Raw genomic sequence first — 52050 nt, forward strand, 5'->3', positions numbered from 1 at the left:
GTTATTACCTAAAATTGTTTGTCCTGAAGCAACTGTACCTCTATTAATGGTTACACATTCTCTAATAGTACAATTATCTCCTATAATAGCTAAAGAATCTTCTCCTCCAAATTTCAAATCCTGTGGCACCGCAGAAATTACTGCTCCTGGAAAAATATTGCAATTTTTACCAATTCGAGCACCTTCCATGATTGTTACATTTGAACCAATCCAAGTACCGTCACCAATAATAACATTATTGTGAATTGTTGTAAAAGGCTCAATTACAACGTTTTTAGCGATTTTAGCGCCGGGATGAACATATGCTAATGGTTGATTCATCTGTGAGTTTTATATTTTATAATTAAAATAATCTAATGTGGGCAACAAACCTAAACAATAAAATTTATAAATTATTATTGTTTTCTTGCAATTTGAGCCATTAATTCTGCCTCTGTTACCAATTTTCCATTTGCGTATGCATTTGCCTGCATGTGACAAATTCCTCTTCTGATAGGAGAAATTAATTCGCATTTGAAAATTAAGGTATCACCAGGCAATACTTTATGTTTGAATTTAACATTGTCAATTTTCATGAAATATGTCAAATAATTTTCTGGGTCAGGAACTGTGCTTAAAACCAAAATTCCGCCTGTTTGTGCCATAGCTTCAACAATTAAAACACCTGGCATAACCGGAGCTTCAGGAAAATGTCCTACGAAGAAATTTTCGTTCATCGTTACATTTTTCATTCCCACCACATGGCTATCAGACATTTCAATAATTCTGTCAATCAATAAAAATGGAGGTCTGTGTGGCAAAACTGCCATAATTTTATGAATATCCATCAATGGTTCCAAATTAAGGTCGTAAACCGGAACATGATTTCTTTGTTCAATTTTGATAATTTTTGCTAATTTTTTGGCAAACTGCGTATTTACATAATGCCCGGGTTTGTTAGCAATAATTTTTCCCTGAATTCTAACTCCAATCAAAGATAAATCTCCAACAACATCAAGTAATTTATGTCTTGCAGCTTCGTTAGGGTAATGTAAAGTAAGATTATCCAATACACCATTTGGTTTTACCGAAATTTTGTCCTTACCAAAAGCTTTCTTTAAATTTTCCATTGTTGTCTCAGATATTTCTTTATCTACGTACACAATAGCATTATTTAAATCTCCACCTTTAATTAATCCGTTTTCCAGAAGAGATTCTAATTCATGTAAAAAACTAAAAGTTCTTGAATTGGCGATTTCGTCTTTAAAATCGGCTATGCTTTTCATGGTTGCGTTTTGAGTACCTAAAACTTTAGTACCAAAATCTACCATTGCAGTTACTTGATAATCATCGCTTGGCATCACTAAAATCTCGCTTCCTGTAGTTTCATCAGTAAACGAAATTACTTCTTTTACTACATAAACATTACGTTTAGCTTCTTGTTCCTCGATACCAGCATTTTCAATTGCTTCAACAAAATATTTTGATGAACCATCCATGATAGGAAGTTCAGAAGCATTTAATTCTATAATAACGTTATCCAAATCACAACCAACCAATGCAGCTAAAACGTGTTCCGGAGTTTGAATTTTTACACCTAATTTTTCTAAGTTAGTACCTCTTTGTGTATTAACAACATAATTAGCGTCAGCCTCAATGACTGGTTGACCTTGCAAATCAACTCTTACAAAAGTGAAACCATTATTTATTGGAGCTGGTTTAAAAGTCATTGTAACTTCTTTTCCAGTGTGTAATCCAACGCCTGTTAGTGAAATTTCATTCTTGATGGTCTTCTGTTTAACCATTATTTCCATTTTTTGGGTTTATTATTTGTTTTTTTAATTCTTCAACTTCGGCAACAATTTTAGATAAATTTCTAAAATGAACATATGATTTGTTAAAATCACTATATCCAAGTGATGGTGAACCTTGTAAAATTTCATCATCTTTAATGTTTCTTGCAACTCCTGACTGAGCCTGCAATCTCACATTATTACCTATTGTTAAGTGGCCTGCGATACCTACTTGCCCGCCAATCATACAGTTTTCTCCAATTTTTGTAGAACCTGCAACACCCGATTGCGCTGCAATTACAGTATTTTTACCAATTTCTACATTATGGGCAATCTGAATTTGATTGTCTAATTTAACTCCTTTTCTGATTATTGTAGAACCCAGAGTTGCTCTGTCAATTGTAGTATTTGCACCAATATCTACATTATCTTCAATAATAACATTTCCTATTTGAGGAACCTTACTATAAACTCCTTCTTCATTTGGTACAAAACCAAAACCATCTGCGCCAATAATAGATCCCGAATGGATCGTACAATTGCTGCCAATTATAGTTTCAGAATAAATTTTGGCGCCTGCAAAAATATATACATTATCCCCAATAACAACATTATCGCCAATAAAACTGTTTGGATAAATTTTTACATTATTGCCTAAAACCACATTTTGTCCTATATAACTAAAGCTTCCTAAATATAAATTCTCTCCATATTTGGTTCCTTCAGATATAAAAGATTGTGCTTCTATTCCGTTTTTATTCAGTTTAACCTGGTTGTAAAATTCTAAAAGCTTTGAAAATGACGCATACGCATCTTCTACTTTTATCAAAGTTGTAGTGATTTCCTGTTCCGGTACAAAACTGTCATTAACAATCGTTACTGATGCTTTTGTAGTATATATGTAGTTGATATATTTGGGATTAGCCAAAAAAGTAAGCGATCCTTCCTCGCCTTCTTCTATTTTAGACAGCCGAGAAACTTCTGCATTGGGATTCCCAACAACTTCTCCTTCTAAAATTCCCGCTATTTGTTCTGCTGTAAATTTCATTGCGACAAAAATATAAAAAATAGATTTTAAATGTTAATTTTAGATAAGTTGTTTTGGAAAACAGATGTAATATTTTGTAACCAATTTAGATAATGATTTCAAATTCAGCTGATCAGAGGCTTCTACCACGTCTTCAATTGTTTTATCTTTTTTCAAAATTCGTATTGGTTCGGCTTCTTTACTGTAGGCCTGATTTTTTATTTTTCCTCTAAAAATAAAATATCCAGCTTCTAACTGTGTAATATGATGCGCGTTAGCAAATTGTTCCTTTAAAGATTGTGATTCTTCCATTGGAATTTTCTCTGCACTTAATTTAATTTTTAACAAATCTCTGTTAATCAACATTTTACTTAATGTAGATAATATAAAATCGTTATGCTTTTGCCAGGCTTTTAAAGCGCTAATAATATCAAAATCATCTAATTGTGAAAATAAATCTAATTTTTCGGCATCAAAATTTTCTAAATCGACCTTATTTTGCATAAAATACAAAAGCGGCTCGCTGCAAGGCAAATTAATTCCTTTTAATGTCAATTCTTTCGCTCTTTTTAGCACTTTCATCAAAATTAGCTCGGCAACTAAACTTGTTTTATGTAAATAAGCCTGCCAGTACATTAATCTTCTTGAAAGCAGGAACTTTTCAACGGAATAAATTCCTTTTTCTTCAATTACTAAAACATCATCAACTACATTCATCATTTGAATCAAGCGCTCAGAATTTACATTTCCTTCGGCAACACCTGTATAAAAACTATCACGCTTTAAATAATCCATTCGATCCATATCTAATTGACTTGAAATCAATTGCAACATGAATTTTCTGTGATATTCACCTTTAAAAACCTGAATAGCCAAACTTAATCTTCCGTCAAATTCATCATTTAACTGATTCATAAATAATAACGAAATTGCTTCATGATTCACATCTTCAACAATACTTTTTTCCATTGCATGCGAAAAAGGCCCATGACCAATATCATGCAATAAAATAGCAATCAGCAAAGCACATTCTTCATCACTTGAAATTGCAACACCTTTAAAACGAAGCGTTTCAATAGCTTTTTGCATTAAATGCATACAACCCAATGCATGATGAAAGCGCGTATGATTAGCTCCGGGATAAACTAAATACGATAATCCCATTTGCGAAATACGGCGTAAACGCTGAAAATACGGATGTTGAATTAAGTCGTAAATAAGCTCGTTCGGGATGGAAATAAACCCGTATATGGGATCATTGAATATTTTTAACTTATTGATTTGAGTCACTATTTAATTCTTTTTAGGTCAACAAATATAAGTAAATAACCATAAAGAGCTTTGCGTTTTTCATTTTAAAATTGACAATATATTGTACTGATCTTCAATAGAACACTTCTTCAAAAAAAAGTTTTAAAATAAAAATCACTATTTGTTATTCTGAAATTTATACTATTTTTAATACTTTTTAAGTTCTATACCTCTAAATTGCATTAAAATTAAACACGTTTATGGATAAGATAAAAATACTTTGGGTCGATGATGAAATCGATCTTTTAAAGCCTCATATATTATTTCTGGAGAAGAAAAACTACGCTGTAACTACTTGTAACAACGGTTTAGATGCTATCGCTCTTTTTGAAGAAGATAATTTTGATATTGTTTTTCTGGATGAAAATATGCCCGGAATGAGCGGTTTGGAAACGCTTTCGGAAATGAAAGAAAAAAAGTCAGCCATCCCGATGATTATGATTACAAAGAGCGAAGAAGAATATATAATGGAAGAAGCCATTGGTTCTAAAATCGCCGATTATTTGATTAAACCGGTAAATCCGAATCAGATTCTTTTGAGTTTGAAAAAAAACCTGGATCATTCAAGATTAATTTCCGAAAAAACAACGTTGGATTATCAAAAGGAATTCAGAAAAATCTCTATGGAAATGGCGATGGTCAATTCCTATGAAGATTGGGTAGAATTATATAAAAAACTAATTTTCTGGGAACTGGAATTAGAGAATATCAACGATCAGGGAATGATTGAAATCCTTGAATCTCAAAAAGTTGAAGCCAATTCACAATTCGGAAAATATATCGAAAGAAACTACGAAGACTGGTTTGTACCAAAAGCAGATAAACCAATTCAATCTCACACTTTATTCAAGGAATTAGTAGTTCCTGAACTAAAAAAGAAAGACAAGCCAATTTTGTTTGTCGTGATAGATAATTTACGTTACGATCAATGGAAATCTTTTGAAACTGTTGTCGCAAATTATTATAAACTAGAAAAAGAAGTTCCTTACTTTTCAATTCTTCCAACAGCCACGCAATACGCCAGAAATGCTATTTTTTCAGGATTATTGCCAACAGAAATGGAAAAACAATTTCCGCAATACTGGAAAAATGACGTTGAAGACGGTGGAAAAAACCTTTATGAAGCCGAATTTCTTTCGGCACAATTAAAGCGTTTAGGTTTGAATATTAAAGAGGATTATTTCAAAATTACCAATTATGCCGGCGGTAAAAAACTGGCAGAAAATTTCAAAGCATTAAAAGGCAATGATTTGGTAACCGTTGTGTATAACTTCGTAGATATGTTATCGCATGCAAAAACCGAAATGGATGTAGTAAAAGAGCTTGCATCAGATGATAAAGCATATCGCTCACTGACTTTAAGCTGGTTTAAAAATTCTCCGCTTTTAGAGATTATTCAGCAAGCACAACTTTTAGGCTTTAAATTAATTCTGACTACAGATCACGGAACAATTAATGTAAAAAATCCTTCAAAAGTTGTTGGAGATAAAAATACAAGTTTAAATTTGCGTTACAAAACCGGACGTAGTTTAACATACGAGCAAAAAGATGTTTATGTTGTAAAAGAGCCGAAGGACATTGGTTTACCGGCAATAAACATGAGCAGTTCGTTTATTTTTGCTAAAAATGATTTCTTTTTGGCATACGTAAACAACTACAATCATTATGTGAGTTATTACAGAAATACGTATCAGCACGGTGGAATTTCATTAGAAGAAATGATTATTCCGTTCCTGGTTTTTAACCCTAAGTAAAAAAAGAGTTTTCAGTCGCAGTTTTCAGAATAAAAAGGTTGCCACAGATTTCACAGATTCATACAGATTAGAAAAATCAATAAAATCTTTTAATCTGTGGTAAAAAAAACTGTTTACAGTTTCCAACTGAGACTGAAAAATGTGACTGAGACTACAATTAATAAGCAATAAAAATGAACATCGTTTTTTCTTTAGATCAAATTCAGGAAGTAGCAGAGAAAATTATAGCATCAAATCCCAAAAAGATCATTCTTTTTAATGGAGAAATGGGTGTTGGGAAAACTACTTTAATCAAACAATTATGTAAAAGTCTGGGAGTTGAAGATGCAACAAGCAGTCCAACTTTTTCGTTAGTAAATGAATACTATACATTTAACAATCAGATCGTTTATCATTTTGATTTTTACCGATTGAATAAAGAAACTGAAGCGCTTGATATGGGAGTTGATGATTATTTATATTCCGGAAATTGGTGTTTTATTGAATGGTCTGAAAAAATTGAAAATCTTATTCCTGAGGAACATTCTGTTGTTACAATTGAGTTATTAGCAGATGGAAAAAGAGAGTTGAAATTAGTTTAGAAAATTTCGTAGAGATTCAAAAAAACAGCACAGAGAACCACAAAGGAATTCTTAAAAACTTTGTGAACCTTCGTAAATATTTAGCGAATCTTAGTGAAAGAACTTAATAAAAATGTAAATGAATACCCAAGTAGAAATAATTCCATTCTCTCCTGCTTTAAAGGAATACATCAAAACCTTAAATAAAGAATGGCTTCAAAAATATTTCAGAGTAGAAGAAAAAGACGAAATAGTACTTTCGAATCCACAAGAAGAAATCATCGATAAAGGCGGAATGATTTTTTATGCTAAATATAATGAGGAGATTCTTGGAACTGTATCATTAATGAAAGTCGACGAAACTACTTTCGAATTAAGCAAAATGGCAGTTTCGGACAAAGCACAAGGTCTTGGAATTGGGAATCAACTGTTAGTTCATTGTTTGGCTGTAGCCGAAGAAAATAACATCAAAAAGCTTTTTTTATATTCAAACCGGATCCTACTTCCCGCCATTCATTTATATGAAAAGTTTGGCTTTTCAGAAGTTTCACTAGGTAATGTGAGTTATGAACGAGCCGACATTAAAATGGAAAAAATTATGACGTAATTTCATCACATACTATTAGCAGATTTTTTACATTGATTTAAAACTTTTTACGTAATTTGTACTCTTAATTTTCGAATAACCCCATGTCAATAACATTAACTCCATTTACGAAACAACAATTGTTGCCACAAGAAGAAAAACTTGAAGTTGGCCGATTCAAAAGAGAACTTTTTATAGGAATTCCTAAAGAAACAAGTTACCAGGAACGTCGTATTTGCCTGACTCCAGATGCTGTAAATTCATTGACTTATGAAGGTCACAGAGTTATGATCGAGTCCGGAGCCGGAGAAAGTTCCAGTTATTCTGACAAAGAATACTCAGATGCAGGAGCTGAAGTTACAAAAGACACCAAAAAAGTTTTTGGATGTCCGATGCTGCTAAAAGTAGAACCTCCTACTATTGCTGAAATCAAAATGATCAATCCTGAAACGATTATTATTTCGGCAATTCAGTTAAAAACTAAAAAGAAAGAATATTTCGAGGCTTTAGCACAAAAAAAAATTACCGCACTTGCTTTTGAATATATTAAGGACGAAGACGGATCTTATCCTGCTGTAAAATCATTAAGTGAAATTGCCGGAACAGCTTCTATACTTATTGCTGCCGAATTAATGATTACGGATGAATTTGGGAAAGGACTTTTATTTGGAAACATTACTGGCGTTCCTCCTACCGAAGTTGTTATTTTAGGCGCTGGAACCGTGGGTGAATTTGCTGCTAAAACCGCCATTGGTTTAGGTGCAAATGTGAAAGTTTTTGACAACTCGATTACCAAATTACGACGTTTACAGAATAATTTAAACCAAAGAATATTTACTTCAACAGTTCAGCAAAAAGCGTTACTAAAAGCTTTAAGACGTTGCGATGTTGCTATTGGTGCGATGCGCGGCAAAGAACGTTGTCCTATTATAGTGACAGAAACTATGGTGGAACACATGAAAAAAGGCGCTGTAATTGTTGATGTTAGTATTGATACTGGAGGATGTTTTGAAACATCAGAAGTTACAACGCACGAAAAACCAACTTTTATAAAAAGTAACGTTTTACACTATTGTGTTCCAAATATTCCGTCAAGATATTCTAAAACTGCCTCATTATCAATTAGTAACATTCTCACTCCATACTTACTTCAAATTGCTGAAGATGGTGGATTAGAAAGTGCTATAAGATGTAATAAAGGTTTAAAAAACGGAATTTACTTATACCACGGAATCCTAACAAACAAAGCTATTGGCGAATGGTTCGATTTACCGGATAACGACATTAATTTACTTTTATTTTAAGAGAACTTTAATGTACCTTTGCAAAAAAATTACTTCATGAAGTTCGTACACCGTTTTGCCTATTATTTGATTGGTTTAGTTATGGGATGCTTTTTTGTAGCCCTTGTTTTTAGTGGAAAAGATACTCGTTGCAATTATTTCCCGAATGCCAGAGTATTAAATAGTTTACGCACAAAACCTTTTCAATATTCTGAAAAAGCAATTAAGACTTTAAATGAAAAATGGGTAGATACATCTGACGTTAGAAAAACATTAACTTTTGGAGATGTTGATTTTGACCAAAGTAATATTCCATTCCAAAAAGGAAAACTATACATAATCGAAGGAAAAACAGCTAATAATCAAGAAATTATTCTTAGAGTAATCAACTACGAAAATAAAGCTATTTTAGACGATATTGTAAAAAAAGATAAATAAAAAAAATCCAGTTAATATATATTAACTGGATTTTTTTTTATTGTTTTATGATACTCTTTACGTCAATTTTATTTTCTGAATCTATTGTTTTAAGATAGTAAATTCCGTTACTCAAATCCTTGATTGAAAACTGATATTGATTACTTTCAAATGAATTCTTTAATATTAATTTCCCCATACTGTCATATAGAAATATTGTGTGATTTCCAGTATCCAATAAACTAATATTTATAAAATCTGATGTTGGATTAGGATATACAGTAGTTTTAGATACTCTATCAAATGTTGCTACATCCAAAGTATTACATTTTTCGGAAAACTTTAAATCTAAAAAAGCCAATCTATTCGTTAACCATGTAGAGATATAATCTAATTCACTTTCATTAGCGCTATATTCCGGCCATGCAATATTTTCTCTTTCATAAACACCGTTTTGCTTTAGTAAGTTATAATTACCAGAAAGCATATTCATTAAATTAGAATGTGTAATTATAGAATTTCTTAACTCATTCCATCTCAAATTTAATTTTTCACGAAAACCATCCGCAGAACAATCATTAAGAAGACGATTATACATTCCATTAGATAATAAATCATCTGTAATATTTTCACGTTGACCATTCCAGATTGTTCCAAAAGTTCCATCTAAATCCCATGGCACATAAAAATAAGGCTCATTTGCAGCATATTTTGCTATGTATAAATTTTTACCAGTATTATCTAACGCTCTAAGTAAATTTAAAAATACAAAATAATCTACAGCATTATTAATCTCAAATTTACCTTTATAAGTATCAATAAAATTACTTTGTGAATCATTAATTACAAAATCGGTTAAATCATATAGATTTTTCCAATCTGTTACTTCGCTTGGATATTTGTATTCAAAACCACCCCATAATAAATTATCATTACTATAAGAAGATAAAAAACTAAATGTTGTACTTCCTCCCCAACTATCACCTTTATATAATTCACCTCTAATATTGCCATTATGCTTTTTTAATTTTAATAATTTTCTATTTACTTTTTCACCTACACAGTATATACCTCTATATTCACCATTTAGAAATAATTCTGCGTATTTCATCTCAACTCCGCTAACTGTTTGAGGCTCAGAATTGATGTAGTATGGTTTGTGGATCAATTTCCACAAATCATTATTAGTTTTACTATGAAACCTCAGAGATTCATTATACATTGCCTGTAGATTCCATCCATCGTCAGAGTGCATTCCCAATAAGCTTACATCTTGTGTTTCATTACCTTGTTCATCTTTCCAAAATTTAATTTCGAATGGTTTTTTAGGTAAAAATTGTGAAGAAGCTCCTCTATATTGTATACCAATATTAGAAACTATAGAATTTTGATTACTTTCGATTAATTTAAAACGACCTAATATATTAGGTTCATCAACAATTACATTATCTGTAGAAATAGTAATAAGAGGCAATTCTGTAAAATAAAGTAAAAATTTAGTCCCATTTACTGAATTTATTACTTTGTATGGAATACCAATTTTTATTATACTTACTGGAGTTTCAAAATTGTAATCAACATCAAAGGTTAAAGAAGTTTTTTCACCTACCCAAGTCGTATTAATATAAGTAACATCTAAATTTGATACAATTAATCCCTTATTAATATCAATATTAAATTGATTTGAAGGAATGGTAATAATTTCGCTTGCATAGGAAAAATAAAAAAAGTTAAGAAAGAAGAATAGAAGTAATTTTTGTGGCATTTATTTAAAATTTAAAAAATGCAAAAATAGGATAAATACTAAGAAAATAAATTAATTAATTTGATAATCTTTATATTCGTCATATATCTATATATCAATACATTACCATTCAATTTCTTTCGTCCCTTTCGATTTCAGAAAAGCATTTGTTTGGCTAAAATGTTTATTCCCAAACCAAAACCCTCTATTTGCACTTAAAGGAGAAGGATGTCCGGATTTTAAAATATAGTGTTTTGAAGCGTCAATCAATGCAGCTTTCTTTTGGGCAAAACCTCCCCATAATAAAAAAACAACATTTTCACTTTCAGCAGAAATTTGCTTAATAACAGCATCTGTAAATTTTTCCCAGCCTTTTCCCTGATGACTTCCGGCTTCGGATTGTCTAACTGTTAATGTAGCATTTAGTAGAAAAACGCCCTGATCTGCCCAACGTTCTAAATTACCGGTTTTAGGAATTGGCTTATTTAAATCGGTTTCAATTTCTTTGAAAATATTTTGAAGTGATGGAGGAAATGGTATTCCGTCATTTACAGAAAAACACAATCCATTTGCCTGATTTGGTCCATGATAAGGATCCTGACCAATGATTACCACTTTTACCTGATCAAAATGACAATGATCAAAAGCAGAGAAAATCTGAGTTCCTTTTGGATAACAAACCTTAGTGGTATATTCAGATTTTACAAATTCAATTAATTCGTTGAAATAGGGTTTTTCAAATTCCTCATTCAAAACTGGTTTCCACGAATCATGCATTTTAACGTCCATACTTTTTTAATGCTAATTTCCGAAATATTTTATTTAAATCATATTTACCAATCATAAATTTAGATAGAAACTTTGTAGAATTGAATACTAATGTTTTCGTACTTTTGTGTACTTTGTTAAAGAAAATAAATGATATCTATTACCGAAAAAACATTACAAGATTTACAATTCCCAACAGTTCTCGAAACCATTTCGGCAGGCTGTAACACAGATATAGGAAAAGAAAAAGCTTTAAATATAACTCCTTTCAGAGATAAAGAGACTTTGATGCAGGCTTTGATGCAAACATCAGAATATGTTTCGTCTTTTGAAAACAATAACGCCATTCCCAATCACGGGTTTGATGCGATCACGCACGAAATCAAATTTCTGGCAATCGAAGATAGTTTCCTTGAAGTGGGCAGTTTTAGAAAAATTGCCACACTTTCATCAACGGCTAATGTATTGCTAACTTTCCTCAAAAAGTTTGATGATTATTATCCAAATCTAAATGCGAGAGCTTCCAGAGTTGAATATACTAAAGACATTGTTTCTTTAATTGATGCCATTGTTGACAAATACGGTGAAATTAAAGACAACGCCTCGCCTGCTTTATTGAGCATTCGCCAGAATATGAATATTGTTCGTGGCAAAGTTAATCAAAGTTTTGGCGTTGCGCTTACTCAATACAATAGTCTTGGATATCTTGATGACATTAAAGAAAGCTTTGTTCAAAACCGCAGAGTTTTAGCTGTTCTGGCAATGTATCGTCGTAAAGTAAAAGGATCAATTTTAGGAAGTTCTAAAACCGGAAGCATTGCTTACATTGAACCCGAAACTACTTTACAATATTCAAGAGAACTAGCGAATCTGGAATACGAAGAGAAAGAAGAAATTACTAGAATTTTAAAGCAATTATCAAATCAGATTCGTCCATTTTTACCAATATTAATTGAGTATCAGGAATTTTTAAGTGATATTGATGTTGTCTCAGGAAAAGCAAAATATGCGAATAGAATCAACGGAATCCTGCCAACAATTACCGAAGCAAGAAGATTGTTTTTTAGAGAAGCTTATCATCCAATTTTGTATTTGAATAACAAACAAAAAAACGAGATTACACATCCACAAACTATTGAATTAAAACAAGATAACCGAATCATTGTTATTTCCGGTCCAAATGCCGGAGGAAAAACAATTTCGCTTAAAACAGTTGGTTTATTGCAATTGATGTTACAATCCGGAATGTTGATTCCTGTTCATGAGCGAAGTGAAACATTTTTATTCGACAGGATTTTAACAGATATTGGAGATAATCAATCTATTGAAAATCATTTAAGTACTTATAGTTACCGATTAAAAAACATGAATTATTTCTTAAAAAAATGCAACAAGAAAACCATGTTTTTAATTGATGAATTTGGTACAGGTTCTGATCCTGAATTGGGTGGCGCTTTGGCGGAGATTTTCTTAGAGGAATTCTACCATCGCGAAGCTTTCGGAATTATTACAACACATTATTCTAATTTGAAAATTCTGGCGAACGAATTGCCTTTTGCCACAAATGCGAATATGATGTTTGATGAGAAATCATTGGAACCAATGTATAAACTGGCTCTGGGTCAGGCAGGAAGTTCGTTTACTTTTGAAGTTGCATTGAAAAACGGAATTCCGTTTGGATTAATCAATCGTGCCAAAAAGAAAATTGAAGTGGGCAAAGTTCGTTTTGATAAAACCATTGCAACACTTCAGAAAGAACGTTCCAAACTTGAAAAAACTTCTATCAATTTAAAAGAAGAAGAAACCCGGGCACGTGAAGAAGGGAAAAAGATGGAAAACATCAATGTAAAAATCAAACAAAAACTGGAAAGCTATCAGGAATTATATGACAGTAACCAAAAGACGATTTACATTGGTCAAAAAATTGAAGACATTTCTGAAAAATATTTCAACAATAAAAACAAAAAGGAACTTATTGGAGAATTTTTGAAAATCATAGAAATCGAAAATTCAAAACGCAAAAAAGCAACTCCCAAAGAAGCGAAAGCGATTATAGAAAAGAAAAAAGAAGTTATAGCTGAAGTTTCAGTGCAAGTTGAAGAAATAAGAAAAGAGAAAAAAGAAAAGAAACTCAAACCTGTTATCGAAAAACCAAAGGCAATATTAAAAGTTGGTGACAGAGTAAGAATGTTAGAAGGAAGATCTGTTGGAAGTATCGATTCGATAGAAAAAAATAAGGCAACTGTAAATTATGGAATCTTTACTTCAAAAGTAAGTTTAGATGAATTGGAATTGGTTGAAGCTGCTAAAAAATAGTTTTTCAGTTTTGGTCGCAGTTTTCAGTATCTAAAAAATGTAAAAACTGAATAGAAATTAAAATAAAGCGATTTAAACAAAGATCTTGAAAAAGATAATTGCCAAGATGGGGAATTTCTAAAAATGGCTTAAAAATAAATTATGAAAGCTGTTTTTGATTTATAAAATTTATTAATTTTTTATTTTTGATAGATAAAAATAATAATTGAAATAAACATACTTCGCAAAGCTTTGTAAAAGTTTTAAACTTTTACAAAGCTAAAAAACTTGAAACCTGAAATTTGAAATTTTTCTCAAATGCAAGATCTTCCAAAAAACAAAAAAATAATCCTCTTCGACGGTGTTTGCAATTTATGCAACGGCGCAGTTCAGTTTATTATTAAACATGATAAAAAAGATATTTTTCGTTTTGTAGCTTTGCAATCAGAATTAGGAATTGAAATTTGTAATTATATTGGAGTTGATAAAACTAAAATAGATAGCATTATTTTATATAATCCCGGAGTTGCTTATTATTATAAATCATCGGCAGTTCTTGAAATTGGAGCAGATTTGGGAGGAATTTATAATCTTGCTTTAGTTTTTAAATTTTTTCCGGAAAAGTTTCGAAATTACATTTATGATTATATTGCTAAAAACCGTTACAAATGGTATGGCAAAAAAGAAAGCTGTATGATTCCTACTCCTGAATTGAAGGCAAAGTTTTTGTAATTGTTGTTCTGAAAATAGCCCACTGATTTTACGGGTTAAACGGATTTACGCAGATATTTTATTTTAATTTTTTCATTCGCAATATTGTCATTTCGAGGAACGAGAAATCAAGCACGAAACTCCGTATAAAAAGTCACCAATCTTTGTCGAGCTACTTGTGAAGATTTCTCGTTCCTCGAAATGACAAAAATGACGTTGATAATAACAACAAAAAAAATCCCAAATTCAAATCTTTCACAATTTGGAATATGGGATTTTAAAAATTGAAATTTATTAGAAATTTATCTAATTAACTTTCTGTATTTCAAACGTTTTGGAGTTAAATCACCACCTAAACGTTTCTTTTTATTTTCTTCGTATTCAGAGAAACCTCCTTCGAAATAGTATACTTCAGAATCTCCTTCAAATGCAAGAATGTGCGTACAGATTCTGTCTAAGAACCATCTGTCGTGCGAAATAATTACAGCACAACCTGCAAAATTTTCTAACCCTTCTTCAAGTGCACGAAGTGTATTTACATCTAAATCATTCGTTGGCTCATCCAGCAAAAGTACGTTTCCTTCTTCTTTCAATGTCATTGCTAAGTGCAAACGGTTACGTTCCCCACCAGACAACATGGAAACTTTTTTATTTTGCTCGCCTCCACCAAAGTTGAAACGTGATAAATAAGCTCTTGAATTAACTTGCTTTCCGCCCATCATAACAAGTTCCTGACCATCGGCAAAATTTTCCCAGATAGATTTATTTGGATCAATGTTAGAGTGAGACTGATCTACATAAGCGATTTTTACCGTTTCACCAACAGAAAATTCTCCACTATCTGTTTTTTCTTCTCCCATAATCATTTTGAAAATGGTAGATTTACCCGCACCATTTGGTCCGATAATTCCAACAATTCCAGCTTGTGGTAAAGTAAAATTCAAATTATCATATAATAATTTATCTCCAAAAGCTTTGGCAACATTTTTTGCTTCAATAACATTTGTACCTAAACGTGGACCATTTGGAATGTAGATTTCCAAGTTTTCGTCCAATTGTTTTTGGTCTTCATTCAATAATTTATCGTAATTCTGTAAACGCGCTTTTTGTTTCGTCTGACGACCTTTGGCTCCTTGACGAACCCAGTCCAACTCGCGTTCTAAAGTTTTTCTACGTTTAGAGGCTACTTTTTCTTCTTGTGCCATACGGGTTGATTTTTGGTCTAACCAAGAAGAATAATTTCCTTTCCACGGAATACCTTCTCCTCTATCTAACTCTAAAATCCAACCAGCTACATTATCAAGGAAATATCTATCGTGCGTTACTGCAATTACAGTTCCTGCATATTGTGCTAAGTGTTGCTCTAACCATAGAACAGACTCAGCATCAAGGTGGTTGGTAGGCTCATCCAGAAGCAATACGTCAGGTTGTTGCAATAACAAACGACATAAAGCTACACGACGGCGCTCACCTCCTGAAAGGTTTTTAATTGGCGTATCACCTTCCGGAGTACGCAACGCATCCATTGCAATTTCTAATTTTGTATCGATTTCCCAAGCGCCAAGAGCATCAATTTTGTCTTGTAAAGCTGCCTGACGATCCATCAATTTATCCATTTTATCCTGATCTTCGTAATTTTCAGGAAGACCAAATAAGTCATTTATTTGATTGTATTCTTCTAAAACTGCCATAGTTTCAGCAGCTCCTTCACGAACAATTTCGATTACAGTTTTAGAATCATCAAGAATTGGTTCTTGTTCTAAATAACCTACCGTATATCCAGGTTGAAAAACAACATCTCCCTGATAATTTTTATCAACTCCTGCAATAATTTTTAATAAAGAAGATTTTCCGGAACCGTTAAGTCCAAGAATACCAATTTTAGCACCATAAAAGAAGCTCAAGTAAATATTTTTAAGTACTGGCTTGTCTGCTCCCGGATAGGTTTTGCTCAATTTCTGCATTGAGAAAATTACTTTCTTATCGTCTGACATTTTTTATATTTTATATTTATTATTCTTATTTTTTTATTGAAATTGAGTTTGATATTGAATTTTGATATTTCTTTAAACTCTTCCTTTCAAAGCATTAAAAACCCAGGCATTAGCAAAAAAACCAACCCCTACTGCTACAAATCCCCAGCCTGAAACATCTCTGTATCTAAAAGCGCCAAGACCTATAAGTAACAATCCCATAAGTACCATTATAAAAGTTGCCCATCCTAAAACGGTATTTTTATTCATTCCCATAATTGTGCAATTATTATTTTTAAGTAGTAATTTTTTTAGAGATGCAAATATCGTGAATTTTCACGGCTTAATTAAATATTTTGTACAGCATTTCTTTTAATAAATCAGACTGTGGTAAAGCATTAGCTCCCACTCCTTTACTTTTAAGATCAACATCGCGTAAGGCTCCAACGATCTGACTCACTTTTCGCATTGGGTAATTTTTTATCGCTAAATCGTATTCCTTTAAAAAATAAGGATTTACACCAATAACAGCCGCCACATTTTTAGGATTTTTATCTTTAAGTCCGTGATATTTTAAAAGCTGAATAAAAAATCCAAACACTAATCCGGTTGTCATTACTAATGGATATTCCTTAGGATTATGAGCAAAGTTTTCTGCTATCTTGTATGCTTTAAGCTGATTGCGTTCACCAATCGCTTTTCGAAGTTCGAATACATTATAATCCTTACTAAAACCAATATTTTCCTCGATATGTTGTGGCGTAATTACGGTTCCTTGCGGTAAAATAATTTGTAATTTTTCTAGTTCATTATTGATTTTACTCAAATCTGTTCCTAAAAATTCCACCAACATCGCATTCGCTTTTGGATCAATTGTATATTTTTTCCCTGCCAGAACACGTTTTATCCAATCACCAACCTGATTTTCGTAAAGCTTTTTACTTTCATAAACGACTCCTTTTTGTGCGAGTAATTTGGTTACTTTTTTACGTTTGTCGAGCGTTTTGTATTTATAACAAATAACAAGAACCGTAGTTTCCATTGGATTATTAACATAGGATTCTAACTTATCGATTGTTCTTGATAAATCCTGCGCTTCTTTTACAATAACCACTTGACGATCAGACATCATAGGATAACGCTTTGCCGTTGAGACTATATCTTCTACAGATACATCTCTGCCATATAATACAGTTTGATTGAATCCTTTTTCTTCTTCTGAAAGTACATTTTTCTCAATATATTCAGATAATTTATCAATATAATAAGGTTCTTCGCCCATTAAAAAATAAATTGGTTTTATATTTCCTGCCTTTATATCATTAACAATTTTTACAACTTCATCCATTAATTTTAGTTTTCAGTGTTCAGTATCAGTGGTCAGTCTTCATTATAAAAAAATAATTATCTAATTTTCAAATTGACTAATTTTCAAATTATATTTGCCATATGTTAAAACTCAATTTTCCGCCTTATACTTTCCGATTCAAAAATAGCGAAAATAAAGTGTCTATTTTTGATGAAATCAGGAAAAAATTCATCATTCTTACTCCGGAGGAATGGGTTCGACAGCATGTGGTTCATTACTTGATTGATGAAAAAAAATATCCTAAATCTTTAATCAATGTTGAAAAAGTTTTAACAGTCAATGGATTACGAAAAAGATACGATGTTGTAGTCTTTAATCCTGATGGTTCTATACATATATTAGTAGAATGTAAAGCACCCAGCGTGAAAATTTCGCAAGCAACTTTCGATCAAATTGCCCGTTATAATATGACAATGAAGGCACGGTTTTTGAATGTGACGAACGGTCTGAATCATTTTTATTGTCAGATGGATTTCGAAAACGAAAAATATGAGTTTTTGAGAAATTTGCCAGATTATAACGAATAAAATAATATTAAATCAAATTACTTTTGGATAAAATAGCTGTTGTCATTTTAAATTGGAATGGAGTAAAATTGTTAGAACAATTTTTACCCTCTATAGTTCAGTTTTCAGAAGGAGCTCAAATATATGTTGCAGATAATGCATCAACAGATGATTCTATCGATTTTATAAGGCAAAATTTTCCCACAATTAAAATCATTATAAATAATGGAAATCATGGCTTTGCAAAAGGCTATAATGATGCTTTACAACATATTAATGCTGAAATTTATGCATTAGTAAATTCAGATATCGAAGTAACAGAAAACTGGCTGAATCCCATTATTGAAACTTTTGATAATGAAAAACAAACCGCAATAATCCAGCCTAAAATTCTCGATTTTAAAAATAAGGAGTACTTTGAATATGCAGGTGCTGCCGGAGGATTTATTGATAAATTTGGTTTCCCTTTTTGCCGTGGACGTATTTTTGATACTATCGAAAAAGATAATGGCCAATACAATGATAATTGTAAATTATTCTGGGCATCCGGAGCATGCTTTTTTATAAGAAGTGAAGTATATAATGAACTGAAAGGATTTGACGAATCTTTTTTTGCACATCAGGAAGAAATTGACTTATGCTGGCGCGCTGCAAATGAAGGACATGTCATTAAATACAACTCTGCATCAACAGTTTATCATGTTGGAGGGGCGACTTTACAGCAAGGAAACCCTAAGAAAACATATCTTAATTTCAGGAATTCATTACTGATGCTTGTCAAGAATCTTCCGAGAAAAAGGATGTTTTTTGTCATTTTCTTTAGAATGATTTTGGACGGAATCGCCGGTATCCGTTTTCTGACTCAGGGAAAATTCAAGCATAGTTTTGCAATTTTACATGCTCACTTTTCATTTTATTGTATATCTTTAAGATACTTAAGACAACGAAAAGATTTTCAGATACAGCAATACTATACCGTAAAAAGTATCGTTTACTTGTATTACATAAAGAAATTGCTTGTTTTTAAAGAAATCTTTAACAGTAATCAAAATATTAAGAACTAAATTTGTAATCAACGTTTAATTAAATAAATACCCTATGAGAAAAATAGTAATCGCACTATCAGTATTAATGGCCTTAACTTCGTGTGTATCGAAAAAGGAATACGCAGCTTTAGAAGCTAAGAATAAAGAAATCCAAGATTTATTAAACTCTTGCACAGTAAAACTAAACTCTTGTTTAGAGGAAAAAGCAGGATTAGCAGCTACAGCTGAAAGTTATAAAGCACATAATCAAGACTTAATAAGCTCATCTAAAGATTTAACTGTATTAACAACTAAAGGAGCTGAAAACCTTGAAAAATCTTTAGAAAGTTTAAAAGAAAAAGATTTAAAAATATCCAGACTTCAAGATGCATTAACTAAAAAAGATAGCGTAACATTAGCGTTAGTTACTAGTTTAAAAGGTGCTGTTGGAATTAACGATCCGGATATCGAAATCAACGTAGAAAAAGGTGTTGTATTTATATCTATTGCTGACAAATTATTATTTAAAAGCGGTAGCTATGACGTAACTGATGCTGCAAAAGGTGTTTTAGCTAAAGTTGCAAAAGTAGTAAACGACAAACCTGATTTTGAATGTATGGTTGAAGGTCACACAGATAACGTTCCTTATAAAAGTAATGGTGTTTTGTTAGACAACTGGGATTTAAGTGTTAAACGTTCTACATCTATTGTACGTGTTTTAACAAATGACCTTGGTGTTAACCCTGCAAAATTAATTGCTGCTGGTAGAAGTTCATACATACCATTAGTTGCTAATGATACTCCAGAGAACAAAGCTCGTAACAGAAGAACTCGTATTGTTGTTATGCCTAAAATCGATCAATTCTATGATATGATTGAAAAAGAAATGAAAAAACAAGCGAAATAATCTTAGTTTGTACATACTTTATTAAACAGAAAAAGCAGGTCAATTGACCTGCTTTTATGTATTCCTAATTTTTTTAATAACCAATTAAATATAAATCAAGAATAGCATTATCTTTAAATTAACTAACTAAATTTTAACTAGTACTAAAGTTAATTATTTATTTTAAATAATTATGCAATTTCAGTTTTTTTTTTACAAATACTCCATAATGTGTTTTTACATGGTAGTTAAAAATAAGATAATATTTTATTTAATCCCATAATTAAGAGGCAACATATCACCTACTTTCTTTTCTGAAATTTTGCCTGAAAAAAGAATGCTTTCTATATTTGAATTGTTTCCGTACTTATAAATGTAAAAACTATCGGTCTGAAACGTAATTTTTGATTCTTCAGTTCTATTAAATGCTATATTATAAGAAGCTACAATATCGTTTAGATTTTCATTTTTGATTTCCCCTTTTGGCTGCGTTAATATTTCTACTTTTACAAAATCTTCTTCCTCAATAATCTTGAATCTTTTGAGAGGATCTACACTATTATCGTCATTAAGTAAAATAAACTTTTTTATTCCCCAATCCTTTTTCGCAAAATTCCTGAAAAATTGAATTTGTGATCCCTGATAAGTTTTTTCACGACGTTCTAAAACTTCGGCCGAATTATTGATGTCCTCAAAGCGGCTGACTCCTCCGTAAAAGTTCTTAATAACATCTTTAGAGTTAATGCTTTGTTTATTAAAGGCAACTTCAAAAACAACCAATTCAAAATCAATTTTATATCCCAATGCTGCATTAATAATCGTTAATGGTTTATCAGAATAAGCGCTAAAAACAAATTTTTCCTTATCAAATTTAAATCGAAGATCACTTTCATTTTGGATTATCGTTCCCTTAGCATTATTTGTCTTTCCTAAAAAATATTCTCTAAATAATTTAAGTTTTTGAGCTCTGGTAAATAATTCATTTATATTAATAACAACCTCTTTAAGTTCATTTTGTGAAACTGTCATTGCAATATTCAAAGGCTTCGCAACATCTAAACCAGTTAAATATTCCGTTTGATATCCCATGAAACTTATTACCAAAATATTATTGGCATTGGGTTCATATTGGATAGTGAAATTTCCTTTTGAATCTGAAATGGTTGAGATTGTAGTTCCGTCAAAATAAATATTAACACCCTCTAAAGGAACATTTTCTTTATTGGAAATCTTTCCTTTAAGGATATTTTGAGAAAATATTGTAATTGTAATAAACAGGAACAAAACAAGATAAAGGTTTTTCATAAAATGCAAAATGGTTTGGTTAATTATAAGCTAATTAACCAAACCATTTTCAATTATCCTAGATAATTTATGATTTTAATCTTACAAAATATTCAAATCTCCTTTTCCTTCCCTGATAACAACCGGCTCATAATCTGATAAATCGATAATTGTAGAACCGACGTTATCTCCATATCCTCCGTCAATTACAAGATCGACAATATTTTGCCATTTTTCAAAAATTAATTCCGGATCTGTGGTGTACTCAATTACATCATCTTCATCACGAATAGAAGTTGAAACAATAGGATTCCCTAATTTTCTAACTATTTCTAATGCTATATTATTATCGGGAACACGAATACCAACAGTTGTTTTCTTTTTAAACTCTTTTGGCAAATTATTATTACCCGGCAAAATAAAAGTATAAGGACCTGGTAATGCTCTTTTTAAAATCTTGAAAGTCGCCGTATCAATCTGACGTACATAATCTGATAAATTACTTAAATCATGACAGATAAACGAAAAATTTGCTTTTTCAAGTTTAACTCCTTTTATTTTAGCAATTTTTTCTAAAGCGCGTGAATTTGTAATATCGCAACCCAAACCATAAACGGTATCAGTTGGATAAATTACTAAACCTCCGTTTTGAAGCACTTTTACCACTTTGGCAATTGCAGCTTCATTAGGTTTATCGGGATATATTTTTATGAACTCGGCCATTTTTTAGAATAAAGATGTTAGATTATAGAATAAAGAATACTCTTTATTCCTTTTTATTTTTTTTTAAAGTAAAAACAACATTCCAATTGAAAATATATTGAATCTTAAACTAAAAAGATACTTATTCTCTTGAAAAATCATGAAAATTATGAAGGTAGAAAATCAAATCTGGTGATAAAAAATTGACTTTTTAAAAATCTGTTTTCTATCATCTTTTTTCTATATTCTTCTCTTACCCTACCACATCTAATTTAGCAAATCTTAGCAACAATTTCTTGATACCGCCAACTTCAAACTTAATCTCAGCTTTTTTATCAGCACCAACACCTTCCATATTAACCACTTCGCCTTTTCCAAAGCGTTCGTGCATCACAATATTTCCAATAGTCAGCTTACTATCAAATAAATTAGGCGCAGCGTTATTAGGATTTACACCTCCAACCGGTTTTAATTTGCGAACATTCAAATCTGATTTTGGTTCACTTTCTGTAATATATTTTGGTGGAGTTGAACCAATCGGTTTTGCTAAACGCAATTTCGATTTATCAACATCGCCAAAAATATCTCCATCAATTTGAGATTTATAACGGTAATTACTTTCGGCAGGAGTCAAATATTCTAAATATTGCCCGTCAATTTCTTCAATAAAACGTGAAGGTTCACTATCCGTCAATTTCCCCCAGCGGTAACGAGATTGCGCATAAGTCAAATACGCCTGATGCTCTGCACGAGTTAAAGCTACGTAAAATAAACGACGTTCTTCCTCTAATTCACTTCTGGTACTCATACTCATCGCACTCGGAAACAAATCTTCTTCCATTCCCACCACAAAAACATGAGGAAATTCAAGCCCTTTTGCCAGGTGAATTGTCATCAAAGCCACGCGATCTTCATCAGATGTGTCTTTATCTAAATCAGTTGCAAGTGCTACATCCTCCATAAATTCAGATAATGCTCCTCTTGCTCCGTCAATTTCTTTTTGTCCTTCAGTAAAATCTTTTAAACCGTTTAACAGTTCCTCGATATTCTGGATTTTTGCCATTCCTTCCGGAGTAGCATCTTTTTTGAGCTCCTGAACTAAACCTGTTTTCTTGGCAACATAATCAGTAATATAAAAAGCATCCTGATTTTGATCGATCACCTGAAAACTCTGAATCATCGTAACAAAATCATTTATTTTATTCTTCGTTCCTGTGTTTAATTTCAGGTCGATTTTATCAATATTTACCATCACTTCCCAAATCGAACGTTTGTAGTGATTGGCAGCAATTGTAAGTTTTTCAACCGTTGTATCCCCAATTCCACGAGCCGGATAATTGATAACCCGAACAAGAGCTTCTTCGTCTTTCGGGTTAATGACCAAACGCAAATAACACAAAACATCCTTAATTTCCTTACGTTGGTAAAATGATAAACCACCATAAATTCGGTACGGAATATCACGTTTTCTTAAAGCGTCCTCCATTGCACGTGATTGCGCATTTGTACGATACAAGATCGCAAATGAACCATTATGCATCTGATTCATCATTTTTTGCTCAAAAATAGTACTCGCTACAAAACGTCCTTCTTCAGCATCCGTTAAGCTACGGTGTATTTTTATTTTGGCTCCAAAATCATTTGCAGTCCAAACAATTTTATCAAGTTTAACTTTATTATGATCAATAATTGTATTTGCTGCTTCAACAATATTTCTGGTCGAACGGTAATTTTGCTCCAGTCGAAACATTTTTACACCTTCATAATCCTTCTGGAAATTCAAAATATTATTGATATTTGCACCACGGAACGCATAGATACTCTGCGCATCATCACCAACGACACAAATATTCTGAAATTTATCTGATAAAGCCCTAACAATCAAATACTGAGAGTGATTTGTATCCTGGTACTCATCAACTAATATATAACGAAAACGGTTTTGATATTTAGATAAAACCTCAGGAAAACGCGTCAGTAATTCATTGGTTTTCAACAATAAATCATCAAAATCCATTGCTCCGGCTTTGAAACAACGTTCTACATATTGCTGATAAATTTCTCCCAAACGAGGTCTTTTCGCCATTGCATCAGCTTCAACCAATTCAGGATTATTAAAATAAGCTTTAACGGTAATTAAACTATTTTTATAAGATGAAATCCTTCCTAAAATTTGTTTAGGTTTATAAACATCACGATCCAGCTGCATCTCCTTAATAATAGATGAAATTAGCCTTGCAGAATCCTGTGAATCATAAATGGTAAAATTAGATGGATACCCCAAATGATCTGATTCTGCACGAAGAATACGGGCAAAAATCGAGTGAAAAGTTCCCATCCACAGATTTTTAGCCTCACTTGCTCCTACAATATCCGAAATCCTGTGCTTCATTTCACGAGCTGCCTTGTTTGTAAAAGTCAGCGACAAAATGCTGAACGCATCAACACCCTGAGCCATTAAATAAGCAATTCTAATCGTTAACACACGAGTTTTTCCAGAACCTGCACCAGCAATAATAATCATTGGCCCGTCTTTTTGTAAAACGGGTTCTCGTTGTGCTTCATTGAGCTGGTCAATATATTTTTGCATGAAATTTTTCTCCATAATTAATGCAAAAATAAGAATTATTGATTGAAATAGCTACTACCTTTTTAAGGTATTAAGTTTCTGAGGTTCTAAGATTCTAAGTTTTTTTTGAAGTAGAACAATTGGCTTTTTTTCTAAGTTTATAAAGGGCTAAGCAACTCAGATTCTTCTTTTTTTGAAGCAGAAACAATTGTAATTTTAAGAAACATAGTTCCCGCTTTCGGCTTTATCTCTCCGTTTCTCTACGAGGATATCGCCTCTATCGGGGCTAAAAAGAAACAATTGGCTTTACTTGAGTTTTTTTTGAAAGAAAAATACTTCATTTTGTTATTTAATTCTATATTTACAATTAATAAAATCAAATGAAAATACTATTCACAGATAACGCCGAAAAAACTTATTTTGATATTACCAATAAATATTCTCAAACTAAAGCTGATTCGTTTGCTAAAAAAACAATTATAATTTTAAATTTAATTCAGGAAAATAATCACATAGGTTCAAGACATGAAAAAACTTCCTATAGAAAATTTTTGATATCAAATCATGTCTATTTATTTTACAAAATTGAAATACAAGTAATTTATTTTATTTTGGGACAACAAAAGAAAACCTTTAGATCTAAATGTTATACTTAGCTCTTAGTTTCTCTTTAAATTCCGAGAAATCAATTGTTCTTCCTGCTTTTATATCATCTTCACTTTTTTGAAATTCCTGAATTAATAGTTCTTCAGGAAACAATAAAGTCGTTATTAACTTCACTTCTTGATGAGTGAAATTTTTTAACTTCAATTTTCTGTAGTAGGTTGCATGCTTTAAGCCTAATTTTTGCATAAAAAACTCAGCCTTATAATAAGACTTATTTATTAATTCAGGTAAGCTATCAATGTATTTTTCGTAATTCTCAACTACTTCTATCATTTTGTGATACTTTTTATTGCATTATATAATACAAAGATAGTTTAATTTTGATAATAGAAATTGATAAGTAAGAAGAATTTTATAAAAAAACTTAGCAACTCAGAATCTTAGAGTCTAAGCTCCTTAATTCTTAAAAAACACATCATAAGCAAACCGAATCAAAGTACCAATTACCACAACCAAAAAGAAAACCCTAATAAATCCATTTCCTTTATTGATTGCCAGTTTTGCACCAATCCATCCGCCAAGTCCGTTGCTTATTGCCATCGGAATTGCAATTGACCAAATGATCTTTCCTTTTATCATAAACAGACAAATTGATCCAAAATTTGTTGCCAGATTAACCATTTTTGCATTCGCCGAAGCGTGCAAAAAATCAAAACCTAAAAGTGCAATAAAAGCCACTACAAAAAAACTCCCCGTTCCCGGACCAATAAATCCGTCGTAAAAGCCAACGATTATACTAATTACAACAGCGTAAATAATTTGTGTTGTAGCCGAATGATCTTTCGCAACATGTTGTCCAAAATTTTTCTTTGCATACGTATATATAAACAATAACGATAAAACTACAAGCAAAAGCGGTTTCATAAAATCATTACTCACCATTGTCAATAAAGTCGATCCTAAAAATGCAGATGGAACAGCAAGACACATCATGATCAAAAGTAACTTCCACTGAATCACCACTTTTTTCAAATATTGGAAAGCAGCAAACGCAGTTCCTGTAAAAGCAGGGATTTTTAAGGATCCTACAACTGTAGAAACAGGCAAATTAGGCAACAAGATTAATCCCATTGGAGTTTGAATTAATCCACCACCGCCAACAATTGCATCAATAAATCCTGCAGCAAAAGCAGCCAGGCAAAGTAAAACGATGATATATGTTTCCATTATGATTGTATTTCAGACAGTTTTAAAAGATGTGCACAAAAGTAGCCTTACATTTTCTTTATTACAATAAAATTTAAAGTGGATTTCTCAGCAAAAAGTATATTTTTGTTGAAAAATTGAACCAAATGGATTTTACAAGAATTATAGAATTAGCCAGTTATACTTTACCAGCCATTGTTACCGGATTTGTGGCTTACAGTTTTTTTGAATTGCATATAAAAAACAACGATAAAAAACGTAATTTTTTATTAAACAAAGAAGCTCATAAAGAATCTTTACCAATACGTTTACAGGCTTACGAGCGTATGACTTTATATTTAGAGCGTATTAATTTGACAAAATTACTTATTAGAATTGTGCCAATTTCACACGAAAAACACGATTATGAAAATTTTGTAATTGACCAGATCGAGCAAGAATTCGAACACAATCTAACGCAGCAAATTTATATGTCTGATGAATGTTGGACAATAATCACAACGGCAAAAAACTCAACGATACAAATGATCCGCAAAGCCGCCATGAGCGATCGTGTTGACAGCGCAGATAAATTAAGAGAGAAAATTTTGAATGATTTATTAGAGAAACAATCTCCAAGTAATGCTGCTTTGGGATATATTAAAAATGAGGTTTCGGAATTGTGGTAGATTTTAATTTTAGAATTCAGATTTTAGATTTTAGATTGAGTAAAAGAATAATTTTTAAATTACATACGGCAATCTAAAATCTAAAATCTACTTATTATCACTCATAACTTCAGACTTATTCTGAGCATATTCGTAACCTTGTTCCCACCATTCTTTCATCACTTCTTTATTAAAAATAAGGGCATTATCTGTTAATCGTGTTGGAGTGTAATATAAGTTAAGTTTCACATCTTTACTGTTTGCCATAAGTTTTCCTATAGCAATATCATGTTTTTCAACCTGATCTAAAGCAATTCGGAACAAATCAATCATTAGTGAAAACGGATTTTTACCTATAACGGTTTTCGTCATATTCACTTCGGTTTCAAGAATAATTACGTCAATTTCTGTTGCGCCACGATTTATGGCTTCACGAATAGGAACTAAACTTGAAAATCCACCATCACCATATTCGCAATTGTCTTTCTCAACCAAACTCATAAACGGAACATAATTACTTGAAATCCAAGACCAATCACAAAACTCTTCATAAGTACAATCTTTAACAGATTTATACTCTGATTCATTTTTAGTGAAATTAGTAACCGTAACCACAACATCACTTTTGAGTTTTTTAAGATTATTAAAATCAGATATTGAAAAATTTGATTTGATGTATTTACGCAAACCTTTGCTTTCGCCAAATGTCCTTTTTCCTTTAAAAAACTGACGCAAAACATTAAAGTGATTAATTGTAACAATATCGATTCCATCTTTAACTTTAACCACAAACGGGCAAATATTAAAGATTCCGTTCATGGTAACATTGGTGTAAACGGAATGAATTTTTTTGATATGACCAAGTGCCAAATGCGGAATAAGTAAGCTTCCTGTAGAAGTTCCTAAAAACAAATCATATTCGTGATTTTTCTCTTCTATTAAATATTGCGCTACGCCACCGGCAAATGCGCCCTTACTTCCTCCACCAGAAATAACCAATGCTCTCATAAATATAATGTAGGTTTTGTATTTGGATTTTTTTTAGGGGAGAAAAAAGAGTCAAGAATCAAGAGAATAGACTAAAATCTATGTTTATTATTCTCTTGCTTCTATAATCTAGTCTCTATTCTCCAGCATCTACAATCTTGCCTCTAAAATCTTGCCTCTATTCTCTTGCTTCTCTAATCTTGCCTCTTTAATCTTGCCTCTAAAATCTTGCCTCTATTCTCTAACATCTAACTTTTCTCAGCCAGCAAACGATTCAATTGAAACTGTTCATCGGGGGTCAAATTAGGTAAAATTCTATTAAACGAAGCACGCAAATCAGAATTTTTTAATAAAAGTCGGATTGTATCTCTGCCATATTTTGAAAATTGCCACATATGATGTGTTGTAGAACCAACTAAATTACTGAGAACCTGATCGTTAATAATCTTAAAAGCAATTAATTTTTCAAGTGCATTTTGTCTCGTTGTCGCTTCATATTTGGTTGAAGAAAAATCAATTAATTCTGACACTAATATTTCCGGATTATCGCTATAGTTTGGAGTTGACAATGCTAAAGAAAGCCATAAAGTACGAAGATTAAAGTCATTGAAACCAATCCAATCTTTTGATTTATCAAGATATTCTGTACGGTGATCAGGAAAGTTTTTCCATAAATAGTACAAAGCAATTTCCTGTGTCTGATAGGAATTGTCATTTAATAACGTTTCATAACTTGTTCTAAAATCTTCCGGAATTTTAGACATCGAACCAGCAACAGCTTGTCGAACCTGAATCATATTAGTTTGTAACGCTATTTGCAAAAGTTGTTTCTTAGCTTCGTATTTTTCAGTCTCTAATTGATTTACAATCGCCTCTTTTACAGTTTCATAAACATTTGATTCCAAAGTCTTCTTTAAAAAATCTTCTTTTTCGGCAAAAGGGGTTTTCTTTAATTTATCAACTTCTAAACGAACCAGAATTGCTTTGTTTTTACTCAATAAAGCGTTTGCTGTTGGCGTATCAAAAGCGGTAGATTCCAACCATGTTTTCTGAAATTGAACCAAATCAAAATCAGATACTTTTTTAATTTCATCAAAAAAGTTTTGCGTATTCACGTTTTGATAAGCGTACTTTTTTAAATAACTTTTAATTGCCTTTTTGAATGCTTTATCGCCAATAGATTCATGCAAAACAAACAAAGCCCAGGCTCCTTTTTCGTAAAAAGTCAACGAACTTGCTTTGGCATTTAAAACCGGAATAGAATCAGTTCTGGAAGCAAATTTTATTTGTTGCGCCGTCTCGTATAATTTTGAATAGAAAAAATCATCACCATAAATTTCTCTTTCTGCCAAAGCCGCATAATATGTTGCAAAACCTTCCTGAAGCCAGTGATGCGTGCTGCTTTCGGCAGTAATTAAATCACCAAACCAGTGATGCGCTAATTCATGTGCATCAACATTTGTGTAATTTCGATCTGCAAAACCAGTTGAATCAACTACATAACGAGTTGCAAAAAGCGTAGTTGTGGTATTTTCCATTCCGGCATATAAAAAATCACGAACCGGAATTTCTCGATAAATTCCCCAAGGATACTTCACTCCTATTTCCTTTTCCAAAAAATCGAAAATGCGTTTTGAATATCTGTAAGTCGGTTCAAAACGATTGGCATCTTTATTTTCCAGATAGTATTCTAGCGGAATTTTAGATTTTGCCTTGAATTCTTTTTTATCATATTTCCCAATTGCCAGCATTAATAAATAGGAACTCATTGGTTTTTCCATTTGATATTGCCAATGAATTAAATTTCCGTCTGGATTCTTTTCCTTTAAAATTCCGTTAGAAACTACCTGATAATCTTTATCATAAGTAATTCCGAGATTAAAAATCACCTTTTCATTTACATCATCAAAACTCGGAAACCAATTACTCGTATATCTGCCTTGTCCTTGCGTCCAGATTTGAACTTCAGAATTTTCAATGGCAACAAAATATAATGCCTGTTTCGGTTTAACCAAATATTCAAAAGTCAAATGATTTTGCCCTTTCTGGAAATTACCAATGATTTTTAATTCCTTGCCCGTATTAATATAAATCGCCTCTTTATTATAAATTTGAACATGAGTAAATTCCATGTTTTTGGCATCGATTTTTATAGTATCAACGGGTTTTAAAACCTCAAATTGATAATGGACAATTCCGGAGACTGATTTTTCGGTTGCATTTAATTTCAATTGTCCGTTAACTGATTTAAAATCGATAAACTGGGTTTGTTGTGCAAAAGCAAAACTGGAGATAAATAAAAAAATGTATTTCATTAAAAATTAGAGTTTCATAGAATCCGTTTCCCACGAACTTGGGTTGGTTTTTATATAATTGTAAATTGTCTCAAATCTTTTGTAATTACGAACAATATGATCGTGATAATTGGATTGCCAAATCGAAACCGATCCGTTGATTTGTCTGGTTGTCACCGATTTGAATAAAGCAACAAATGACGAAATAGAATTAGGTTTTCGGGATAATGTTGATTCCAATTGTTTTTGATTGTGTTCACGATTTTGATTGAAATTTTGCCCAAAATTTTCATCAAAATTATTCTCCTGGCGATTCCGTAGAGGCGCACAGCAGTGCGTCTCGCCAAAGATTGGCAAATTAGATATTTCATTATTTGTGGCGACATTCGTTGTCGATATGCTGGACGGAGACGCACTGCTGTGCGCCTCTACGATATGCGTGTGTGCAATTTTTGTGTTGATATTTTTTGTGCCGTCAATTTTTGCGTTGATGATTATTGTATTGATGATTTTTGTATTGATGATTTTCGTATCGTCAATTTTCGTGTCGATAATTTTTGTGTCGATGATTTGCGTTTCTAATCGCGGTTGCTGAATCTCAATTAATAAATGAATATGATTTGGCATCACAATCCAATTATGGAAAAACCAATTTTTACGAATTTTAATCGATTTCAATAATTCATTTTCTACAATTTGACCATTCTCGTTTAAAATCATTTTATCATTTATAATAGATCTAAAAATACATTCTCGATTTTTAGTAACCATTGTAATAAAATAAACAGCTTCACCGGAATAATCCCAGTTTTTCAATCTTTTAGAATCAATTTTAAATTTATCTTTAAATAATGTCATTTTTCGGCGTGTAAGAAATCCAAAGTTACAAAGGTTTCACCAACAAATCGAATCAAATTTGTAAGTTTACCAGAGAAAATTATAACAACGTGTCGACACCCAAAAAAGCATTATTTAACTGGAGCAGCGGAAAAGATTCTGCTTTGGCATTATATAAAACACTGCAAAATACTGATTTTAAAATCGAATATTTATTAACGAGTGTAAATCAACAATTCCAACGTATTTCGATGCATGGCGTTCGTGTTGAATTACTTGAAGCACAGGCAAAAAGTATTGGTTTACCATTAAAAATCATGCAGGTTCCTGAAATGCCAACAATGGAAGTCTACGAAAATGTAATGACTGAGACTTTGACCGAATTAAAAAATCAAGGCATTGGATATTCTATTTTCGGTGATATTTTTCTGGAAGATCTACGCAAATATCGCGAAGATCAATTGGCTAAAATAGGTTTTGAAGGTATTTTTCCGCTTTGGAAGATTCCGACAATTGATTTAATTCAGGAATTTATTTCGTTAGGTTTTAAAACAATTGTAGTTTGTGTTAATGAACGTTATCTCGATAAAAGTTTTGTTGGCAGAATCATAGATCAGGATTTTATCAATGATTTACCTGAAAACGTCGATGTTTGCGGAGAAAATGGCGAATTTCATACTTTTACTTTTGACGGACCAATTTTCTCTGAACCAATAAATTTTGAAATTGGCGAAATCGTGTATCGAAAATATGAAAAACCCAAAAGACAGGATTCCTCAGATACGGCTTGCGATACAAATGCAAGTGACGCCTTTGATTTTGGATTTTGGTATTGTGATTTAATTTAAGAAAAAATGAAAAGATTTAATTTTAAGAAATTACCTGCGCTTATTTTATTAATTACTACTGCTTTCGTCTGTCATAGCTGTTTAGTGAGCAGATGTAAACGACCACAAATTGTGGGTTATATTTATGATTCAATTACGCGCCAACCCATTGTAAATTGCAAAGTTGGAGAAAATCTTACGGATATAAAAGGTTATTTTAAATTAAAGGAACAACGCTATTCGCAGTTTACATTTATTGGTTATGAAGCGCCTCCGTTACTAGTAAATGAAGAAATTTACAAAGAAGATTATCAAAAAAAGTCTATTCAGTTATTCAACCCTTTTGGTGGCGGAAACAGAAAAGGAACCATTCATAACGCCGACACCATTTTTCTGAAGAAAAAATTGATATCAACTGATTATAAATAATTTAATTTAGTGAGAAAAATATAATTAAAATCAATTAGAAAATTTATTAACTACTTAATTTTGCCACAGATTTCATGATTAAAAAGATTTCCAAATTATCCCATTTTCAATTATCCCGCTACCAAATTATCTAATTATCAAATTGGCACATTATCTAATTATTTTCAGAATACATTGCAAGCAAATTAGTAACCGTGTTCCAGTTTCTAATTGTTGCTGTTACGTTTAGTTTTTTCTCGATATATTTTTGATCAAATCTCGTTTTTCCGGCTCCAACGGCATATTTAATAAAAATCCTGTTACCATCAATACTGGCTTCATCCGGTTTGAACTGGCTGATTTTTAAGTCGTTTATATTTTCGCTTTTTAAAGCTACAGAAACAAAAGCCACATACAATTTTTTAGTATCTAAATCTTTTTCTTTTAAAAATGGACTGTTTTTAAAACACAATTCAAGATCTTCTTTGGTAACAACAACCACAGGAACTTCATGACCAAAAACTTTAAAAATTTCCTGTTTGATCATAAATCCTACTTTCGAAACACTATCTTCTTCAGTATCAACAAAAACATTTCCGGATTGCAAATAAGTTCTAACGTTTTGAAAACCAATATTTTCTAACATTGTTTTCAAAGCATCCATTTTCATCATATTGTGACCGGAAACATTAATTCCGCGCAAAAGTGCTAAGTGTGTTGTCATTTCAAAAATTTAGGATAAAATAAAAAGAGCATTCAATAATTTGAAATCAAATACTCCCTATATCTGCAAACTTACAGCTTTTTATTTATGATTTTTTATAAAGTAAGCCCGGACCATCACACATTTGCCATGAACTTTGTAATAAATTGTCTTCATTAATTGAGAGAAATTCAGATAAATCTCCCATACAATTCCCTATAATTGGACTACTTTCTTTGTGAGTTAACGCAAAACCTACAGTATTATCTTTTTTTTCAATTACAAATGTTCCGCTGGAAGTTGTAGTTGTATTGTCTGCTACTCTGGTCTTTACAAATGTTCCGTCAGTATTAAAAACATAATTTTCCTGCCATTCCATTTTAGATCCTGTAGTTTCGGCATTAATTTTATTGCCAGAAATTTTAACTAAAGTCCACTTTCCGTAATAATCACTTACAGCTGATGCTTTTGATTTATCATTACTTGAACAAGATATAAGACTTAATATAAGGACAAGTACAATTGCAATTTTTTTCATTTGTTTAGTTTTTTAAGAGTTAATATACTTATAATATTATTTTTTTATTAAATGGTTGTTTTAGTTATGATTTAATAATATAAAACTATGCATAAATATTTTAAAATTAAGTAATAACTTACATTAATTAACGATAAACTTTTAAAAATCATTTCAAGAAAACCAATGTAATTGATTTTGAAACCATATTAGACTTTCAAAATTGTGAATTAAAATCTATCTTCGCTTGAGAAAGAAAAAAGAGTAAAGAAGAAAGAAAATAGACACATATAAGTCTTTCTTCTTGCTTCTATTATCTTCATCTAAACTAAAATATAAAAATCTAAGCCAGTCTAAAAAAAAATGTCGAATAATCTCCTGGAAACCCCAATTGAATACTTAAAAGGCGTTGGTCCCAGTCGTGGCCAGTTGCTTCGTAAGGAATTGGGAATTCATAAATACGGGGATTTGGTTAATTTTTTTCCGAATAGATATATTGACAGAACGCGATATTACAAGATTAATGAACTTCAAAATACAGGTTCAGAAGTTCAGATTATTGGTAAAATCATCAACATAAAAACGGTTGAATTTGCTAAAAACAAAAAGCGTCTCGTCGCCACTTTTGTAGATGATACGGGGCAAATTGACCTGAATTGGTTTCAGGGACATAAATGGATTCGGGAAAGTTTAAAACTGAACGAAGTTTGTGTAATCTTTGGCAAATGTTCCCTTTACGGAAGTCAGTTTAGTATGGCGCATCCTGAAATTGAGTTGTTTAGCGAGCATGAAAGAAGCCTTCGTTCAGCGATGCAACCCGTTTATCCGTCGACCGAAACGTTGACGAACAGAGGAATTTCAAACAGAACCATTAATAAAATGATGGAACAATTGTTTGTTGAAACTCAGGCTTTATTTACGGAAACTTTTCCTGCTTATTTAATCGAAGAATTAAAACTAATCTCAAAAAGAGCCGCTTTATTCAACATACATTTTCCTAAAAGTCCGGATGCTTTGGCGAAAGCCCAATTTCGATTAAAGTTTGAAGAATTGTTTTTTATCCAATTGCAATTAATTACCAAAAACCTGATCCGAAAACACAAAATAAAAGGACATCCGTTTACAAAAGTGGGTGAGTTTTTTAATGAATTTTATCAGAACCATTTGCCTTTTCAATTGACAAACGCTCAAAAAAGAGTGGTGAAAGAAATCCGTGCAGATATGGGAAGCAACGCCCAAATGAACCGATTATTGCAGGGAGATGTAGGTTCCGGAAAAACAATTGTGGCTTTTTTGAGTATGCTTTTGGCAATTGACAATGGTTTTCAGGCGTGTTTAATGGCGCCAACAGAAATTCTTGCCAATCAGCATTTTATTGGATTATCAGAATTGGCTGAAACGCTCAATATCAACATAAAAATATTAACGGGTTCTACTAAAATTGCTGCTCGAAGAATCATTCACGAAGAACTTGAAAACGGAAGTCTGCACATTTTAATTGGCACGCACGCTTTGTTAGAGGATAAAGTAAAATTCCTCAATTTAGGATTAGCGGTAATTGATGAGCAACATCGTTTTGGGGTGGAACAAAGATCTAAATTGTGGAAGAAAAATGAAATTCCGCCACACGTTTTGGTCATGACCGCCACTCCTATTCCCAGAACTTTAGCAATGAGTTTGTACGGAGATTTAGATATTTCGGTGATTGATGAATTGCCTCCTGGCAGAAAACCCATTCAAACGGTGCATAGATTTGATAGCAATCGTTTAAAAGTCTGGAAATTTTTAAGGGATGAAATTGCGCTGGGAAGACAGATTTATATCGTTTATCCGTTAATTCAGGAATCAGAAAAAATGGATTATAAGGATTTAATGGACGGCTACGAAAGTATATCACGTGATTTCCCATTGCCGCAATATTCGATTTCGATCTTACACGGAAAAATGAAACCAGCGGATAAAGATGCTGAAATGAAACGCTTTTCTGAAGGTAAAACGAATATTATGGTGGCAACAACGGTAATTGAAGTTGGTGTAAACGTGCCCAATGCGAGTGTTATGATTATTGAAAGTGCTGAACGTTTTGGACTTTCTCAATTGCATCAATTACGCGGGCGTGTGGGGCGTGGCGCTGAACAAAGTTATTGTATTTTAATGACGAGCCACAAGTTAAGTGCCGACAGTAAAACCCGAATGGAGACGATGGTGCAAACAAATGACGGTTTCGAAATTGCCGAGGTCGATCTTAAACTTCGTGGTCCCGGCGATTTAATGGGAACGCAACAAAGTGGTGTTTTAAACCTGCAAATTGCTGATATCGTGCGCGACAGGGATATTTTAGGTCTCGCCAGAAACTACGCCATGAAAATCCTAAAAGAAGACGGACCGCTCCAAAAACCAGAACACGCTGTCCTAAAAGCTGTTTTCCTGGAATTGACTAAGAGAAAGAATATTTGGAATTATATAAGCTAAAAAAGGCTCAAAGACGCAAAGGTTCAGAGGTTCAAAGATTTTGACAACTTGCAATTAAGAAATATCTTAAATACTTAGAAACTTAAAAAATTTCATTTAATAAAATATAAATTTAGTTCTAATTGTCGTCCTGGGCGAGAGCGAAGGCTTTGAAACTTAAATTTAAGAAATACCCTAAATAATTAAAACCTTTGCAACTTTGACCCTTTGTTCCTTTGCACCTTTTTATAAAAAAGCTCCACTGTAAAAACACCTCAAAAATTCAATAACTTATCAGGGTGATTTAGATTTGTTGGGGGACAAACTTTCAGTTTGAATCTTTGGACATTTATACAATGAAGCATCTCTTTAAAATCTGCTATTTTTTTTGTGCCGTTTTCTTCTCAAAAAGACCGCTAAAAAGTCCTTTGCTAATTTTATTTTTATCATCTTTTCCTGTGGCAATCAGGTGATCGATATATTCCATATAGGTCTTTTTGCGCTCTTCCAGAAACCCAATTAAATAATCTTCAGAGGCTCCCTGACCGCTTACTTGCTCTATATGAAGCAGTTTTTTATACAAAGGCTCAATAAATTTGACAATAAGTTCTTCAGGAACAGATTTTCTGGTCCCAAAATATCCTGCAATTTCTCCATCGGTGTCAGCAATGATTTTAAACTCGGTCACAACCCAATAATACCTTCCGGTTTTTGACATGTTTTTTATAACAACATGAATATTTTCACTGGATTTTATGCTGTCCCATAAGAATTTAAAAATCACTTTTGGCATATCAGGATGACGTATTATGTTATGAGGCTGACCTATTAGCTCATGTTCATCATATCCTGACACATCAATAAAAGCTTCATTTGCATATAAAATGGTTCCTTTTGTATCTGTTTTACTTAATAATACTTTAGTTTTATTCCAATCAACTTCTCTGTCAGATGGAGTTGGGCGATTAATTCTGTTATCCATAAATTTGTATTTTAAATAATAGGCAATTCTCTTTTTGCGTAATAAATTCGGGGGCTTTTAAAGTATTATTCGAATAAGTTTAGTTTAAACCCTGATCGGTTTAAATTAACTTTGACCTCGGCTATTCGTTGATTTTACATGAATATCATTTACCAGATCGTCAATTTTTTTGGCACTTTCCCGCATCATTTCCAGATAAGTCAAAAGCTGATCATTATCTGTATGTCCTTTTGAAACATCAATAAGTTTTAAAACCGAGTTCACCGGCAATTTCAAATCAAGCGTTGTTCTGTGAATAAAATCATTATAATCTTTAGTTGCCGACATTGAACTGTATTTTGCCGATGCCAGCTTGATGTTTTCCAACTCATATTCATCAGAAATTTTCGAAATATGATTCTGGCTGTGTTCTTTAAAATAATACGCCCAATATCCGTTCATAAAAAAAACAACTGCTGCTAAAACAACGTGGATAATTAAGGTTTCCAAGTCAAAATTTACTTGGGAAAAATACAATTGTAAACCTTTTGGATCACTGTAAACAAAATTCTGCATATATGCCAAAGCAACGTGATGCACTACAACCAAAAGAGTCAGCGGAATCTGAAGTTTCCAGTTTTGGTAAATAATTAAGATTGTACTGGCAATAAAAACCGTAAAATGCATTTCAAATAATCCGTGCATCTGGTAAATATATTGTGCCATAAATATCGCCAAAACAACTGATAGAACGTACTGGTAAAAATTAGAATTTTTGATAAAGAATTTTGCAGAGTAGTAGAGTAAAATATTCAACGTCCCCACTCCTACGCCAATTTCAAATGTATCATACTTAAAGGATAATGCAATCCCGAGCAGGAAATATATGGCAAGAACATAATTAATAATTGTATCTGATTTTTGTGTCATGGTTGACATAAAATTGTGCAGATAATCTCGTTCGTTTAAACTGGCTTTTGTTTTCATAAATTAAGGAAATTAGGTTAAGTATAATAGATTTATTTAGTGCATTTTGGTAAGGAGCATCCGTAAGCTCTCAGGGCTAAAGCATCAAATGAAGGGGAATGATTTTGTTTTAATAAAGCATCTATTGCCATTTGCGCATAATTACTGTCGGCATTCGTGCAATATCTTGTTTTGTTGTAATTGCCGCGGTAGTATAAATTTTGAGATGCATCAAGAAGTACCGCCTGAGGTGTTGAGAAAACCCCGCAATTATTGGCTATGTCCTGATCAAAGTAAACAGGAATTTTAGCATTAAACTTATTTTGGATTTCCTCAATTGTAAAGCTCTTTTGCTTATTGAGCACTACAATTTTAAAGTTTATCTGATTTCCGTATTTTTTAATCAATTCGGTTACATGAGGAATATTGAAGCGGGAACACGGACAATCCGGATTAAAAAAGTGAATAAAAATGGGTCTGCTATCTGTTACGCAACATTTTAAATCAATTTTACTTTCAATAGCTATCTTCTGATAATTTAGCGGAATTGGTGTTGGTAAACTGTATTTAAATTCGTTTTGCCAAAATAAAACTGAAATAGCGGCACATAATAATAACATCCATAAGCCAACAAGTAATTTTCTTAGCATAAAAGGGAATAATTTAAGGATTACAAAAAAATGTTTAAACGATTGTTAATTTAATTATTTTAATACTAAATAATTTTAACTTAAAAACAAATAAAAAACCTACACATTTTAACGCTTAACCCTCAAAAACATTATTATTCCCACAAAAAAATTATCATTTTGTTTAAGCATATCAATGTTACGAATAAAATCGATAAACTGCAAAAAAAATCGGACAAATTACAGTAAATTCTTTCAAGTAAGAAATAACCTAAATAAATAATTATTATCGCGTAAATATACTTGAGTAAAATCTTACAAATAAGTATGAGTCATCCATTAAAATAGAAATTTCAATAATAATAGTAAAATAATTCATCAACACATTAAACCATTTTAAGAAACTCATGTCCAATTACAAAAAGTTGACAAAACTAACTGTTAAAAGACGTTTAAAATTAATATTATCCAAGTGTTAAATAAAGCTTAACATCTTTCGATTTCGTTTCAAAAAGTTAAATTTGCAGCCTTACTAAAAACACATACCCAAAAAACATTTACCTCAATTTTATGAAAGTAAAAAACCTAATTTACGCCTTATTGATTATTGGCATTGGAGGATTTATAGCCTACAGAATAGTATCCAATAAAAGCAAAAACGATGAATCTAAAAAATTTGGCGATAAAGACAAACCTACTACCGTTTCCGGAATTATTGTTAAAACAGCCACTTTTGACAATAATCTTTCTTTATCCGGATCTATCGAAGCTAATGAGCAAATAGAAATTCATAGCGAAGTTTCTGGTATTGTTGAGGGAATTTATTTTACCGAGGGAACTAATGTAACTAAAGGACAAGTATTATTTAAGGTAAATGATATTGAACTAAAAGCACAATTAAGACAAGCCATTACTAAAGAAGGTCTGGCTGGCGAAAATGAAAGAAGAGCTAAACTATTACTTCAAAAAGAAGCGATTAGTCAGGAAGAATTTGATGTTGCAAATGCTGATTATGCTTCTATGAAAGCACAATCACAATTAATTAGAGCTCAAATTGCAAAAACTGCCGTAAAAGCGCCTTTTTCAGGAAAAATTGGTTTGCGTTCTATTTCTCCCGGAACTTATATAACACCAACAATTTTAGTTGCAAAATTAGTTAATACAGGAAAATTAAAAATCACATTTTCTATTCCTGAAAAATATGCTGCACAAGTAAGATCAGGTTCAACAATCGAATTTTCGGTTTCAGGATCAGATAAAGTATATACTGCAAAAATTTATGCGATAGAGCCGGAAGTTGAAATTGCAACACGAACGCTTAAAGTTCGCGCCATTGCTGATAATATTGACGGAAAACTTTTCCCGGGAACTTTTGCTGATGTAAAATTGCCTTTAAATATTATCAAAGATGCCATTGTAGTTCCTACAGAAGCTATTGTTCCGGTACAAAGCGGTAAAAAAGTATATATTGCTAATATGGGCAAAGCCAAGGAAGTTATGGTTGAGGCAACAACAAGAACTGATGCTTCTATTTTGATTTTATCAGGATTAAAAGCCGGAGATACCTTGATTACCAGCGGCGTTATGTCATTAAAAAATGATGCGCCTATAAAAGTTAATGTAAAAAAATAGTTTTGAGTTAGGAGTTATGAATTATGAGTTTAAATTTTAAATCTATAATCTGTACTCTATTTTCTTTATTCTAAAATCTCAACTCTAAAATCATAAATCTCACATGAGTTTATCAACCACAAGTATAAAAAGACCTGTTTTAACCATTGTACTGAATCTTTTGATTATTTTATTCGGTTTCATTGGTTATACCTTTTTGGGCGTTAGGGAATTTCCTTCTATCGACCCTGCGCAGGTTTCTATCAGAACCAATTATACAGGAGCCAATTCTGATATTATTGAGTCGCAAATTACAGAACCGCTTGAAAAAGCCGTAAATGCTATTGACGGAATCAGAAATATTACATCATCAAGTAATCAGGGAAGCAGCAGTATTACAATCGAATTTAATTTAGATAAAAACTTAGAGGAAGCCGCGAATGACGTTCGTGATAAAGTTTCACAAGCCGTTAGAAGTTTGCCTCAGGATATTGACGCGCCACCGGTAGTTTCTAAAGCTGATGCCGATAGTGAATCTATTATTTCAATGACGGTTCAAAGTGATACCAGAAGCTCTTTAGAATTAAGTGATTATGCCGAAAATGTAATTTCACAACGTTTAGAAACCATTCCCGGAGTCAGCGGAGTTCAAATTTGGGGACAAAAACGTTACGCAATGCGTTTGTGGATTGATCCGATAAAATTAAATGCCTATAACTGTACGGTTTCTGATGTTCGAGACGCTTTAAATGCACAAAACGTTGAATTACCATCCGGAAAATTGACGGGAAATAATACCGAATTAACCGTAAAAACAATCGGGAATCTCTCTAAACCGGAAGAATTTAATAATATAATCATTCGTACAGACGGAGATAAAATTGTTCGTTTAAGCGATGTTGGCGGTGCTGAATTAGGGCCTGAAAATATCGAAACTTCGTTGACATCATCAGGACTTCCTATGATTGGTCTGGCAATTGTACCAATGCCGGGAGCGAATTATTTAGATATTTCAAATGAATTTTATAAAAAATACGACGCTTTAAAAAAGGATTTACCTAAAGATATCAAGCTTAATATTGCATTGGATAATACGCTTTTCGTAAAAAAATCAGTACTCGAAGTTGCTGAAACTTTAGGGATTTCGATTATTTTGGTAATTATCATTATTTATTTGTTTTTTAGAGACTGGGCAATTGCGTTCAGGCCTTTAATTGATATTCCGGTTTCGTTAATTGCTACGTTTTTTATCATGTGGCTTTTCGGATTCTCCATAAATGTATTAACACTTTTAGCCATTGTTCTGGCAACCGGACTTGTGGTGGATGACGGAATTGTAGTTACCGAGAATATCTTCAAAAAAGTCGAAGAAGGAATGTCACCAATTGAAGCTGCAATCAAAGGTTCAAATGAAATTTTCTACGCCGTAATTTCGATTTCGGTAACTCTGGCAGCAGTATTTTTACCGGTAATTTTCCTAGAAGGTTTCGTAGGTCGACTCTTTCGGGAATTTGGTGTTGTAATTGGTGCCGCCGTATTAATTTCTGCTTTTGTATCATTGACATTAACGCCAATGCTGAATGCGTATTTGATGAAAGGCGGAGAACAGAAAAAATCCAAATTCTACGTTAAAACTGAACCGTTTTTCGAAAAATTAAATAGTGGTTATGCCGATTCATTAAGCCGTTTTATGAATAAAAAATGGATTAGTTTTCCAATTCTTATTGCCTGTTTCGGATTGATTTATTTGTTTTTCACCATTCTTCCTAAAGAAACTGCTCCCTATGATGACCGTAGTTCTGTAACCATGCGTATGACAACGCCTGAAGGTTCATCTTATGAATATACAAACCGTTTTATGCAGGAAATGTCAAAATTAGTTGATGATTCTATTCCGGACAAAAAAGTAAGTTTAGTCATTACTGCGGGAGGTTCCGGAGGTTCTGCAACGAATTCAGGTTTCATCAGACTTTCATTAAAAGAACCTGATGAGAGAAAAATGTCGCAGAAAGATATTGCTGATAAATTAACAAAATGGACTAAAAAATATCCTGACGCTAAAACATCTGTAATTCAACAACCTACAATTTCTGTAAACAGACGTGGAGGTTTACCGATTCAGTACATTATACAAGCTCCTACTTTTGAGAAACTGAGAGAAAAAATTCCTTTGTTTATGGATGAAGTGGGTAAAAGTGATGTTTTCTCGGTTACTGATGTCAATTTAAAATTCAATAAACCCGAAATCAACGTAAGTATCGATCGTGAAAAAGCCGAAAGTTTAGGAATTTCTATCATGGATATTGCGCAAACGCTCCAACTTTCGTTAAGCGGACAACGTTTTGGCTATTTCATTAAAAACGGAAAACAATATCAGGTTATTGGTCAGTTTGATCAAAAAGACCGTTCAAAACCATTGGATTTAACATCAATGTTTGTGAGAAACAAAAGTGGTCAATTGATTCAAATGGATAACGTTGTAAAAGTCGAGGAACAAAGTAATCCACCACAATTGTATCATAATAACCGCTATATGTCGGCAACAGTTTCTGCTGGTTTGGCTCCGGGCAAAAGTATCAGCGACGGTATTGAAGCAATGGATCAGATTAAAGCGAAAGTACTTGACGAAAGTTTTACTACCGATTTAAGTGGAGAATCGCGAGATTTTGTTGAAAGTAGTTCGAATACATCTTTCGCTTTTGGATTAGCATTATTATTAATATTCCTGATTCTTGCAGCTCAGTTTGAAAGTTTTATCGATCCGCTTATTATCATTTTGACTGTGCCAATGGCGGTTGCAGGAGCTTTATTTTCGTTATGGTTATTCAATCAAACCTGGAATATTTTCAGTCAGATTGGTACTGTAATGCTTATTGGTCTGGTAACTAAAAATGGTATTTTAATTGTTGAATTTGCGAATCAGTTACGAGAACAGGGAAAACCAAAATTAGAAGCTATTTTAGAAGCATCAGAAGCGCGTTTACGTCCAATTTTAATGACCAGTTTAGCGATTGCTTTAGGAGCTTTACCAATTGCAATGTCGCTTGGTGCAGCATCTACAAGTAGAATTGGGATGGGAGTTGTTATCGTGGGAGGAACTATTTTCTCACTAGCCTTAACGCTTTTTGTAATTCCTGCCATTTATTTAATGTGGTCTAAAGCAAGAAAACATTATCCTGAATTTGCTCATATTGACGAATACGAAAAAGAAAGTAAATAAAAATTTATTAGCTATAAATTCCCGAATTTTAATAATTCGGGAATTTGCGGCAAAAGACAACAAATATGAATATTAAAATTTTATTTAGTAGTTTAATAGTGTTCCTATGCATTGCAAAAACAAGTGCACAGGAAGTTCTTACTATTGAAGACGCTATGAAAATAGCTTTAGAAAATAATTTTGAAATTAAGATTGCCAAGAATAATTCAAAAATTAGCGAAACCAACGTAACCGTGGGAAATGCAGGAATGTTACCGGTTGCAACGGCATCTGTTACGGATAATAATAGCGTTCAAAATTCATCGCAAGTACGTCAGGATGGAACTTCGACATCCTTAAATAATGCCAAAAACAACAGTTTAAATTATGGTGTAAGTTTAGGATGGACAGTTTTTGACGGAATGAAAATGTTTGCAAGATTAGACCAGTTAAAAGAATTGCAAAAATTAGGTGACGCTGAATTAAAAAGAACGGTTTTAATGAAAATCGGACAAGTGAATTCTGCTTACTATGACTTGGTTCAGCAACAACAGCAATTATCTGCTTTAGACACCACAATTGTTATTTCGAAACAAAGATTAACGCTGGCTCAAAATCGTTTCACCATTGGGAAGGCTTCAAAATTAGAGGTTTTAAATGCGCAGGTGGATTTAAATTCAGATCAGGCCGCAATAATCAGACAAAAAGAATCGTATAAAAATGCCAAGATTTTACTGAACCAACATTTAGCACGTGATCCACAAATTGATTTCACGGTAACTAATGAAGTTACGGTTGATAATAAACTGGTATTGATTGACTTAATGGATTTGGCAAAAAAACAAAATCCGGCTTTAGAATCGCAAATCATCAACAAACGAATTGCCGAATTACAACTAAAACAGGTAAAAGCAGATCGTTATCCTGTTGTAAATCTGACCTCAGGATATAATATTGCAGAAAGCCAATCCAGTTTAGGTTTTACAACTGAATCTTCGGCAAAAGGTTTTAATTATGGTTTTAATGCTACACTAAATATATTTGACGGTTTTAACCAGCATCGAAATGAAAAAGTGGCAAAACTTCAAATTGAAAATACTCAAATTGCAATTGATCAGCAAAATATGATTTTGAATACCCAATTAAGTACTGCTTTTCAAACTTATCTTACTAACTTAGAATTAATTGAATTAGAAGAAGATAATGAAACAATTGCAAAACAGAACCTTGATATTACGCTGGATAAATTTAGAATTGGAACTATTACGACGATTGATTTCAGAACGGCTCAGTTGAATTATGTTAACGCAAAAGTACGTTACAGCAACGCACAATATGAGGCAAAATTATCTGAAATTGCTTTGAAAGAATTAGCAGGAAATATTAATTTTTAAATTAAATTTGTTTCAAAACAAACTTAAATGATCTCATACAATACCAAAGATTGGTTTACTTTTATTTTCCATTTTCATAAATCGGATACTGTCAGAAAGTTGTTTCCTGTTATGCTGGCTATCGGAATTTACTCTGCATTAATTGGTTATCTGGAAGTTGAGTATTTTAAAATTGGGAAAAATGATTATATCCACAATATTCCCATTATGCACGGAATGTTAGGTTTTGTGATTTCATTATTACTTGTTTTCCGAACTAATACGGCATACGATCGTTGGTGGGAAGGACGTAAATTATGGGGAAGTTTGGTTAATAATAGCCGTAATCTTGCTATTAAACTTTCGGCAATGCTGAAAGATGAAAATGATCGAAAATTCTTCAGAAAATTCATTCCCACTTACGCTTCAATCCTGCACAAACATTTGCACGATTCTGAAACCAGCAAACAGCTTTTTGATGATGTTGATTTAGAAATTGACCATCATAAACACAAACCAAATCAGGTTAAAAGAATGATGTTTCATAAAATTAATGATTTGTATGATGCCAAAAAAATCACTGGAGAACAACTCATAATTTTAAACGAAGAATTGCAATCTTTTACAGATATATGCGGTGCTTGCGAACGAATTAAAAACACGCCCATTCCCTACTCTTACAGTGCTTTTATCAAGAAATTTATTTTCTTTTACACTATGACTTTGCCTTTTGGATATTCTGTAAGTTTAGGTTATTTTGTTGCTCCTGTTGTGGTTTTTATATTTTATGTACTCGCAAGTTTGGAGCTTATCGCCGAAGAAATCGAAGACCCGTTTGGTGATGATGAAAATGATTTGCCTACAAAAAAAATATCCGAAAACATTAAAAAACATGTTGAAGAGCTGATTTAATTAAACGTTAAATCTGAATTTTCTATTCCTTTTTTGATTAAATTTAAAGTCACTACTAAAAATTTAATCACAATGAATAACCAACGTGCTTTAATCAATCCTCCTCTTTTATCGAGTGAAAAATCATTAAAAACACTTGTCGAAAACAGGACTGTTTACACACTAAATCATTGCGAATTAAATATTTTTGAAACGTATGAATCTTCCAAACTGGTTCCGCTAAAATTCAATGATTTTGTGGTGACCAGTATGTTAAGAGGCAAAAAAATAATGCATCTTTTTGATGATCCCGGATTTGATTATTTACCAGGAGAAACTGTAGTTATTCCGTCAAACGTAGAAATGAAAATCGATTTTCCAGAAGCTTCCAGAGAAAATCCTACACAATGTCTGGCATTGGCAATTGATAAATCTAAAATCACAGATACTTTAAATTTCCTGAACGAACGTTATCCCAAAGAAGGCAGCGATGCATATTGGCAATTAAATTATCAGAATTATTTCTTCTACAATAATGTCGATCTTGCCACTACAATCAATAAACTAATTAAGGAATGCATGAGTATTTCGATAACAAAGGATGCTCTGGCAGATTTAACACTGCAAGAATTATTGATCAGAATTATTCAGACACAAACCGTAAAATCCCTGGATGAAGGAGTTTCAATTCAAGCGAATAATCCCATTTTTGAAGTTACGGAATTCATCAAACTCAACCTAAAAGAAAACATGAATCTTAAAAGCCTCAGCGACAAAGCCTGCATGAGTACAGCATCTTTCTATCGTTTTTTTAAAAGAGAATTAGGCATGAGTCCGATTGAGTATGTTTTGAATGAAAAAATAAAACACGCCAAAAAATTGCTCAGAAACCCAAGCATTCAGATTAATGAAGTCTGTTACTTATCCGGTTTTGAAGATGCTAATTACTTTATACGATTATTTAAAAAACACGAAGGTATTACTCCTAAGCAATATCAGTTGCTTTATATTAATTGAAGGTGCTAAGATTCTAAGTTACTAAGATTCTAAGTTTTTTTTCCAATCTTGTCTTTATAGTAACGAAAAATTCTATTCATTGTAATTTGAACAAACCGTAACCTAATATTATCATCCTACGAAGAGAAGGAAACCGTAACCCCAATATTGTCATCCTGACGAAGGAAGGATCTCCGTAAGTAGCTCTTCAAAGATTAATAAACTTTAAGGAATTATATCGCGGATATCTTAGTTCCTCAAAAGGACAATCTGAACTTAAACATAGTATTATTAATTTTCTACACAAATTATAGCCCAAACCATAACCGCAATATTGTCATCCTGACACAGGAAGGATCTCCGTAAGTAGCTCCACAAAGATTGACAACCTTTACGGAATTATATCGCGGAGATTCTTCGTTCCTCAGAAAGACAAGATTGTAGATATATTGGGATTCAAACACACAGTAAACCCGACAGGTTTTTAAAACCTGTCGGGTTTAGCGAACGAATAAAGTACTGCTGCGCGCCTCTACAAGAAAACCTTTGTGCCTTTGAACCTCAGAACCTTTGAATGAACCTTTCCTCATTCTATAAAACTAACCGGTTCTAAATCCTTTTCCTCTTCTTCAGTAAAAATTCGATATTCAATTTGGAATGTTTTTTTCAAAGGCGTTTCTAACGAAAAACCGCCAACACCAAAAGCATCAATTACTTTTAGGGTAAAGTGCGCATGTTTCCAATATTCGAATAAATCTTTATCCACCCAAAACTCCGTGTCTTCAATTGTGCCTATGCAAACATCACCCATTCTTTGGTAATAGCCGCCTTTTTCAAAACACTGCGGCTGCGTACCTTCGCAACAGCCTCCGGCTTGATAAAACATCAAATCACCGTGTTTTTCTTTTAGAATTTTTATCAATTCAATGGCTTTGTCTGTGGCGTCAAGTCTCTTTATCATGATATTTTTCTTTAAATTAAATTTACAAAAAAAGGCAAGCCGAAACTTACCTTTTCAAACCAACATAATAACAAATTAAAAGAAACCTAATTTCTTTTTATCATAAGAAATCAGCATATTTTTTGTCTGACGGTATTGTCCTAACATCATTTTGTGATTTTCGCGACCAATTCCGGATTGTTTATAACCTCCAAAAGGCGCTCCCGCAGGATATGAATGGTATTGATTGATCCAGACACGACCGGACTGAATCGCTCTTGGAACCTGATAAATTTCGTGTGCATCACGTGTCCAGACTCCCGCGCCTAATCCGTACATGGTATCATTTGCAATTTCAATGGCTTCTTCAGTGGTTTTAAAAGTGGTAACGGCTAAAACAGGTCCAAAAATTTCTTCCTGAAAAATTCTCATTTTGTTATGTCCTTTAAACAACGTTGGTTTAATGTAATAGCCACCTTCCAGATCTCCGCCTAAATGATTTTCATCACCTCCTGTTAAAAGCTCTGCTCCTTCTTCTTTTCCTAATTTAATATATGACATGATTTTTTCCTTCTGAACGAGTGAAGTCTGCGCACCAATCATAGTCGATTTATCTAACGGATTTCCGGCAATAATTGCTTCGGTTCTTTCAATAACTCTCGCAATAAACTTCTCATATATATCTTCATGAATTAATAATCTTGACGGACAAGTACAAATTTCACCTTGATTTAAGGCAAATAAAACGGCACCTTCAATTGCTTTATCAAAAAAGTCATCATCATGATCTGCTATCGACGGAAAGAAAATATTTGGCGATTTTCCACCAAGTTCAAGCGTAACCGGAATAATATTTTCAGTTGCATATTGCATCACCAAACGTCCTGTTGTTGTAGATCCTGTAAATGCTGCTTTAGCCACTTTTTTATTGGTTACTAAAGGTCGTCCCAATTCTGCGCCAAAACCGTTTACTATATTTAAAACTCCCGGAGGAAGAATATCGCCAATCAATTCCATTAAAACTAAAATCGAAATCGGCGTACTTTCGGCAGGTTTTAAAACAATTGTATTTCCAGCTGCTAATGCCGGAGCGATTTTCCAGACTGCCATTAAAATTGGGAAATTCCAAGGAATAATCTGTGCGATAACGCCTAATGGTTCGCTTAAAGAGATGGAAACTGTTAGGGAATCCAGTTCTGCAATTGAACTTTCTTCGGCACGAATAACTCCGGCAAAATATCTAAAGTGATCTATCGCTAACGGAATATCTGCTGCAAGGGTTTCACGAATTGGTTTTCCGTTATCTATTGTTTCTACAGTCGCAATATATTCAAGGTTGTCCTCTATTTTTTGTGCAATTTTATTTAGTAAAATGCTTCGTTCTGTAACCGAAGTTTTTCCCCAGGTTTTAAACGCTTCATATGCTGCATCTACGGCTAATTCTAAATCTTCTTTGCCTGAATGAGCGGCTTTTGTAAATACTTTCCCGTCAATTGGAGAAACAACATCAAAATACTCTCCTTTTATCGGAGCTGTAAATTTTCCGTTAATATAATTCTCATATTGTGCCTTAAATTCTGGTCTTTCAGATATAGTACTCATAATAATATTTTTTTGATTCATTTCAAATTTACCTTCAAATTATGAAACAGAATAGCACTTTTCAGTCACGTTATAGCACAAATATTACACATTCGTTTTTATAACTAACTTTTAATATTTAATTATCAAAATATTGGCTATAAAATTACAAGATACTCATTTACAATGCCTTTTGTTTAAAATAAAAACAGTACAAAAAAACCAAATAAATTGTTTCTTACTACACTTCGCAATCCTTATATTTGTATTCTTATACAAGAACAAAAAAGTTAACATGAAAATATCTTACAACTGGTTAAAACAATTTATTAAAACAGACTGGACATCTGAGCAAACTTCAGAATTACTTACGGATTTAGGTCTGGAAGTTGAAGTTGTCGAAAAATACCAATCAGTTAAAGGCGGTTTAGAAGGAGTTGTTGTAGGACACGTACTTACTTGCGAAAAACATCCGGATGCTGACAGATTAAACATTACAACTGTAAACATAGGTTTAGAAGCTCCTATACAAATTGTTTGCGGTGCAGCGAATGTTGCCGCAGGACAAAAAGTTCCTGTTGCTACTATTGGAACTGTTTTATATGATAAAGATGGTGCTGAATTTACTATTAAAAAAGGAAAAATTCGCGGACAGGAAAGTCACGGAATGATTTGTGCCGAGGATGAATTAGGTTTAGGTACGAGTCATGACGGAATTATGGTTTTGGCTGAAGATTTAGTTCCCGGAACTCCTGCTGCTGAAGTTTTTCAGGTTGCAAATGACGAAGTTTTCGAAATAGGATTAACGCCAAATCGTGCTGACGCTATGAGTCACCTTGGAACTGCGCGTGATTTGAGAGCCGGAATGCTGCAGCGTGGTGTAAACGTAGAATTAATCACGCCATCTGTGAGTAATTTTAGAGTAGACATGCGTACTTTAAAAATTGATGTTAATGTTGAAGAGCCTCTTTTGGCACCAAGATATTGTGGTGTAACTATTTCAGGAATTTCTGTTCAGGAATCTCCGGCATGGTTGCAAGATCGTTTGAAAGCTATTGGATTAACTCCAAAAAATAATATTGTCGATGTTACTAATTATGTTTTACACGAATTAGGACAACCGCTTCACGCCTTTGATGCTGCAAAAATCAACGGAAAAATACTTGTAAAAACACTTCCTGAAGGAACTAAATTTGTGACTTTAGACGATGTTGAAAGAACATTGCACAAAGAAGATTTAATGATTTGCGACGAAAAAGGTCCGCTTTGTATTGCGGGAGTTTTTGGAGGAAAAAAATCAGGAGTTTCAGAAGGAACAACAACCATTTTCTTAGAAAGTGCTTATTTTGATGCCGTTAGCGTTCGTAAAACTGCAAAAAGACATCAATTGAATACAGATGCTTCTTTTAGATTTGAAAGAGGAATTGATCCTACAATTACTGAATATGCATTGAAACGTGCAGCACTTTTAATTCAGGAAGTTGCAGGTGGAAAAATAACGTCTGATGTTGTGGAAGTTTATCCTAAAAAGATAGAAGATTTCTCTGTTTTATTGAATTTCAGCCATGTTTCTAAAATCATTGGACAGGAAATTCCGAAAGACACCATTAAAAAGATTTTAGTTTCTCTGGATATTAAAGTAAACAGCGTTTCTGATTCTGGTTTAGGTTTAACAATTCCTGCATATCGTGTTGACGTTCAACGTGAAATTGATGTAATCGAAGAAATATTGAGAGTTTACGGTTATAACAACATTAATTTTTCTAAAAAATTCAATGCAACGGTTTCTAATTCACCAAGAACCGAAGATTATAAAGTACAAAATGTTATTGCTTCACAATTGAATTCACAAGGATTTCATGAAATGATGGCGAACTCTTTGACAACAGCGGCTTACGCAAAATTATCGACTGTTTTAAAAGAAGAACACAATGTGACAATGCTAAATCCGTTGAGTAGTGATTTATCAACTTTGCGTCAATCGTTATTGTTCTCCGGTTTAGAAGCCATCTCGTATAATATCAACAGAAAAAATGCCGATTTAAAATTATTTGAATTCGGAAAGTCCTATCATAAATATCTTAACGGATACGAAGAGCACAAACATTTAACTTTGTTGATCTCAGGAAACAGAAACAAGGAAAGCTGGACAAATGCTCAAAAAACTACTGATTTCTTTTTATTAAAAGGATATGTAAAAGGTATTTTAGCCCGTTTAGGAATTGAGAAAATTTCTAATACTCCAGTACAAAGCGATATTTTTTCAGAAGGAACAGCAATTTGCTACAACAATGATACATTAGTAGAAATTGGTGTGGTTAAAAAATCAATCCTGAAACATTTCGGAATCAAACAAGATGTTTACTTTGCCGATTTCAATTGGGATTTAATTCTGAAAATTATCACAGGAAAAATTAAATATTCTGAAATTCCTAAATATCCTGAAGTCCGCAGAGATTTAGCTTTACTAATTGATAAGAATACTACTTATGAAAGTATCTTTAACCTTGCAAAACAAACAGAAAAAGCGCTTTTAAAAGATGTTAATTTATTTGATGTTTATGAAGGTGAAAAACTTCCGGAAGGAAAAAAATCGTATGCTTTGAGTTTTACTATTCAAGATAACACAAAAACGCTGACAGATGCTCAAATTGATAAAATAATGTCTAAATTGCAACAAACTTTTGAGACTGAACTTGGAGCCACTTTAAGATAACAACTATCCTACTATAAATTGCAAACCCGACAGAATGGACTGCACCCAAAAGTTTAGACGAATTTATAATTAAATTTGATAATAATGAGCTCGATATTGTATCGGGCTCATTCCTTTTAGATTAAGTTTTATTCGATCATTATTATAATAGTCTATATATTC

General features: G+C 32.5%; 46 protein-coding genes (1 of these 46 running past the window's edge). 21 read left to right on the top strand and 25 right to left on the bottom strand.

Features of this window, described 5'->3' with window-relative positions; all coding sequences use genetic code 11:
• The 4 genes from lpxA to KHA90_RS06675 all read right to left on the bottom strand — a co-directional run.
• A protein-coding gene (gene lpxA, locus KHA90_RS06660) for an acyl-ACP--UDP-N-acetylglucosamine O-acyltransferase (protein ID WP_065450097.1) crosses the window boundary here: on the bottom strand, positions 1-321 show its 5' end (the start). Its footprint begins 465 nt before the window's first position; only the first 321 of its 786 coding nucleotides appear in the window; the start codon lies at positions 319-321; its stop codon lies off the left edge, out of view.
• A 74-nt stretch (positions 322-395) separates the two neighbouring features.
• Positions 396-1784, bottom strand: a complete 1389-nt coding sequence (locus tag KHA90_RS06665; protein ID WP_213296693.1) for a bifunctional UDP-3-O-[3-hydroxymyristoyl] N-acetylglucosamine deacetylase/3-hydroxyacyl-ACP dehydratase — start codon at positions 1782-1784, stop codon at positions 396-398.
• Positions 1777-2820, bottom strand: a complete 1044-nt coding sequence (gene lpxD / locus KHA90_RS06670; protein WP_213296695.1) for a UDP-3-O-(3-hydroxymyristoyl)glucosamine N-acyltransferase — start codon at positions 2818-2820, stop codon at positions 1777-1779. The genes KHA90_RS06665 and lpxD overlap by 8 nt, the downstream gene beginning before the upstream one ends.
• A gap of 39 nt (positions 2821-2859) precedes the next feature.
• On the bottom strand, positions 2860-4089 hold the full coding sequence (locus KHA90_RS06675) for an HD domain-containing protein (RefSeq protein WP_213296698.1): 1230 nt from the start codon (positions 4087-4089) through the stop codon (positions 2860-2862).
• Positions 4090-4310: 221 nt separating this feature from the next.
• On the opposite strand from KHA90_RS06675, the gene porX reads away from it, so the two are divergent.
• The 5 genes from porX to KHA90_RS06700 all read left to right on the top strand — a co-directional run bounded on the left by porX (position 4311) and on the right by KHA90_RS06700 (position 8731).
• Positions 4311-5864, top strand: coding sequence for a T9SS response regulator signal transducer PorX (gene porX / locus KHA90_RS06680; RefSeq protein WP_213296701.1), 1554 nt, complete (start codon positions 4311-4313; stop codon positions 5862-5864).
• A 173-nt stretch (positions 5865-6037) separates the two neighbouring features.
• Positions 6038-6445: a tRNA (adenosine(37)-N6)-threonylcarbamoyltransferase complex ATPase subunit type 1 TsaE gene (gene tsaE, locus KHA90_RS06685; RefSeq protein ID WP_213296703.1), complete on the top strand. Its 408-nt coding sequence runs from the start codon at positions 6038-6040 to the stop codon at positions 6443-6445.
• A 118-nt stretch (positions 6446-6563) separates the two neighbouring features.
• Entirely contained in the window at positions 6564-7031 is a 468-nt protein-coding gene (locus KHA90_RS06690) for a GNAT family N-acetyltransferase (RefSeq protein ID WP_213296705.1), read from the top strand.
• Between the two features lie 83 nt (positions 7032-7114).
• Positions 7115-8314 (top strand): alanine dehydrogenase, encoded by a 1200-nt coding sequence (locus KHA90_RS06695; RefSeq protein ID WP_213296707.1) that lies wholly within the window; start codon positions 7115-7117, stop codon positions 8312-8314.
• 36 nt (positions 8315-8350) lie between these two features.
• On the top strand, positions 8351-8731 hold the full coding sequence (locus KHA90_RS06700) for a DUF4258 domain-containing protein (protein ID WP_213296709.1): 381 nt from the start codon (positions 8351-8353) through the stop codon (positions 8729-8731).
• A 37-nt stretch (positions 8732-8768) separates the two neighbouring features.
• On the opposite strand, the gene KHA90_RS06705 is transcribed toward KHA90_RS06700, so the two are convergent.
• Both KHA90_RS06705 and KHA90_RS06710 read right to left on the bottom strand, forming a co-directional pair.
• Entirely contained in the window at positions 8769-10475 is a 1707-nt protein-coding gene (locus KHA90_RS06705) for a CotH kinase family protein (RefSeq protein ID WP_213296711.1), read from the bottom strand.
• Between the two features lie 102 nt (positions 10476-10577).
• A complete protein-coding gene (locus KHA90_RS06710) occupies positions 10578-11243 on the bottom strand; it encodes a uracil-DNA glycosylase (RefSeq protein ID WP_213296713.1) in 666 nt (221 codons plus the stop codon).
• A 129-nt stretch (positions 11244-11372) separates the two neighbouring features.
• Between KHA90_RS06710 and KHA90_RS06715 the strand changes: the two genes are divergently transcribed.
• A complete protein-coding gene (locus tag KHA90_RS06715; protein ID WP_213296715.1) occupies positions 11373-13538 on the top strand; it encodes an endonuclease MutS2 in 2166 nt (721 codons plus the stop codon).
• 297 nt (positions 13539-13835) lie between these two features.
• Entirely contained in the window at positions 13836-14249 is a 414-nt protein-coding gene (locus KHA90_RS06720; protein ID WP_213296717.1) for a thiol-disulfide oxidoreductase DCC family protein, read from the top strand.
• Positions 14250-14530: 281 nt separating this feature from the next.
• On the opposite strand, the gene ettA is transcribed toward KHA90_RS06720, so the two are convergent.
• From ettA to holA, 3 genes are all read right to left on the bottom strand, one after another.
• Positions 14531-16222, bottom strand: a complete 1692-nt coding sequence (ettA, locus tag KHA90_RS06725; protein ID WP_213296720.1) for an energy-dependent translational throttle protein EttA — start codon at positions 16220-16222, stop codon at positions 14531-14533.
• A gap of 72 nt (positions 16223-16294) precedes the next feature.
• Positions 16295-16477: a CAL67264 family membrane protein gene (locus KHA90_RS06730; protein ID WP_035680915.1), complete on the bottom strand. Its 183-nt coding sequence runs from the start codon at positions 16475-16477 to the stop codon at positions 16295-16297.
• 67 nt (positions 16478-16544) lie between these two features.
• Positions 16545-17549 (bottom strand): DNA polymerase III subunit delta, encoded by a 1005-nt coding sequence (holA, locus tag KHA90_RS06735; protein ID WP_213296722.1) that lies wholly within the window; start codon positions 17547-17549, stop codon positions 16545-16547.
• Between the two features lie 101 nt (positions 17550-17650).
• Here holA and KHA90_RS06740 point away from each other — a divergent pair, with 101 nt between their 5' ends.
• The 3 genes from KHA90_RS06740 to KHA90_RS06750 are packed head-to-tail and all read left to right on the top strand — an operon-like array spanning position 17651 to position 20008.
• Positions 17651-18097, top strand: coding sequence for a type I restriction enzyme HsdR N-terminal domain-containing protein (locus tag KHA90_RS06740; protein WP_213296724.1), 447 nt, complete (start codon positions 17651-17653; stop codon positions 18095-18097).
• A 23-nt stretch (positions 18098-18120) separates the two neighbouring features.
• The gene (locus KHA90_RS06745; protein ID WP_213296726.1) at positions 18121-19140 is read left to right on the top strand and encodes a glycosyltransferase family 2 protein; all 1020 of its coding nucleotides are present in this window, start codon (positions 18121-18123) and stop codon (positions 19138-19140) included.
• A gap of 34 nt (positions 19141-19174) precedes the next feature.
• The gene (locus KHA90_RS06750; protein WP_213296728.1) at positions 19175-20008 is read left to right on the top strand and encodes an OmpA/MotB family protein; all 834 of its coding nucleotides are present in this window, start codon (positions 19175-19177) and stop codon (positions 20006-20008) included.
• Positions 20009-20254: 246 nt separating this feature from the next.
• Here KHA90_RS06750 and KHA90_RS06755 read toward each other — a convergent pair whose 3' ends face one another.
• From KHA90_RS06755 to KHA90_RS06765, 3 genes are all read right to left on the bottom strand, one after another.
• On the bottom strand, positions 20255-21292 hold the full coding sequence (locus KHA90_RS06755) for a carboxypeptidase-like regulatory domain-containing protein (RefSeq protein ID WP_213296730.1): 1038 nt from the start codon (positions 21290-21292) through the stop codon (positions 20255-20257).
• Between the two features lie 81 nt (positions 21293-21373).
• A complete protein-coding gene (locus KHA90_RS06760) occupies positions 21374-21994 on the bottom strand; it encodes an L-threonylcarbamoyladenylate synthase (protein ID WP_213296732.1) in 621 nt (206 codons plus the stop codon).
• A gap of 232 nt (positions 21995-22226) precedes the next feature.
• Positions 22227-24563, bottom strand: coding sequence for an ATP-dependent helicase (locus KHA90_RS06765; protein WP_213296796.1), 2337 nt, complete (start codon positions 24561-24563; stop codon positions 22227-22229).
• Positions 24564-24922: 359 nt separating this feature from the next.
• Between KHA90_RS06765 and KHA90_RS06770 the strand changes: the two genes are divergently transcribed.
• Entirely contained in the window at positions 24923-25198 is a 276-nt protein-coding gene (locus tag KHA90_RS06770; RefSeq protein WP_244860261.1) for a hypothetical protein, read from the top strand.
• On the opposite strand, the gene KHA90_RS06775 is transcribed toward KHA90_RS06770, so the two are convergent.
• Complete coding sequence (locus KHA90_RS06775) at positions 25182-25481, bottom strand: hypothetical protein (RefSeq protein ID WP_213296735.1); 300 nt, start codon at positions 25479-25481, stop codon at positions 25182-25184. The two genes, KHA90_RS06770 and KHA90_RS06775, sit on opposite strands and share 17 nt — an antisense overlap.
• A gap of 123 nt (positions 25482-25604) precedes the next feature.
• On the bottom strand, positions 25605-26375 hold the full coding sequence (locus KHA90_RS06780) for a sulfite exporter TauE/SafE family protein (protein ID WP_213296738.1): 771 nt from the start codon (positions 26373-26375) through the stop codon (positions 25605-25607).
• A 125-nt stretch (positions 26376-26500) separates the two neighbouring features.
• On the opposite strand from KHA90_RS06780, the gene KHA90_RS06785 reads away from it, so the two are divergent.
• The gene (locus KHA90_RS06785) at positions 26501-27022 is read left to right on the top strand and encodes a DUF7935 family protein (protein WP_213296740.1); all 522 of its coding nucleotides are present in this window, start codon (positions 26501-26503) and stop codon (positions 27020-27022) included.
• Between the two features lie 87 nt (positions 27023-27109).
• On the opposite strand, the gene KHA90_RS06790 is transcribed toward KHA90_RS06785, so the two are convergent.
• The 3 genes from KHA90_RS06790 to KHA90_RS06800 form a co-directional block, all read right to left on the bottom strand.
• Positions 27110-28009, bottom strand: coding sequence for a patatin-like phospholipase family protein (locus KHA90_RS06790; RefSeq protein WP_213296743.1), 900 nt, complete (start codon positions 28007-28009; stop codon positions 27110-27112).
• A 227-nt stretch (positions 28010-28236) separates the two neighbouring features.
• Entirely contained in the window at positions 28237-30303 is a 2067-nt protein-coding gene (locus tag KHA90_RS06795) for a M1 family metallopeptidase (RefSeq protein WP_213296746.1), read from the bottom strand.
• 6 nt (positions 30304-30309) lie between these two features.
• Positions 30310-31140 carry a transposase gene (locus KHA90_RS06800; protein ID WP_213296748.1) on the bottom strand — a complete coding sequence of 277 codons (831 nt, stop codon included), beginning with the start codon at positions 31138-31140 and terminating at the stop codon, positions 30310-30312.
• An 89-nt stretch (positions 31141-31229) separates the two neighbouring features.
• Between KHA90_RS06800 and KHA90_RS06805 the strand changes: the two genes are divergently transcribed.
• Positions 31230-31967 (top strand): Dph6-related ATP pyrophosphatase, encoded by a 738-nt coding sequence (locus tag KHA90_RS06805; RefSeq protein ID WP_213296750.1) that lies wholly within the window; start codon positions 31230-31232, stop codon positions 31965-31967.
• A gap of 6 nt (positions 31968-31973) precedes the next feature.
• The gene (locus tag KHA90_RS06810) at positions 31974-32375 is read left to right on the top strand and encodes a hypothetical protein (RefSeq protein WP_213296752.1); all 402 of its coding nucleotides are present in this window, start codon (positions 31974-31976) and stop codon (positions 32373-32375) included.
• A 154-nt stretch (positions 32376-32529) separates the two neighbouring features.
• Here KHA90_RS06810 and KHA90_RS06815 read toward each other — a convergent pair whose 3' ends face one another.
• Positions 32530-33078, bottom strand: coding sequence for a DUF1697 domain-containing protein (locus KHA90_RS06815; RefSeq protein ID WP_213296754.1), 549 nt, complete (start codon positions 33076-33078; stop codon positions 32530-32532).
• Between the two features lie 85 nt (positions 33079-33163).
• Entirely contained in the window at positions 33164-33595 is a 432-nt protein-coding gene (locus tag KHA90_RS06820; RefSeq protein WP_213296756.1) for a hypothetical protein, read from the bottom strand.
• A 342-nt stretch (positions 33596-33937) separates the two neighbouring features.
• Between KHA90_RS06820 and recG the strand changes: the two genes are divergently transcribed.
• The gene (recG, locus tag KHA90_RS06825) at positions 33938-36046 is read left to right on the top strand and encodes an ATP-dependent DNA helicase RecG (RefSeq protein WP_213296758.1); all 2109 of its coding nucleotides are present in this window, start codon (positions 33938-33940) and stop codon (positions 36044-36046) included.
• A gap of 358 nt (positions 36047-36404) precedes the next feature.
• Here the strand turns inward: recG and KHA90_RS06830 are convergent, their stop codons facing one another.
• From KHA90_RS06830 to KHA90_RS06840, 3 genes are all read right to left on the bottom strand, one after another.
• Complete coding sequence (locus KHA90_RS06830; protein ID WP_213296761.1) at positions 36405-37007, bottom strand: PAS domain-containing protein; 603 nt, start codon at positions 37005-37007, stop codon at positions 36405-36407.
• 105 nt (positions 37008-37112) lie between these two features.
• Positions 37113-37973, bottom strand: a complete 861-nt coding sequence (locus tag KHA90_RS06835; protein WP_213296764.1) for a hypothetical protein — start codon at positions 37971-37973, stop codon at positions 37113-37115.
• Between the two features lie 32 nt (positions 37974-38005).
• The gene (locus KHA90_RS06840) at positions 38006-38602 is read right to left on the bottom strand and encodes a TlpA family protein disulfide reductase (protein WP_213296766.1); all 597 of its coding nucleotides are present in this window, start codon (positions 38600-38602) and stop codon (positions 38006-38008) included.
• A 549-nt stretch (positions 38603-39151) separates the two neighbouring features.
• On the opposite strand from KHA90_RS06840, the gene KHA90_RS06845 reads away from it, so the two are divergent.
• The 5 genes from KHA90_RS06845 (at position 39152) to KHA90_RS06865 (ending at position 46672) form a co-directional block, all read left to right on the top strand.
• Complete coding sequence (locus KHA90_RS06845) at positions 39152-40213, top strand: efflux RND transporter periplasmic adaptor subunit (protein WP_213296769.1); 1062 nt, start codon at positions 39152-39154, stop codon at positions 40211-40213.
• 103 nt (positions 40214-40316) lie between these two features.
• Positions 40317-43412 carry an efflux RND transporter permease subunit gene (locus KHA90_RS06850; RefSeq protein ID WP_213296772.1) on the top strand — a complete coding sequence of 1032 codons (3096 nt, stop codon included), beginning with the start codon at positions 40317-40319 and terminating at the stop codon, positions 43410-43412.
• A 65-nt stretch (positions 43413-43477) separates the two neighbouring features.
• Complete coding sequence (locus KHA90_RS06855) at positions 43478-44785, top strand: TolC family protein (protein WP_213296774.1); 1308 nt, start codon at positions 43478-43480, stop codon at positions 44783-44785.
• A 27-nt stretch (positions 44786-44812) separates the two neighbouring features.
• Positions 44813-45676, top strand: coding sequence for a bestrophin family protein (locus KHA90_RS06860; protein WP_213296777.1), 864 nt, complete (start codon positions 44813-44815; stop codon positions 45674-45676).
• A gap of 72 nt (positions 45677-45748) precedes the next feature.
• Positions 45749-46672 (top strand): AraC family transcriptional regulator, encoded by a 924-nt coding sequence (locus tag KHA90_RS06865; protein WP_213296779.1) that lies wholly within the window; start codon positions 45749-45751, stop codon positions 46670-46672.
• Positions 46673-47237: 565 nt separating this feature from the next.
• Here KHA90_RS06865 and KHA90_RS06870 read toward each other — a convergent pair.
• Positions 47238-47612 (bottom strand): DUF779 domain-containing protein, encoded by a 375-nt coding sequence (locus KHA90_RS06870; RefSeq protein WP_213296781.1) that lies wholly within the window; start codon positions 47610-47612, stop codon positions 47238-47240.
• 75 nt (positions 47613-47687) lie between these two features.
• Positions 47688-49193: an aldehyde dehydrogenase family protein gene (locus tag KHA90_RS06875; protein WP_213296783.1), complete on the bottom strand. Its 1506-nt coding sequence runs from the start codon at positions 49191-49193 to the stop codon at positions 47688-47690.
• A gap of 238 nt (positions 49194-49431) precedes the next feature.
• Here KHA90_RS06875 and pheT point away from each other — a divergent pair, with 238 nt between their 5' ends.
• Entirely contained in the window at positions 49432-51888 is a 2457-nt protein-coding gene (gene pheT, locus KHA90_RS06880) for a phenylalanine--tRNA ligase subunit beta (RefSeq protein WP_379785777.1), read from the top strand.
• A gap of 69 nt (positions 51889-51957) precedes the next feature.
• Here the strand turns inward: pheT and KHA90_RS06885 are convergent.
• Positions 51958-52050 (bottom strand): IS3 family transposase (locus KHA90_RS06885; protein ID WP_210666978.1); only part of this gene is annotated, 93 nt, incomplete at its 5' end.

The organism is Flavobacterium psychroterrae, from assembly GCF_018380615.1.
Taxonomy (GTDB): Bacteria; Bacteroidota; Bacteroidia; order Flavobacteriales; family Flavobacteriaceae; genus Flavobacterium; species Flavobacterium psychroterrae.

What these genes read in the sequence shown, in the direction of transcription:
- KHA90_RS06665 (WP_213296693.1), bottom strand. Translation starts at nt 1,784, where the DNA reads ATGGTTAAACAGAAGACCATCAAGAATGAAATTTCACTAACAGGCGTT.
- lpxD (WP_213296695.1), bottom strand. Translation starts at nt 2,820, where the DNA reads ATGAAATTTACAGCAGAACAAATAGCGGGAATTTTAGAAGGAGAAGTT.
- porX (WP_213296701.1), top strand. Translation starts at nt 4,311, where the DNA reads ATGGATAAGATAAAAATACTTTGGGTCGATGATGAAATCGATCTTTTA.
- tsaE (WP_213296703.1), top strand. Translation starts at nt 6,038, where the DNA reads ATGAACATCGTTTTTTCTTTAGATCAAATTCAGGAAGTAGCAGAGAAA.
- KHA90_RS06690 (WP_213296705.1), top strand. Translation starts at nt 6,564, where the DNA reads ATGAATACCCAAGTAGAAATAATTCCATTCTCTCCTGCTTTAAAGGAA.
- KHA90_RS06695 (WP_213296707.1), top strand. Translation starts at nt 7,115, where the DNA reads ATGTCAATAACATTAACTCCATTTACGAAACAACAATTGTTGCCACAA.
- KHA90_RS06700 (WP_213296709.1), top strand. Translation starts at nt 8,351, where the DNA reads ATGAAGTTCGTACACCGTTTTGCCTATTATTTGATTGGTTTAGTTATG.
- KHA90_RS06705 (WP_213296711.1), bottom strand. Translation starts at nt 10,475, where the DNA reads ATGCCACAAAAATTACTTCTATTCTTCTTTCTTAACTTTTTTTATTTT.
- KHA90_RS06710 (WP_213296713.1), bottom strand. Translation starts at nt 11,243, where the DNA reads ATGGACGTTAAAATGCATGATTCGTGGAAACCAGTTTTGAATGAGGAA.
- KHA90_RS06715 (WP_213296715.1), top strand. Translation starts at nt 11,373, where the DNA reads ATGATATCTATTACCGAAAAAACATTACAAGATTTACAATTCCCAACA.
- KHA90_RS06720 (WP_213296717.1), top strand. Translation starts at nt 13,836, where the DNA reads ATGCAAGATCTTCCAAAAAACAAAAAAATAATCCTCTTCGACGGTGTT.
- ettA (WP_213296720.1), bottom strand. Translation starts at nt 16,222, where the DNA reads ATGTCAGACGATAAGAAAGTAATTTTCTCAATGCAGAAATTGAGCAAA.
- KHA90_RS06730 (WP_035680915.1), bottom strand. Translation starts at nt 16,477, where the DNA reads ATGGGAATGAATAAAAATACCGTTTTAGGATGGGCAACTTTTATAATG.
- holA (WP_213296722.1), bottom strand. Translation starts at nt 17,549, where the DNA reads ATGGATGAAGTTGTAAAAATTGTTAATGATATAAAGGCAGGAAATATA.
- KHA90_RS06740 (WP_213296724.1), top strand. Translation starts at nt 17,651, where the DNA reads ATGTTAAAACTCAATTTTCCGCCTTATACTTTCCGATTCAAAAATAGC.
- KHA90_RS06750 (WP_213296728.1), top strand. Translation starts at nt 19,175, where the DNA reads ATGAGAAAAATAGTAATCGCACTATCAGTATTAATGGCCTTAACTTCG.
- KHA90_RS06755 (WP_213296730.1), bottom strand. Translation starts at nt 21,292, where the DNA reads ATGAAAAACCTTTATCTTGTTTTGTTCCTGTTTATTACAATTACAATA.
- KHA90_RS06760 (WP_213296732.1), bottom strand. Translation starts at nt 21,994, where the DNA reads ATGGCCGAGTTCATAAAAATATATCCCGATAAACCTAATGAAGCTGCA.
- KHA90_RS06765 (WP_213296796.1), bottom strand. Translation starts at nt 24,563, where the DNA reads ATGCAAAAATATATTGACCAGCTCAATGAAGCACAACGAGAACCCGTT.
- KHA90_RS06770 (WP_244860261.1), top strand. Translation starts at nt 24,923, where the DNA reads ATGAAAATACTATTCACAGATAACGCCGAAAAAACTTATTTTGATATT.
- KHA90_RS06775 (WP_213296735.1), bottom strand. Translation starts at nt 25,481, where the DNA reads ATGATAGAAGTAGTTGAGAATTACGAAAAATACATTGATAGCTTACCT.
- KHA90_RS06780 (WP_213296738.1), bottom strand. Translation starts at nt 26,375, where the DNA reads ATGGAAACATATATCATCGTTTTACTTTGCCTGGCTGCTTTTGCTGCA.
- KHA90_RS06785 (WP_213296740.1), top strand. Translation starts at nt 26,501, where the DNA reads ATGGATTTTACAAGAATTATAGAATTAGCCAGTTATACTTTACCAGCC.
- KHA90_RS06790 (WP_213296743.1), bottom strand. Translation starts at nt 28,009, where the DNA reads ATGAGAGCATTGGTTATTTCTGGTGGAGGAAGTAAGGGCGCATTTGCC.
- KHA90_RS06795 (WP_213296746.1), bottom strand. Translation starts at nt 30,303, where the DNA reads ATGAAATACATTTTTTTATTTATCTCCAGTTTTGCTTTTGCACAACAA.
- KHA90_RS06800 (WP_213296748.1), bottom strand. Translation starts at nt 31,140, where the DNA reads ATGACATTATTTAAAGATAAATTTAAAATTGATTCTAAAAGATTGAAA.
- KHA90_RS06810 (WP_213296752.1), top strand. Translation starts at nt 31,974, where the DNA reads ATGAAAAGATTTAATTTTAAGAAATTACCTGCGCTTATTTTATTAATT.
- KHA90_RS06815 (WP_213296754.1), bottom strand. Translation starts at nt 33,078, where the DNA reads ATGACAACACACTTAGCACTTTTGCGCGGAATTAATGTTTCCGGTCAC.
- KHA90_RS06820 (WP_213296756.1), bottom strand. Translation starts at nt 33,595, where the DNA reads ATGAAAAAAATTGCAATTGTACTTGTCCTTATATTAAGTCTTATATCT.
- recG (WP_213296758.1), top strand. Translation starts at nt 33,938, where the DNA reads ATGTCGAATAATCTCCTGGAAACCCCAATTGAATACTTAAAAGGCGTT.
- KHA90_RS06830 (WP_213296761.1), bottom strand. Translation starts at nt 37,007, where the DNA reads ATGGATAACAGAATTAATCGCCCAACTCCATCTGACAGAGAAGTTGAT.
- KHA90_RS06835 (WP_213296764.1), bottom strand. Translation starts at nt 37,973, where the DNA reads ATGAAAACAAAAGCCAGTTTAAACGAACGAGATTATCTGCACAATTTT.
- KHA90_RS06840 (WP_213296766.1), bottom strand. Translation starts at nt 38,602, where the DNA reads ATGCTAAGAAAATTACTTGTTGGCTTATGGATGTTATTATTATGTGCC.
- KHA90_RS06845 (WP_213296769.1), top strand. Translation starts at nt 39,152, where the DNA reads ATGAAAGTAAAAAACCTAATTTACGCCTTATTGATTATTGGCATTGGA.
- KHA90_RS06850 (WP_213296772.1), top strand. Translation starts at nt 40,317, where the DNA reads ATGAGTTTATCAACCACAAGTATAAAAAGACCTGTTTTAACCATTGTA.
- KHA90_RS06855 (WP_213296774.1), top strand. Translation starts at nt 43,478, where the DNA reads ATGAATATTAAAATTTTATTTAGTAGTTTAATAGTGTTCCTATGCATT.
- KHA90_RS06860 (WP_213296777.1), top strand. Translation starts at nt 44,813, where the DNA reads ATGATCTCATACAATACCAAAGATTGGTTTACTTTTATTTTCCATTTT.
- KHA90_RS06865 (WP_213296779.1), top strand. Translation starts at nt 45,749, where the DNA reads ATGAATAACCAACGTGCTTTAATCAATCCTCCTCTTTTATCGAGTGAA.
- KHA90_RS06870 (WP_213296781.1), bottom strand. Translation starts at nt 47,612, where the DNA reads ATGATAAAGAGACTTGACGCCACAGACAAAGCCATTGAATTGATAAAA.
- KHA90_RS06875 (WP_213296783.1), bottom strand. Translation starts at nt 49,193, where the DNA reads ATGAGTACTATATCTGAAAGACCAGAATTTAAGGCACAATATGAGAAT.